This window comes from Streptomyces sp. AC602_WCS936 (genome assembly GCF_019049125.1).
GTDB lineage: Bacteria > Actinomycetota > Actinomycetes > Streptomycetales > Streptomycetaceae > Streptomyces.
The window spans coordinates 56,451-112,433 of the sequence record NZ_JAGMUF010000058.1 but is presented as its reverse complement, the minus strand read 5'-3'; the positions used below and the strand labels follow the sequence as shown (position 1 = coordinate 112,433).

57 protein-coding genes (2 of these 57 running past the window's edge) are annotated in these 55,983 nt (G+C 72.6%); 46 read left to right on the top strand and 11 right to left on the bottom strand.

What is annotated here, in order from left to right; genetic code table 11:
• The 6 genes from dnaK to KUM03_RS21060 all read left to right on the top strand — a co-directional run.
• Positions 1 to 187, top strand: the end of a protein-coding gene (dnaK, locus tag KUM03_RS21085) for a molecular chaperone DnaK (RefSeq protein ID WP_217250833.1). Its footprint begins 1,676 nt before the window's first position; the window shows 187 of its 1,863 coding nt (coding positions 1,677-1,863); the start codon falls outside the window, past its left edge; it ends in the stop codon at positions 185 to 187.
• Positions 184 to 858: a nucleotide exchange factor GrpE gene (grpE, locus tag KUM03_RS21080; protein ID WP_217250832.1), complete on the top strand. Its 675-nt coding sequence runs from the start codon at positions 184 to 186 to the stop codon at positions 856 to 858. The genes dnaK and grpE overlap by 4 nt, the downstream gene beginning before the upstream one ends.
• Before the next feature lie 42 nt (positions 859 to 900).
• Positions 901 to 2,100 carry a molecular chaperone DnaJ gene (gene dnaJ / locus KUM03_RS21075; RefSeq protein WP_217250831.1) on the top strand — a complete coding sequence of 400 codons (1,200 nt, stop codon included), beginning with the start codon at positions 901 to 903 and terminating at the stop codon, positions 2,098 to 2,100.
• 5 nt (positions 2,101 to 2,105) lie between these two features.
• Positions 2,106 to 2,573 (top strand): heat shock protein transcriptional repressor HspR, encoded by a 468-nt coding sequence (locus tag KUM03_RS21070; RefSeq protein WP_217250830.1) that lies wholly within the window; start codon positions 2,106 to 2,108, stop codon positions 2,571 to 2,573.
• A gap of 154 nt (positions 2,574 to 2,727) precedes the next feature.
• A complete protein-coding gene (locus tag KUM03_RS21065) occupies positions 2,728 to 2,880 on the top strand; it encodes a hypothetical protein (protein WP_217250829.1) in 153 nt (50 codons plus the stop codon).
• 10 nt (positions 2,881 to 2,890) lie between these two features.
• The gene (locus tag KUM03_RS21060; protein ID WP_217250828.1) at positions 2,891 to 3,151 is read left to right on the top strand and encodes a hypothetical protein; all 261 of its coding nucleotides are present in this window, start codon (positions 2,891 to 2,893) and stop codon (positions 3,149 to 3,151) included.
• A gap of 8 nt (positions 3,152 to 3,159) precedes the next feature.
• Here the strand turns inward: KUM03_RS21060 and KUM03_RS21055 are convergent, their stop codons facing one another.
• The gene (locus KUM03_RS21055; protein ID WP_217250827.1) at positions 3,160 to 4,140 is read right to left on the bottom strand and encodes a helix-turn-helix transcriptional regulator; all 981 of its coding nucleotides are present in this window, start codon (positions 4,138 to 4,140) and stop codon (positions 3,160 to 3,162) included.
• Positions 4,141 to 4,455: 315 nt separating this feature from the next.
• Between KUM03_RS21055 and KUM03_RS21050 the strand changes: the two genes are divergently transcribed.
• Positions 4,456 to 4,788, top strand: coding sequence for a response regulator transcription factor (locus tag KUM03_RS21050; RefSeq protein ID WP_217250826.1), 333 nt, complete (start codon positions 4,456 to 4,458; stop codon positions 4,786 to 4,788).
• 87 nt (positions 4,789 to 4,875) lie between these two features.
• Here the strand turns inward: KUM03_RS21050 and KUM03_RS21045 are convergent, their stop codons facing one another.
• Both KUM03_RS21045 and KUM03_RS21040 read right to left on the bottom strand, forming a co-directional pair.
• On the bottom strand, positions 4,876 to 5,466 hold the full coding sequence (locus KUM03_RS21045) for a hypothetical protein (protein ID WP_217250825.1): 591 nt from the start codon (positions 5,464 to 5,466) through the stop codon (positions 4,876 to 4,878).
• Positions 5,467 to 5,525: 59 nt separating this feature from the next.
• Positions 5,526 to 7,295 carry an ABC transporter ATP-binding protein gene (locus KUM03_RS21040; protein WP_217250824.1) on the bottom strand — a complete coding sequence of 590 codons (1,770 nt, stop codon included), beginning with the start codon at positions 7,293 to 7,295 and terminating at the stop codon, positions 5,526 to 5,528.
• Positions 7,296 to 7,519: 224 nt separating this feature from the next.
• Between KUM03_RS21040 and lxmA the strand changes: the two genes are divergently transcribed.
• From lxmA to KUM03_RS20975, 13 genes are all read left to right on the top strand, one after another.
• On the top strand, positions 7,520 to 7,738 hold the full coding sequence (gene lxmA, locus KUM03_RS21035) for a lexapeptide family class V lantibiotic (protein ID WP_217250823.1): 219 nt from the start codon (positions 7,520 to 7,522) through the stop codon (positions 7,736 to 7,738).
• 106 nt (positions 7,739 to 7,844) lie between these two features.
• On the top strand, positions 7,845 to 8,456 hold the full coding sequence (gene lxmD, locus KUM03_RS21030; RefSeq protein ID WP_217250822.1) for a flavoprotein: 612 nt from the start codon (positions 7,845 to 7,847) through the stop codon (positions 8,454 to 8,456).
• Positions 8,453 to 9,655 (top strand): hypothetical protein, encoded by a 1,203-nt coding sequence (locus KUM03_RS21025; RefSeq protein WP_217250821.1) that lies wholly within the window; start codon positions 8,453 to 8,455, stop codon positions 9,653 to 9,655. The genes lxmD and KUM03_RS21025 overlap by 4 nt, the downstream gene beginning before the upstream one ends.
• Positions 9,652 to 10,908: a class V lanthionine synthetase subunit LxmK gene (gene lxmK, locus KUM03_RS21020; protein ID WP_254399651.1), complete on the top strand. Its 1,257-nt coding sequence runs from the start codon at positions 9,652 to 9,654 to the stop codon at positions 10,906 to 10,908. Before KUM03_RS21025 ends, lxmK begins: the two co-directional genes overlap by 4 nt.
• Entirely contained in the window at positions 10,905 to 11,981 is a 1,077-nt protein-coding gene (locus tag KUM03_RS21015; protein ID WP_217250820.1) for a T3SS effector HopA1 family protein, read from the top strand. Before lxmK ends, KUM03_RS21015 begins: the two co-directional genes overlap by 4 nt.
• Complete coding sequence (locus KUM03_RS21010) at positions 11,978 to 12,874, top strand: bifunctional 2-polyprenyl-6-hydroxyphenol methylase/3-demethylubiquinol 3-O-methyltransferase UbiG (RefSeq protein ID WP_217250819.1); 897 nt, start codon at positions 11,978 to 11,980, stop codon at positions 12,872 to 12,874. The genes KUM03_RS21015 and KUM03_RS21010 overlap by 4 nt, the downstream gene beginning before the upstream one ends.
• Positions 12,871 to 14,115 (top strand): pitrilysin family protein, encoded by a 1,245-nt coding sequence (locus KUM03_RS21005; protein WP_217250818.1) that lies wholly within the window; start codon positions 12,871 to 12,873, stop codon positions 14,113 to 14,115. Before KUM03_RS21010 ends, KUM03_RS21005 begins: the two co-directional genes overlap by 4 nt.
• Entirely contained in the window at positions 14,112 to 15,479 is a 1,368-nt protein-coding gene (locus tag KUM03_RS21000; RefSeq protein ID WP_217250817.1) for a pitrilysin family protein, read from the top strand. The genes KUM03_RS21005 and KUM03_RS21000 overlap by 4 nt, the downstream gene beginning before the upstream one ends.
• Complete coding sequence (gene lxmJ, locus KUM03_RS20995; RefSeq protein ID WP_217250816.1) at positions 15,476 to 16,477, top strand: F420-dependent peptide dehydroalanine reductase LxmJ; 1,002 nt, start codon at positions 15,476 to 15,478, stop codon at positions 16,475 to 16,477. The genes KUM03_RS21000 and lxmJ overlap by 4 nt, the downstream gene beginning before the upstream one ends.
• 236 nt (positions 16,478 to 16,713) lie before the next feature.
• The gene (locus KUM03_RS20990; protein ID WP_254399650.1) at positions 16,714 to 17,823 is read left to right on the top strand and encodes a substrate-binding domain-containing protein; all 1,110 of its coding nucleotides are present in this window, start codon (positions 16,714 to 16,716) and stop codon (positions 17,821 to 17,823) included.
• A 184-nt stretch (positions 17,824 to 18,007) separates the two neighbouring features.
• Positions 18,008 to 18,388, top strand: coding sequence for a hypothetical protein (locus KUM03_RS20985; RefSeq protein WP_217250814.1), 381 nt, complete (start codon positions 18,008 to 18,010; stop codon positions 18,386 to 18,388).
• A gap of 121 nt (positions 18,389 to 18,509) precedes the next feature.
• Entirely contained in the window at positions 18,510 to 19,196 is a 687-nt protein-coding gene (locus KUM03_RS20980) for an ABC transporter ATP-binding protein (protein WP_217250813.1), read from the top strand.
• Positions 19,193 to 21,358, top strand: a complete 2,166-nt coding sequence (locus KUM03_RS20975) for a hypothetical protein (protein WP_217250812.1) — start codon at positions 19,193 to 19,195, stop codon at positions 21,356 to 21,358. Before KUM03_RS20980 ends, KUM03_RS20975 begins: the two co-directional genes overlap by 4 nt.
• Before the next feature lie 56 nt (positions 21,359 to 21,414).
• On the opposite strand, the gene KUM03_RS20970 is transcribed toward KUM03_RS20975, so the two are convergent.
• Complete coding sequence (locus KUM03_RS20970; protein ID WP_217250811.1) at positions 21,415 to 21,642, bottom strand: GntR family transcriptional regulator; 228 nt, start codon at positions 21,640 to 21,642, stop codon at positions 21,415 to 21,417.
• Positions 21,643 to 21,776: 134 nt separating this feature from the next.
• On the opposite strand from KUM03_RS20970, the gene KUM03_RS20965 reads away from it, so the two are divergent.
• Entirely contained in the window at positions 21,777 to 22,073 is a 297-nt protein-coding gene (locus tag KUM03_RS20965; protein ID WP_217250810.1) for a hypothetical protein, read from the top strand.
• 66 nt (positions 22,074 to 22,139) lie between these two features.
• Here the strand turns inward: KUM03_RS20965 and KUM03_RS20960 are convergent, their stop codons facing one another.
• Positions 22,140 to 22,727 carry a response regulator transcription factor gene (locus tag KUM03_RS20960; protein ID WP_217250809.1) on the bottom strand — a complete coding sequence of 196 codons (588 nt, stop codon included), beginning with the start codon at positions 22,725 to 22,727 and terminating at the stop codon, positions 22,140 to 22,142.
• A 453-nt stretch (positions 22,728 to 23,180) separates the two neighbouring features.
• Between KUM03_RS20960 and KUM03_RS20955 the strand changes: the two genes are divergently transcribed.
• On the top strand, positions 23,181 to 24,218 hold the full coding sequence (locus KUM03_RS20955; protein WP_217250808.1) for a LuxR C-terminal-related transcriptional regulator: 1,038 nt from the start codon (positions 23,181 to 23,183) through the stop codon (positions 24,216 to 24,218).
• Here the strand turns inward: KUM03_RS20955 and KUM03_RS20950 are convergent.
• From KUM03_RS20950 to KUM03_RS20940, 3 genes are read right to left on the bottom strand one after another with little or no spacing between them, the layout of a single operon-like run.
• Positions 24,181 to 25,158 carry a helix-turn-helix transcriptional regulator gene (locus tag KUM03_RS20950; RefSeq protein WP_217250807.1) on the bottom strand — a complete coding sequence of 326 codons (978 nt, stop codon included), beginning with the start codon at positions 25,156 to 25,158 and terminating at the stop codon, positions 24,181 to 24,183. The two genes, KUM03_RS20955 and KUM03_RS20950, sit on opposite strands and share 38 nt — an antisense overlap.
• Positions 25,155 to 26,141 (bottom strand): helix-turn-helix transcriptional regulator, encoded by a 987-nt coding sequence (locus KUM03_RS20945; protein WP_217250806.1) that lies wholly within the window; start codon positions 26,139 to 26,141, stop codon positions 25,155 to 25,157. Before KUM03_RS20945 ends, KUM03_RS20950 begins: the two co-directional genes overlap by 4 nt.
• Before the next feature lie 21 nt (positions 26,142 to 26,162).
• Positions 26,163 to 27,176 carry a helix-turn-helix transcriptional regulator gene (locus KUM03_RS20940; protein WP_217250805.1) on the bottom strand — a complete coding sequence of 338 codons (1,014 nt, stop codon included), beginning with the start codon at positions 27,174 to 27,176 and terminating at the stop codon, positions 26,163 to 26,165.
• Positions 27,177 to 27,471: 295 nt separating this feature from the next.
• Here KUM03_RS20940 and KUM03_RS20935 point away from each other — a divergent pair, with 295 nt between their 5' ends.
• A complete protein-coding gene (locus tag KUM03_RS20935) occupies positions 27,472 to 27,807 on the top strand; it encodes a hypothetical protein (protein WP_217250804.1) in 336 nt (111 codons plus the stop codon).
• Between the two features lie 328 nt (positions 27,808 to 28,135).
• Positions 28,136 to 30,736 (top strand): ATP-dependent chaperone ClpB, encoded by a 2,601-nt coding sequence (clpB, locus tag KUM03_RS20930; RefSeq protein ID WP_217250803.1) that lies wholly within the window; start codon positions 28,136 to 28,138, stop codon positions 30,734 to 30,736.
• A 46-nt stretch (positions 30,737 to 30,782) separates the two neighbouring features.
• Here clpB and KUM03_RS20925 read toward each other — a convergent pair whose 3' ends face one another.
• Entirely contained in the window at positions 30,783 to 31,319 is a 537-nt protein-coding gene (locus tag KUM03_RS20925; protein WP_254399649.1) for a hypothetical protein, read from the bottom strand.
• 147 nt (positions 31,320 to 31,466) lie between these two features.
• On the opposite strand from KUM03_RS20925, the gene KUM03_RS20920 reads away from it, so the two are divergent.
• Positions 31,467 to 32,003, top strand: coding sequence for a YbjN domain-containing protein (locus KUM03_RS20920; RefSeq protein WP_217250802.1), 537 nt, complete (start codon positions 31,467 to 31,469; stop codon positions 32,001 to 32,003).
• Between the two features lie 75 nt (positions 32,004 to 32,078).
• Here the strand turns inward: KUM03_RS20920 and KUM03_RS20915 are convergent, their stop codons facing one another.
• On the bottom strand, positions 32,079 to 33,302 hold the full coding sequence (locus tag KUM03_RS20915; RefSeq protein ID WP_374225358.1) for a pyridoxal phosphate-dependent aminotransferase: 1,224 nt from the start codon (positions 33,300 to 33,302) through the stop codon (positions 32,079 to 32,081).
• Positions 33,303 to 34,186: 884 nt separating this feature from the next.
• Here KUM03_RS20915 and KUM03_RS20910 point away from each other — a divergent pair.
• The 21 genes from KUM03_RS20910 (at position 34,187) to KUM03_RS20810 (ending at position 55,922) form a co-directional block, all read left to right on the top strand.
• On the top strand, positions 34,187 to 34,723 hold the full coding sequence (locus KUM03_RS20910) for a DUF2617 family protein (RefSeq protein WP_217250800.1): 537 nt from the start codon (positions 34,187 to 34,189) through the stop codon (positions 34,721 to 34,723).
• Between the two features lie 110 nt (positions 34,724 to 34,833).
• Complete coding sequence (locus KUM03_RS20905; protein WP_217250799.1) at positions 34,834 to 36,609, top strand: polyamine aminopropyltransferase; 1,776 nt, start codon at positions 34,834 to 34,836, stop codon at positions 36,607 to 36,609.
• A 255-nt stretch (positions 36,610 to 36,864) separates the two neighbouring features.
• On the top strand, positions 36,865 to 38,037 hold the full coding sequence (locus tag KUM03_RS20900; protein WP_217250798.1) for a sensor histidine kinase: 1,173 nt from the start codon (positions 36,865 to 36,867) through the stop codon (positions 38,035 to 38,037).
• Complete coding sequence (locus tag KUM03_RS20895; RefSeq protein WP_374225357.1) at positions 38,034 to 38,804, top strand: response regulator; 771 nt, start codon at positions 38,034 to 38,036, stop codon at positions 38,802 to 38,804. The genes KUM03_RS20900 and KUM03_RS20895 overlap by 4 nt, the downstream gene beginning before the upstream one ends.
• A 64-nt stretch (positions 38,805 to 38,868) precedes the next feature.
• Entirely contained in the window at positions 38,869 to 39,738 is an 870-nt protein-coding gene (locus KUM03_RS20890; RefSeq protein WP_217250797.1) for an SRPBCC family protein, read from the top strand.
• A gap of 107 nt (positions 39,739 to 39,845) precedes the next feature.
• Entirely contained in the window at positions 39,846 to 40,634 is a 789-nt protein-coding gene (locus KUM03_RS20885; protein ID WP_217250796.1) for an aldose 1-epimerase, read from the top strand.
• A 9-nt stretch (positions 40,635 to 40,643) separates the two neighbouring features.
• Positions 40,644 to 41,192, top strand: a complete 549-nt coding sequence (pyrE, locus tag KUM03_RS20880) for an orotate phosphoribosyltransferase (protein ID WP_073726416.1) — start codon at positions 40,644 to 40,646, stop codon at positions 41,190 to 41,192.
• A 151-nt stretch (positions 41,193 to 41,343) separates the two neighbouring features.
• The gene (locus KUM03_RS20875) at positions 41,344 to 42,753 is read left to right on the top strand and encodes a recombinase family protein (protein ID WP_217250795.1); all 1,410 of its coding nucleotides are present in this window, start codon (positions 41,344 to 41,346) and stop codon (positions 42,751 to 42,753) included.
• Positions 42,754 to 42,891: 138 nt separating this feature from the next.
• Positions 42,892 to 43,923: a class II fructose-bisphosphate aldolase gene (gene fbaA / locus KUM03_RS20870; RefSeq protein ID WP_217250794.1), complete on the top strand. Its 1,032-nt coding sequence runs from the start codon at positions 42,892 to 42,894 to the stop codon at positions 43,921 to 43,923.
• Positions 43,924 to 44,023: 100 nt separating this feature from the next.
• Positions 44,024 to 44,437: a DUF3151 domain-containing protein gene (locus tag KUM03_RS20865; protein WP_217250793.1), complete on the top strand. Its 414-nt coding sequence runs from the start codon at positions 44,024 to 44,026 to the stop codon at positions 44,435 to 44,437.
• A 153-nt stretch (positions 44,438 to 44,590) separates the two neighbouring features.
• A complete protein-coding gene (locus tag KUM03_RS20860; RefSeq protein WP_217250792.1) occupies positions 44,591 to 45,406 on the top strand; it encodes a tryptophan 2,3-dioxygenase family protein in 816 nt (271 codons plus the stop codon).
• A gap of 46 nt (positions 45,407 to 45,452) precedes the next feature.
• The gene (gene kynU, locus KUM03_RS20855) at positions 45,453 to 46,673 is read left to right on the top strand and encodes a kynureninase (RefSeq protein WP_217250791.1); all 1,221 of its coding nucleotides are present in this window, start codon (positions 45,453 to 45,455) and stop codon (positions 46,671 to 46,673) included.
• A gap of 36 nt (positions 46,674 to 46,709) precedes the next feature.
• Positions 46,710 to 47,051 carry a hypothetical protein gene (locus KUM03_RS20850; protein ID WP_217250790.1) on the top strand — a complete coding sequence of 114 codons (342 nt, stop codon included), beginning with the start codon at positions 46,710 to 46,712 and terminating at the stop codon, positions 47,049 to 47,051.
• 146 nt (positions 47,052 to 47,197) lie between these two features.
• Positions 47,198 to 48,109 (top strand): alpha/beta hydrolase, encoded by a 912-nt coding sequence (locus KUM03_RS20845; RefSeq protein WP_217250789.1) that lies wholly within the window; start codon positions 47,198 to 47,200, stop codon positions 48,107 to 48,109.
• A 168-nt stretch (positions 48,110 to 48,277) separates the two neighbouring features.
• Positions 48,278 to 49,267, top strand: coding sequence for an alpha/beta hydrolase (locus KUM03_RS20840; RefSeq protein WP_217250788.1), 990 nt, complete (start codon positions 48,278 to 48,280; stop codon positions 49,265 to 49,267).
• Positions 49,260 to 50,453, top strand: a complete 1,194-nt coding sequence (locus KUM03_RS20835; RefSeq protein ID WP_217250787.1) for an acyltransferase — start codon at positions 49,260 to 49,262, stop codon at positions 50,451 to 50,453. Before KUM03_RS20840 ends, KUM03_RS20835 begins: the two co-directional genes overlap by 8 nt.
• On the top strand, positions 50,446 to 51,828 hold the full coding sequence (locus KUM03_RS20830; protein ID WP_217250786.1) for a sensor histidine kinase: 1,383 nt from the start codon (positions 50,446 to 50,448) through the stop codon (positions 51,826 to 51,828). The genes KUM03_RS20835 and KUM03_RS20830 overlap by 8 nt, the downstream gene beginning before the upstream one ends.
• On the top strand, positions 51,825 to 52,514 hold the full coding sequence (locus KUM03_RS20825; RefSeq protein WP_217250785.1) for a response regulator transcription factor: 690 nt from the start codon (positions 51,825 to 51,827) through the stop codon (positions 52,512 to 52,514). The genes KUM03_RS20830 and KUM03_RS20825 overlap by 4 nt, the downstream gene beginning before the upstream one ends.
• A 13-nt stretch (positions 52,515 to 52,527) precedes the next feature.
• Entirely contained in the window at positions 52,528 to 53,955 is a 1,428-nt protein-coding gene (locus KUM03_RS20820) for a histidine kinase (RefSeq protein ID WP_217250784.1), read from the top strand.
• Positions 53,952 to 54,626, top strand: a complete 675-nt coding sequence (locus tag KUM03_RS20815; protein WP_217250783.1) for a response regulator transcription factor — start codon at positions 53,952 to 53,954, stop codon at positions 54,624 to 54,626. The genes KUM03_RS20820 and KUM03_RS20815 overlap by 4 nt, the downstream gene beginning before the upstream one ends.
• A gap of 72 nt (positions 54,627 to 54,698) precedes the next feature.
• A complete protein-coding gene (locus tag KUM03_RS20810; RefSeq protein ID WP_217250782.1) occupies positions 54,699 to 55,922 on the top strand; it encodes a cytochrome P450 in 1,224 nt (407 codons plus the stop codon).
• 24 nt (positions 55,923 to 55,946) lie between these two features.
• Here the strand turns inward: KUM03_RS20810 and KUM03_RS20805 are convergent, their stop codons facing one another.
• Positions 55,947 to 55,983, bottom strand: the final stretch of a protein-coding gene (locus KUM03_RS20805; RefSeq protein WP_217250781.1) for an ABC transporter permease. The gene runs 1,634 nt beyond the window's last position; 37 of the gene's 1,671 nt are visible here — the last part of the coding sequence; its start codon lies beyond the right edge, outside the window; the stop codon is at positions 55,947 to 55,949.

Genomic DNA, 55,983 nt, shown 5'->3' with positions numbered 1-55,983 from the left:
CGAGAAGGTCGCCGCCGTCTCGCAGAAGCTGGGCCAGGCCATGTACGCCGACGCCCAGGGCGCGCAGGCCGCCGGCGGCGAGGCTCCGGGCGCCGACGCGGGTGCCGGTGCCGACGGCAAGGGTGCCGACGACGACGTCGTCGACGCCGAGATCGTCGACGACGAGCGCAAGGACGGTGCCGCGTGACGGAGGAGACCCCGGGTTTCGACGAGAAGCCCGACGTCCCCTCCGGCGCCGCCCCTGAAGACGCCGAGCCGCAGGCCGCCTCCGAAGAGGGGGCGGCCCCGGCCGGGGACGCGAGCGAGAACGCGGGCCTGGTGGCCCAGCTGGACCAGACGCGCACGGCGCTCAACGAGCGCACGGCCGACCTCCAGCGCCTCCAGGCCGAGTACCAGAACTACCGCCGTCGGGTGGAGCGGGACCGCGTCGCGGTCAAGGAGGTCGCCGTGGCGAACCTCCTGTCCGAGCTGCTTCCCGTGCTCGACGACATCGGCCGCGCCCGGGAGCACGGCGAGGTCGTCGGCGGCTTCAAGTCGGTCGCGGAGTCGCTGGAGTCGGTCATCGCCAAGATGGGCCTCCAGCAGTTCGGCAAGGAGGGTGAGCCCTTCGACCCGACGATCCACGAGGCCCTGATGCACTCCTACGCACCGGACGTCACGGAGACGACCTGCGTGGCGATCCTGCAGCCCGGGTACCGGATCGGCGAGCGCACCATCCGCCCCGCGCGGGTGGCGGTGGCCGAGCCGCAGCCCGGCGCCCAGTCGGTCAAGCCGGCCGAGGACGCGACGGAGGCACAGGACGCCGACTCGAAGGACGACGGCGGGACCAAGGAGAGCGGTGGCCCGGACGAGGGCTGAGCTCGAAGTGACGGACAAGGCGCGAGAGGAGGGACGTCGGGGATGAGTACCAAGGACTTCATCGAGAAGGACTACTACAAGGTTCTCGGCGTCCCCAAGGACGCCACCGAGGCCGAGATCAAGAAGGCGTACCGGAAGCTCGCCCGCGAGAACCACCCGGACGCCAACAAGGGGAACGTCAAGGCGGAGGAGCGCTTCAAGGAGATCTCCGAGGCCAACGACATCCTCGGTGACCCCAAGAAGCGCAAGGAGTACGACGAGGCCCGCGCCCTCTTCGGCAACGGCGGTTTCCGCCCGGGGCCGGGCGCGGGCGGCGGCGGCACCTTCAACTTCGACCTGGGCGACCTCTTCGGGGGCGGCGCCCAGGGCGGGGCCGGTCAGGGTGGCGCCGGCGGTTTCGGCGGCGGCCTCGGTGACGTCTTCGGGGGCCTGTTCAACCGCACCGGCGGCGGACCCGGCACCGGCACGCGCACCCAGCCGCGCCGCGGCCAGGACATCGAGTCCGAGGTCACCCTCAGCTTCACCGAGGCCATCGAGGGCGCCACGGTCCCGCTGCGGATGTCCTCGCAGGCACCCTGCAAGGCCTGTTCGGGCACCGGCGACAAGAACGGCACGCCGCGCGTGTGCCCGACCTGCGTCGGCACCGGGCAGGTCGCCCGGGGTTCGGGCGGCGGCTTCTCGCTCACCGACCCGTGCCCGGACTGCAAGGGCCGCGGCCTGATCGCCGAGGACCCCTGCGACGTCTGCAAGGGCTCCGGACGCGCCAAGTCCTCCCGGACGATGCAGGTCCGCATCCCGGCCGGGGTCTCCGACGGGCAGCGCATCCGGCTGCGGGGCAAGGGCACGCCGGGCGAGCGGGGCGGACCGGCGGGCGACCTGTACGTGGTCGTGCACGTCAAGGAGCACCCCGTCTTCGGCCGCCGAGGCGACAACCTCACGGTCACCGTCCCGGTGACGTACGCGGAGGCCGCCCTCGGCGGCGAGGTCCGGGTCCCGACCCTCGGCGGCCCGCCGGTCACGCTGAAGCTGCCCGCGGGCACGCCCAACGGCCGCACCATGCGCGCCCGGGGCAAGGGCGCGGTCCGCAAGGACGGCACCCGCGGCGATCTCCTGGTCACCGTCGAGGTGAGTGTTCCGAAGGACCTGACGGGGAAGGCTCGTGACGCGCTCGAGGCGTATCGCGAGGCGACCGCGGACGAGGATCCGCGGGCGGAGCTGTTCCAGGCCGCGAAGGGAGCTTGATCGAGATGGACGGCCGTAGTCCCCGCCGGCGCGGGGGTTTCTCACCGTACGAACTGACCGAGGACACCCCGGTCTACGTCATCTCGGTGGCTGCCCAGCTCTCCGGTCTGCACCCGCAGACCCTGCGCCAGTACGACCGCCTCGGCCTGGTCTCCCCGGACCGCACGGCCGGGCGCGGCCGGCGCTACTCGGCCCGCGACATCGAACTGCTCCGCCAGGTGCAGCAGTTGTCGCAGGACGAGGGCATCAACCTGGCCGGCATCAAGCGCATCATCGAACTGGAGAACCAGGTCGCCGCGCTCCAGGCGCGCCTGGCCGAGATGCAGGACGCCCTCGACGGCGCCGCCACGGCGATGCGCCAGCGCGAGGCGGCGGTGCACGCCTCGTACCGCCGGGACCTGGTCCCGTACCAGGAGGTCCAGCAGACCAGCGCCCTGGTGGTGTGGCGTCCCAAGCGGCAGCAGTCGGACTGACGGCGACTCGTCGCGGGGGCCCGGGAGTTCGTACTGGACTCCCGGGCCCCTGCGCGTGCGCGGTGCCCGGCTGACAGCAAGTGCCCCGCCCCGTGCAGCATCCTGACAGCGAGCCGTCTGGAGGGGGCGCCCGCGCGCTGGCAGAGTCGGGGGCATGGACGACAGGGGGAAATCGCGGATGGGCAAGATCTTCGGTACCGGGTTCAGGGCGCTCGTGCTGGCACTGCTCGTGGCACTGCCGCTGGGCACGGCGGTGGGCGCGGGCGGCGGGCCGTCGGTCAGAGTCTCGGTCAACGGCTGGCAGTGAGACGGAAGAGATGACGGAGACGGAGTTCCAGGACCTGGTGCTGGTGTGCGGGCGGCCGGGCACCGCGCCCGCCGCGACCGCCGTGGTCAGACTCCTGGGCAAGTTGCCCGGGGGGTGGGAGCGTTCCTGGCGACTCGACGAGACGGGGGGCCGGATCCAGCTGCGGATCCGGCCCCCCGCCGGTTCACCCGGCTCCGCCGTACAGGCGTGGCTGGCCGGTGCCCTGGACGACCCGGCGCTGCGGGCCTGGCGGGCCGAGGAGGCCGGGTGACGTGACGGTCACACCCAGCCCCGCTCCCGGGCCAGCAGCGCCGCGTGCGGGCGGTTGCTGGCGTCCAGGACGCGCAGGACGTCGGCCACGTGCCGGCGGTAGGTGCGCAGGGAGACGCCCAGCTCGCGCGCGCCGATCTCGTCCTTGGTGACGCGGCACATGGACCTGAGCACGTCCAGTTCCACCGGCGAGAGGCTGACGTCGTCCGCGGGCGGGCCCCCGAGCACCCGGTCCAGGTCCGTGGCCTGGTCCCAGATCTTCTCGAAGAGGGACAACAGCCCGGCGACCAGCCCCGGTTCCTGGGCGACCAGGGCGCCGCGCGAGGTGTCCCCGGGGTCGGCCGGCACCAGGGCGGTGTGCCGGTCGTAGACGAGGACGCGTTCGGCTATGTCCGGCGCGACCCGTATCTCCGCGCCGAGGGAGCCGAGTTCGCGCAGGTACGCCGCCGTCCCGGGGTCGTCGAGCGCCTCCCGCAGGACGACGTTGCGGATGCGCACGCCCCGGCGCAGACAGCGGGCGTCCAGGGGACGCGCGTGCTCGATGTTCTCGGGCGTGAGCGCCTGGTACGGCTCGACCGACAGGATCTCCCGGCGGGCGAAGAAGGCGAGGTCGTCGATCCGGTGCCGGATCTGTGCGAGGTCCGTCATCCGTTCCACGCCGCCGGCCGCGGGCGGGTGCGCGCCCTGTTCCGCGCGCAGTTCGGCGACCAGGTGGCGGGGTCTGGTCACCTGCTGCAACTCGTGGTGCAGCTCGCTCAGCCGGCGGTCGGTGAGCAGGCCGACCGCGATCTCGGGGTCCGCCGACGTCAGGGTGTCCTCCCGCGCGCCGGGCCTCAGCAGGCCGAGTCCGGCCAGGCGGTCCAGCACGGCGCGCACGTCCTGCTGCGGTGCGCCGAAGAGCAGGTGGATGTCCTCGGCCGTGGTCCCCGGGTTCCTCAGGAAGTGGCGGTAGACCCGCTCCTCCATGGCGGTGAGCCCCAACAGGCCCATGCTGCCCTCATTCTTCATCCTTCCCCCGTGATCGTCGTACCGGCCGGTCCGGTGGAGGCGTCGCCGGGTGCGGATGGTCAGGCCCGCGGCGAAGCGGAATCCACCGAAATGATCACCACCCAGGGTAATGCGTTGGTCAAGACCCGGTGCCGAGGTCGGCAGGATGGTGTCGCGCCGGTGCAGCAAGCTGCTGTCTGCGGGGCGTGCCCCGGGCCGCGACTCTTGGCAGGCTGAGAGCCGTCGGACACCAACCGACGTACGCCGGTCAAGAGCCGACGGAATGCGACACGTCCGAACACAACCAGGGGGAACGACATGGCTGTTGCGGTACAGGACAAGGCGCACGACATCTCCACGAGCGGAACCTCCGCGCGCCCCGCCACGCTCGACGTCGCCGCGCTCGACGTCGCCGCGCCCGGCCTCTCCGGGCTGGACTTCTCCGCGCTCACCGGGCGGGAGCTGGAGGTCCTCCTGCTGCTCGCCACGGGGGAGCAGAACCGCCGGCTCGCCCGGCGGCTGGGGATCGCGGAGCGCACGGTGCGGGCCCACACCGCGAGCATTGTGCGCAAGCTGGGCCTCACCACGCGGTTCGAGGCGGCGATCGTGGCGCACCTGTACGCGGCCGACATTCGCGGGGCGCGCGGCTGACGTCCGCGGCCACGACGAAACGGAGCCCCTCCGGCAGCAAACCGGAGGGGCTCCGCGCGGTGCGTTGGGGCCGGTGTCGGCCGGGGGTCAGCCGGGGATCATGTCGCCGACCGCGTCCATGGCCAGCATCCACATCGGCTGGGCGCCGGTGCCGAACGCGGCGGCCAGCGCGTAGCCGAGGGCCGCGTCCAGCGCCTCGGGTTCGACGCCCTCGCGCCACTCGGCCAGCACCCGGCCGTCGCCGTCGGAGGAGAAGTCGCCGAGGTGCTCCTGACCGCGCAGCAGGCGGCTGCCGGGGATCGAGTCGGGCACCAGGCGCCAGGTGCGGTCCGCGTGGCGTACGTCCACGGCGTACGAACGCCGGGTGATGCGCCCCTTGGCGGGGCTGATCACGGCGGGCTCGCCGTCGACGGTCAGCGTCAGCCGGTCCCCGTCACGGGTGCCGACGGGCGTGTGGTCGTCGGTCTCCGTCCCCTCCTCGCGGTACAGCTCGACGCGGGGCACCGTGTCCCCCTCGACGGTGACCTCGCCGCGCCCGGTGTCCAGGCGGACGATTATGGTCCCGAAGCGGTCGTCCTCGGCGACGGTCTCCAGGACGGGCTTGTCCTCCGTCTCCTCGCCGTCCTCGCCGTCGTAGGTGTCGTGGTCGTCGTAGGCGGATGCCGGGTCCTGCGCCATGCGGTCTTCCTTTGCTGTGCGGGTCTGACGGTCGGTCAGTACGTCAGTGCGAGGTTCTCTCAGGCGCCCGCGGCCGTCAGTTGGGTGGCCGCGAGGTCCCGGTACAGCTCGTCCCTGCCCAGGAGTTCCCCGTGCCGTCCATGGTCGCGCACCCGGCCGCCGGCGAGCAGCACCATGTGGTCGGCGGAGGTCACCGTGGACAGGCGGTGGGCGATGAGGACCACCGTGCAGTGCTCGGCGGCCCGTTCGACGGTGTGGCGCAGCGCGGTCTCGCTCAGGCCGTCCAGGTGTGCGGTCGCCTCGTCGAGCAGCAGCACCTGCGGGCGGCGCAGCAGTGCGCGGGCGATGGCCAGGCGCTGGCGTTCACCGCCGGACAGGGCGAGGCCGCGGGCGCCGACGTGGGTGTCCAGGCCCTGCGGGAGCCGGGCGGCGAGCGAGTCCAGCAGGGTGTCCCGCAGCACCCGTTCGACCTCCTCGTCGCTCGCGTCGGGCGCGGCGTACAGCAGGTTCTCCCGCAGGGTGCCCGCCAGCATCGGGGTGTCCTGTTCCACGTAGGCGATCCGGCGGCGCACCTCGGCGCGGCTGAGGGTGGAGACGTCGGTGTCGTCGAGCAGGACGCGGCCGGAGCCGACGTCGTAGAACCGCTGGAGGAGGGAGAAGACGGTGGTCTTGCCGCTGCCGGACGGGCCGACCAGCGCGGTGACGCGGCCCGCCGGGGCGGTGAGGCTGACGTCGTCGAGGGTGGTGGCGCGGTCCTGGTAGGCGAAGGTGACGTTCTCCAGGGCGACTCGGGGCGGTGGGCCGGCCGGGCGGGCGGGGGTCTCGTCGACGTCCGTCTCGATCTCCATCCGCTCGACCTCCTCGATCCGGGTGAGCGCGCCCAGTCCCTGCTGGAGGGAGGTCGTGCCGCCGACCAGGGAGAGCACCGGGCCGCCGAGGTTGAACAGGTAGAGCAGGAAGGCGATGAGCGCTGCCAGGTCCAGGGCGCCGGTGGCGACCAGGGCGCCGCCGAAGCCGATGACGGCCAGGAAGGATGCCTGCACGACCAGCGCGGAGAGCACCGCGATGGTGGCGTGGTAGCGGGCGCCGGCCAGGCCCGCCCGGTAGGCGTCCTCGGCGGCGGCCACCGCCCGCGCGGTCTCCGTCGCCTCGCCGCCGTTGGCCTTCACGGTGCGGGCTGCGCCGAGCGAGCGGTCCAGGGCGGCGCCGATCTCGCCGACCGAGGTCTGCGCGCGCGTGGTGACCCTGCGGATGCGCGGCATCACCACGCCCATCGCGACACCGACGGTGACCAGGACGCCCGAGGTGATGCCGAGCAGCGGCAGGCTCGTGATGCCCATCATCACGATGGTGGCCAGCAGGTGGACCGCGCCGTCGACGAGCTGGATGACACCGCTGGTGGCCGCGTGCTGCACCAGCGTGCTGTCCGAGGTGACCCGGGTGGTCAGCCCGCCGGGCTCGGTCTTGTCCAGCTCCCCGGTGCGCAACCGGATCAGACGGTGGATCAGCCCGCGCCGCACATCCAGGACGACCTTCTCGGCGGTGCGCTCGCTGACCAGGGCCTGGGACCAGGTGAGCAGGATCGAGCCGGCCAGCAGGGCCAGCATCAGCAGGATCTCGTCGCGCAGGCCGGTGCCGGTCATGAGCGCGGTGAGCGCCGACTCGACGACCATCGGCTGGGCCAGCCCCGCCGCGCTGCCCGCGAGGGTCAGCACCAGGACCAGCAGGAGAACGCGCCGGTGCGGGCGCGCGTGGGCGAGCAGGGCCCGCAGCGGCGGCCGGGGCGCGGGCCGCGGGGCCTGGGTGGTTGATGAGTCAGGTGTCTTCACCCTGTTCTTTCTACGCGGGCGGGCGGGCCCGCGGAATTGGCGCTTGCGGCAATGCCGGAGTGGCAATGCCGGAGTGGCAATGCCGGTAACGGGCATGCCGGTTGCGGTCATGCCGGAGCCGGTCATGCCGCAATTGCCAATGGCGGGCGCCTTTCCCGGTGCGCCATATTTCTCTCGTCCGCAGCGAACGGCGGCGGACAACACCTTTCACAAGGGAGAGAGAAATGCAGACCACGCAGAACGAGCAGGACCTGTTCGAGGGTTACACCGCCTACACCTCCGCCGAGGAGCTGGGCCTGTACGACGGCAAGGACGCCGCCCCGGCGTTCAGCCCGACCATCCCGTGGGCGATCCGCGCGTCCATCATCACGGCCCGCTCCTCGCAGCAGTGCGCCGCGGCCCTGGGTTCGCTGACCGCCAAGACCATCGAGAAGAAGTGCTGACCGGACACCCCGTTCAGTGACCCGCGGGGAGGGGCCGGTGCCGGCCACCGGTCCCTCCCCGGGCAGCACACCATTCCATTCCCCTTGCTTCCAGGAGGACAGTGTCATGGAGGTCCCGGACCCCACGGGCGTCGCGGACCCAGGATTCCGGCGGGTTCTGCTCGTCGGTACCGGAGCGCTCGGCGTGGCATTCCTGCCCTTCTGGACCAACTGGCTGGGAAACACCTTTCCGGAAATGGAGAAACGGGTCGTGCTGACCCGTTCGGCCCGTCGCTTCGTCTCGGCGGACGCGATATCCGCGCTGTGCGGAAAGGACGTTCTCACCGACGACTGGAACGAGGCCGGCCCCGGTGCCGCCCCGCACGTGGAACTGGCCCGCTGGCCCGACCTCGTCCTCGTCCACCCGGCCACCATGCACTTCGTCGGCCGTTACGCGCTGGGCCTGACCGACACCCCGCTGCTGTGCGCCCTGCAGTCCACCTCCGCGCTGGTCGGCGTGGCCCCCTCGCTGCCGCCCGGCGCCCAGCTCAGCCCCGTGGTCCAGGGGCACCTGGAGACTCTGCGGGCCCGCCCCGGCGTGGTCGTCGCACCGACCGTGCCCGCGGTCAGCGCGAGCACGGGCGAGACCGAGGACGGGGGCGCGGCCCCGCTCTCGGAACTGATGGGCCTGTGCGTGGGGGCGTACGCGCGAGCGCAACGGGACGAGGAGGAGGCGTGACGGCGGCCACCGCGGGCCCGGTCGAGGAGTTCGCGACCGGGCTGCGCACCACGCGCGTACGGCGGACTCCCGACGGGCGTCACGAGTGGTGGCACGGGCCGGGCACGGACCGGGACGGCCCGCCGGCGGCACCGCTCGCGGCGGCCGTGCCCGCGCACACCGCGGGCGCCCGCCTGGTGGTGCCGCGCCCCTCGGAGGGTGGCCTCTCGTACCTCGCCGACGGCCCGTACTCCGCCGCCGCCTGGCTGCGCGACCCCCGCCCCGCGGTCCGGCTGCTGCTGGCGCACGCGCTGGCCGGCGCGGGGCAGGCGCTGCGCGACCTGCACGCGGGCGCCGTGCCGGACGGGGCGGACGTGCCCCCGGCCCTCGCCCGGCTGCGGTCGTTCCTCGACCGGGGAGCCGAGGGCACCGCGGACGGCCCGCACGCGCCTGCCGCGGTCCCGTACGCGCCTGCCGCGGCTCCGTACGCGTCCGACGGGGTCCCGTACGCGCCTGCCACGGTCCCGCACGCGTCCGACGGGGTCCCGTACGCGCCTGCCACGGTCCCGTACGCGTCCGACGCGGTCCCGCACGCGTCCGACGGGGTCCCGTACGCGCCTGCCACGGTCCCGCACGCGTCCGACGCGGTCCCGCACGCGACCGCCACGGCTCCGTACGCGCCCGCCACGGCCTCGTACCCGCCCGCCACGGCCCCGCACGAGCCCGCTGTCGCGCGGCTGCGCGAGCACGCCGTACGTACCTGGGGAGCGGCCCGTGTCGGCCGGCTGCGCTCCTGGTGCGCCGAGCTGACCGAGCCCGGCGGCGCGGTCCTCGTCCACGGCTTCGCCTCCCTCGGCGCGCTGATCCCGCCCCTGCGGCGGGGCCCGGTGGCGCTGCTGACCGGCGAGGACCTGGGAGCCGCCCGGCCCGAGCTGGACCTGGGCTGGCTGCTGGGTGACCTGGCCGAACTGGACTGGGCGCTGCCGGTGCCGGCGCACCCGGACGGACCGGAGCTGCCACGGGTGCTGCTCGACGCCTACGGCCCCGGCGCCGACCGGGAACTGACGGGCCGGGCCGCCGTCGTACGCGTCGCCGCGCACATGCGGGACTTCGCCGCGTACTGCGGCTGGAGCGACGAACTCGCCGACTACACCGCCTTCATCGCTGACCTGATCGACGAGGAGGGCCGCCGCGCGGTCCTCGGGGGAGCCACACCATGACCACCACCACGGCCGAACGGCCGCGCACGCGGCAGCGCTACCGGCCCACCGAACTGGACACCGTCCCGGCCGTGAACGCCCTGCTGGAGCGGCTCGGCCTCGGCCGGCTCGACGCGGCTGCCGTCACCGCGTTCGGCGGGCGCAACGACAACTGGGCGGGCCCCACCACCACCGGCGAGCAGGTCTTCGTCAAGACGGTCGCCCCGCCGCCGGAAGGCACCGGCTGCCCCGAACTCGTCCGGTCGCTGAACTTCGAGGAACTGGCCGCGCACCTGCCCCCCGCCTCGCCGCTGCGCTCACCCGGGCTGCTCGGCGCGGACCCGGAAGCCGGCGTGATGGTCCACCGGCTGGTGCCGGGCGCCCGCTCGGGCGCCGAACTGGCGCTGGACGGCGACTTCGACGAGGACCTGTGCCGGAACGCCGGACGGGCCGTCGGCACCCTGCACGGCCTCGGGCCGGTCGACGGCCTCGACACCGGCGAGGCACCGCTGCCGCCGCTGTCCTGGCTGAAGGCCCTGCCGTGGAGCGCCGTCCAGGAGCGGAGCATGGCCCAGATCGCGGCCTGGCAGCTCGTCCAGGACGACACCGAGGTGGTCGGCGCCCTGCACCGGCTGCGCGACCTGGAGCGGACCGTGCCGCTCGCCCCGGCCCACTGCGACCTGCGCTTCGACCAGTTCATCCGGGCCGAGGAGGGCGCGGGGGAGCTGTACCTGGTCGACTGGGAGGAGTTCCGGCTCGCCGACCCCGCGCGGGACGTGGGCGCCTTCGCCGGGGAGTGGCTCTTCCACGCCACGTACTCGGTCTTCGCACCGACGGAGGCGGGCCCCGGCCGGCCCGAGGAGAGCACCGCCGGGTTCGGCCTGACGCACGAGGAGATCGTCGCGCGTGGCTCGGCGAGCCTGCGCCGCCACCTGCCCCGGATCGCCGCGTTCTGGCAGGGCTACCTGGAGTGCCGCCCCCAGGCCACCGCGCTCGACGCCGGGCTGCCCGAGCGGGCCGCCGCGTACGCCGGGTGGCACATGTACGACCGGCTGATCGCCACCGCCGAGTCGCACGCCACCCTCAACCCGGTCGCCCGCGCCGCCGCCGGCATCGGCCGCACCGTCCTGCTCGGCCCGTCCACCGCCGCGCGCACGCTCGGCCTGGCCGTGGAACACCGGGACCCGGACGGCGCGCCGCACCCCTCGCACCCCTCGCACATCCCGCACATCCCGCACGTCCCGCACGCCTCGAACGGGAGCGACCTCCGATGACCACCCCTCTGCTGAACTCCCCGGCGCCGGGCGCGTCCCCCGTCGCCCGGCACCGGGGGCTCGCCCCCCGCCTGGCCGCCGCCCTCGACGCGGTCTCCGTCGCGCCGGGCGCCCGCCGGTCCGTGGTGGCCGGCCGTACGGTCACCGCCGACACCCCGCGCGACCTGCGCGGCCGTCTCACCAACGCGCTGTACGAGGAGCTCCACGCGGGCCGCCACCGCGGCGGTGCCGTCCCCGACGGTCCGCCGCCCCGCCGCACCCTGCGCGACCCGGACCTGGAACGCCGGCTCTCGGCCGCCGTACCGCACAGCACCACCCCCACCCGGGGACGGCTCGTCGAAGTGCTCCGGCGCCCGGACGGCGACCAGCTCGTCGTCCGCCTCCCGGAGGTCACCGCCCGCGTCGGCGCCGACCGCCTGCTGAGCCCGGCCTCCCCGCCCGCGCCCGGCGAGCCGGTCGAACTCGCCCTGGAGGCCGCCCGGCCCGCGCTGTCACCCGGCTTCTTCTACGTCATGGGCTCGCGCCCGCTGCCCCGCCCCGCCGGCGCCGTACGCCGGATCTTCCTGCACGCGCGGGACGCCGACGCGGCGGTCGTGCTGTGGGGCGCGGCGCTCGGCGCGCTGGAGGAGGCGGCGGCCCTCTACCACGCCAAGGTGCTCTCCGACCCGCAGGACTTCCCGCGCCGGGACGCCGTCGTCGTCTACCTGCACGGCGACCACCGCCCGGGCGAACGCGCCGTCACCGAGGCGGTGGCCCGGTACGCGGGGACGCTCACCGGGCCCGACACCTCGGTGTTCACGGAGGAACTCGCGCCGGGCGTCGCCGCCGCATGGGACCCGGAGGACCCGCGCCCCGGGCAGAGCGGCATGAGCTTCGGCCAGCACCGCGCGTTCGCGCTGGCGTCGGGGCTGATCGGCTGCGCCCTGGCCGACGACCCCGCCGACCCCGACGCACCCGACGCACCCGACGGACTCGGGCGTGAGGAGCACGTCGTACGGGCCCTCCGCGAGGCGGGCATCGACCCGCTCAACCCCCAGAACAACCTCGACACCAGCCCGGGAGGAGCACGATGACGACCACAGCCCCCGCCACCGAAACCGCCGAGACGCCCGCCACCGAGACCGCCGATACGCCCGCCACCGAGACCGCCGAGACGCCCGCCACCGAAACCACCGAGACGCCCGCCACCGAAACCACCGAGGCCCCGGCCGGTGGCCTCGGCAACGCGCTGACCACCGCCTACAGCGACGCGCTCGCCGAGGTGTACGACGAGATCTACCCCACCACCCCGGACCTCGAGGACATCGCCGACTTCCTGCTCACCCTCACCGCGTCCGGCGCGAGCGTGCTCGAACTCGGCGTCGGCACCGGCCGGGTGGCGCTGCCGCTCGCCGACAAGGGGTTCCGCGTGCACGGCGTCGACTCCTCCGAGGGCATGCTCGCCCGCCTCGCCGAGAAGGACCCCGAGGGCCGGATCACCCCCGTGCACGCCGACTTCGCCGCGCTCGACCTCGGCCGCACCTTCGACGTGGTCCTCGCCCCCTTCAACTCCCTGTGCTGCGCGGTCGCCCCGGACGAGCAGATCGCCCTGATGCACGCGGTGGCCCGGCACACCGCGCCCGGCGGCCACGTCGTCGTCGAGACCTTCGACCCCAGCGACTACCACGTCCAGAAGAAGAACGAGATCAGCACCTACCCCGTACCCGGGCGCGGAGCCATGATCGAGTCCATCGGCGTGCTGCCCGCCTCGCAGAACATGATGGTCCACAACACCCTGTTCCTGGACGGGGAGCCGCCGAAGTCCGCGACCACGGTGATGCGGTACCTGTGGCCCAGCGAACTCGACCTGCTCGCCGGCATCGCCCGCCTGGAGCTGTCCGCCCGTTACTCCGGCTGGCGCGAGCAGCCCTTCGACGGCGGCGACAGCCGCAAGATGTGCGTCTCCGTGTACCGGCCGCTGTCGTGACCGTCCCGCTGACCGTCGAGGAGGTGCCCGGACGGGGACTCGTGGCCGTGGCCCTCACGGTGCGGGCCGGCGGCGACGACGACCCGCCGGGCCGGCACGGGACGGCCCACCTCGTGGAGCACCTGATGTTCCCGCGCGGCGCCGGGGACGACTCGGGCCACGTCGCCCTGGTCGAGGAGGCGGGCGGCATGTGCAACGCGGAGACCCACCGCGACCACACGGTCTTCCACACCGTCGCGCCCGCCGACGCGCTCCCCGAGATCCTGGCCCTGGAGGCCCGGCGGCTGCGCCGCTTCGCCCCGGCGCCCGCGACCATTCGCTCCGAGAACGCGGTCGTCGCCGAGGAGATCCGCGCGGCGGACGCGGGGACCCGGCTGTGGGACACCGTCCTCGCCGCCCTCCACCCCGGTGCCCGCGACGCCTACGGCACGGTGGCGGAGCTGCGCGAGGTGACGGCTCAGGAGGCGGCGGCGTTCTTCCGGCGCCACTACCGGCCCGAGCGGGCGGTCCTGACGGTGGTCGGGGACGTGGACGCGCGGCGGACGGCGGAACTGGTGGAGCGGGAGTTCGACGGCTGGGCACCGCCCCCCGACGCGGCACCGGACCCGCCCGAGCCCCCGTCCCCGCCCCCGTTCCCGGTCCCGTCCGACCGGCGTGACGGCGCAGCGGCCCGGCACGAGACCTCCGTGCCCTACCACCGCGACGGTGTCGCGATCGGGCACGCCCTGGCCGACCCCCGCCGCGACCAGGGCACGTACTTCGCGCAGGCCGTCCTCTGCGAGGTGCTGCGCCGCTCCCGGCTCCCCCGGCTGCTCACCCGGTCGGCGCGACTGGACGCGGCGACCGTGCGCTGCGGCTACCAGGGCCAGTGGCTCGCCTCCGCCGCCCCCGACCTCGCGCTCGTCCTGCTCGGCCGGGCGCCGGGCACCGGCACCGACGAGGCGGTCGCCCTGTGGCGGGACGCCCTCGGCGAACTGGCCGCCACCCCGCCCGCGGAGGACGAGCTGCGGCCCGCGGTGGCCGTGCTCCGGGCCGCCTGCCACCGCCAGGCCGACTCGCTCGCCGCCCGTGCCGTCACCCACGGCCGCGCCGCCCTGCTCTTCCCCGGCCCGGACGGCACCGGCCCCGACACGATCCCCGGGCGCCTGGCCGCCGTGACCGCCACCGAGGTGTCGGCCGCCGCGCGCGCCCTGCTCACCGCACCCAGCACCGTCCGGACCCTGGAGAGGGCCACCCCATGAAGGCCACGTCCGCCCCGCGCCGTCCGGCCCCGCCCGGCCCGCGCCGCTCGGCCCCGCCCGCCCCGCGCCGCCCGGCCCCGCCCGGCCGGGAGACTCTGCGCACGGTCCTCCCGAACGGCCTGGACACCGTCGTCGTCACCGTGCCGGGCGCCGCCCTGGCCGAGCTGCGCCTGGTCCTGCCGTACGCCCGCACCGAACCCCGTCTCGCCGTCGCCCAGGAGCTGCTCGCCGCCGGCCTCGGCACCGCCACGGCGACCCGGGACCGGCGGTCCGTGGCCGACCTGGCGGCCGGACTCGGCGCCGAGTTCAGCACGGTGGTGACCGCCGAGCAGCTGGTCCTGTCGGCCAGCGTGCTCTCGGAGGGGCTGCCGACCGCGCTGGACCTCCTGGCCGACCTGCTGCTGCACCCGGCGTACGACCCGCCCGCCGCCTCCGGCACCCGCCTGCCCCCGCCCCCGCCCGGCCCCGGCACCCGGCTGCGCCGGGCCCAGCTCCGCCACGCCTTCGGCGGCCCCCACCCGCTGTCCGACGACGCGCCCGGCGGCACCGTCCCCGACGCCGAGGACCTGCTCGCCCTCCACCGCCGGGCGGTCGTCCCGCACGGCGCCGTACTCCTGCTGATGACGGGCGAGGAACCGGACCGCGTCCTGGACCGCGTACGCGCGCGACTGGGACCCTGGACCGGCGGTCCCTCCGGCCTGACCCTGCCCCCCTTCCCCCGCGGCGCCCCCACCCCCGGACGCCTCACCCTGCACGACCCCGCGGCCGAACAGGCGCTGCTGCTCACCGCGGGCCCCGCCGTCCCCGCCCCGGGCGCCGGCCACCCCGCGCTGCACCTGGCCCAGCTGGTACTGGGCGGCCACGCCTCCTCCCGGCTCACCCGGCGGATCAGGGAGCGCCACGCACTGGCGTACACCGTGGACGCCCGCATCCGGCAGAACCGCGCCGGCTGCTGGCTGGAGGTCGACTGCGCCGGCGCCCCCGGCACCGGCGACCGGCTGGCCGAGGAGGTCACCGCCTGCCTCGCGGAACTGGCCGCCACCGGCCCCACCCCCGAGGAGACCCGGCGGGTCCGGCGCTACGCCGCCGGCTTCACCCGGTTCGCCCTCGCCACGCGCGCGGAGGAGGCGAGCGCGCTGGCGGGCTTCGCGGCGGCCGGACTGGACCCGCACTGGCTGGCCGAGTACCCGCACGTCCTCGCCGAGGTGACGCACCGGCAGGTCACCGACGCCGCCGCCCGGTTCCTGGACCCGGACCGCGCCCTGGTGGCGACCCTCGACCGCACCGGCCCCGCACCCGCACCCGCAGGCGTCACAGAAGCCGCAGAAGCCGCAGCCGCAGAAGCCCCAGGAGCCCGACCGTGACGACACCCGCCCACGAGCAGCCGCCCGCCACCGACCTCCCGGCGGTCCTCTACCCCCTCCAGCCCGACCACCCCGAACTCGTCGCCCCGTTCGCCGCGCTGGTGGCCCGCACCGGCGCCCGGCGACTGTGGCTGTGCCAGTCCTTCCGGGCGGAACCGCACCAGGTGCTGGCGCACCTCGCGGGCATGGGCCACACCGTCCCCGTCGGCACGGCGGTCACCCTCCTCCCGCTGCGCCACCCGTACGAGGCGGCGCTCCAGGCCCGTTCCCTCGCCCTGCTCACCGACCGGCCCGTGGTCGCCGGGTACGGCATCGGCACACCCGAGTTCGCCCAGGGCCTCGCCCCCGAGCCCTACCGGAGTCCCCGCACGGCGGTCGGGGAGTACGTGACGTCGGTACGCGCGCTGCTGGACGGCCGGAGCGTCGCGCACGACGGCCCGTACCACCGGCTGCACGCCGCGCTGCCGCCGGTCGGACCGCACGCACCGGTGGAGGTCGGTGCCGGGGTGCTGCGGCCGGGCATGGCCCACACGGCCGGCGCGACCGCGGACGTCGCCATCACCTGGATGACCCCGCCGCCCTACGTACGCGACGTCCTCGTCCCGCGACTGGCCGCGGGCGCCGCCGAGGCGGGCCGCGCCACCCGCCCGCGCGTCGCGACGGCCGTCCACGTCGCGGTGCGCCGGCCGGGCCGCGACCCGCGCCGCCTGGCCGAGACTGCCGCGGGCACCCACCTGCGCGTCCCGCACTACGCGGACATGCTGCGCCGCGCGGGCGTGGACCCCGACGCCGCCGACCCGGCGGCCGAACTGCTGCGCGCCGACGTCGTCGTCACCGGCACGCCCGGCGAGATCGCCGCCACCCTCGCCCGTTACCGGGCGGCGGGCGTCGACGAGATCCTCCTCAACCCGACCGCGACCCTCCTGTCCGAGGGGGTCCACGCGGCGGTCGACGACCTGGAGGAGATCCTCGCGGCCGTCCGGTCGCTCGCCGGCTGACCGGCCGTCACGTCCGTGACCGATCCGTGTGCACACCTCCGGGAGACCTCCGCAGCAGCTCCGCAGCACGTTCGCAATCCGTCGACAGCGCTTGCGCACGGTGGGCGGAGCGTACTGTTCCCATCTCGTTAAGTGGTTTCCCTTGACGCCGATGGCGGGGGAAGCGTTGGCTTTTCAGTCACATGGGCCGCACTGCTGTGCCCACGTCCCGATTCGCACATGAAGTGAGCCCTCGCATGCGTCGTCGTACCGCCATATCCGTGGCCGCCGCCACCATGTCCCTGATGCTCGCCGGCTGCGGCACGCTCGGTGCCTCGGAGAGCAGTGACGAGGCGAGCCCGACCAAGGGCAACGACATCACGGTGGGCCTCCTCCTCCCGGAGAAGGCGAACACCCGCTACGAGCAGTTCGACTACCCCTACTTCAAGGCGAAGGTCGCCGACCTCACGCGGGACCAGGGCGACGTCAAGTACGCCAACGCCGAGGCGAGCTCGTCCAAGCAGGCCGACCAGATGCAGCAGATGATCGACGAGCAGGTCGACGTCATCGTCCTGGACGCGGTCGACGCCAAGTCCATCGGGGACAGCGTGCAGAAGGCCAAGGACGCCGGCATCCCGGTCATCGCCTACGACCGGCTGGCCGAGGGCCCGATCGACGCCTACATCTCCTTCGACAACGAGCTGGTCGGCGAGGTCCAGGGCCGCTCCCTCCTGGAGGCGCTCGGTGAGGACGCCGACAGCTCCGACAAGATCGTCATGATGAACGGCTCGCCCACGGACCCCAACGCCAAGCAGTTCAAGGCCGGCGCGATGTCCGAGCTGAACGGCAAGGTGACGATCGCCCAGTCCTTCGACACCAAGGACTGGAAGCCGGAGAACGCCGAGGCGAACATGGCCGAGGCGATCGAGAAGATCGGCAAGAACAACATCGCCGGCGTCTACTCCGCCAACGACGGCATGGCCGGCGGAATCATCGAGGCCCTGGAGGACGCGGGCGTCACCGACCTGCCGCCCATCACCGGCCAGGACGCGGAACTGGCGGCGGTGCAGCGGATCGTCACCGGCGAGCAGTACATGAGCGTGTACAAGTCCTACCCGCAGGAGGCGGAGCACGCCGCGGAGATGGCCGTGGCCCGCGTCCAGGGCCGGGACATCCAGTTCGACGCCCTCGCCCGCGAGAGGGTCGACAGCCCCACCCACAAGGGCATCCCCGCCCAGCTGGTCCCCGTCGTCGCCCTGACCCAGGAAAACCTCAAGGAGACGGTCATCGCGGACGGCTTCTACAAGGTCTCCGACATCTGCACGGCCAAGTTCGAGGCGGAGTGTGCGGAGATCGGGCTGAAGTAGTCCGGCTCCTCCTCCCCCGGGTAGGGCGGGGCATGTGGACACACCCCCCAACGGGTGGATTCTCCGATTGATCGCCCCGGAGCAGTCTTGGAGTCACAGGAACCGCACGGCTCTCTCCCGCGCGGTTCCCTCCCGGCCGCCTGCCGCGGTCCGGGAACTCCATCGGACGAGGGGACGCAGTCCAGTGAACGTCAGAATCGCACGACGGCTGGGGGTCGGGGCCATCGCAGCCCTGGCCCTGAGCACGGCGACACCTGCCTTCGCGTACGAGATCGGCCCGCACTCCTACGGCGGCGAGCTCCGGTTCTGGACCGAGGGCAACCGCTCGATCATGAACATCAAGGACACGGGTTCCAGCCACTGGGTGAAGGCGGAGTACTACCGCGTGGCTCACTCGGGCACCAAGCTGACCCTGTGGAACAAGAACGGCCCGAACGGTCCTTCCGACAACGACGGCAACAGGGGCACCGTCGAGAGCGGTAGGCACTCCGAGATCTACAAGGCCCGCGGCACGGTCTCGCGCAACAACCTGCCCGACTGGCACACCAGTTGGTACTCCGGCTGACGGATCCCCCGTCCGCGCAGCCTGACCACAGCCTGACCGAGAGGCCGACCGGCCTCTCGGTCAGGCATGCGTTGTCGGCGCCGTCCACATCGAGTGATCCCCCCGACCAAGGGAGCTCCGCGTGACCTCACCCCCCGTCCCACCCGTGCTGCGACTGAGCGAGGTGGTCTACGGCGTGTCCGGCCGAAGCCTGCTCGCCGGAGCCGATCTCACCGTCCTGCCGGGCAGTTCCGTCTCTGTGATGGGGCCTTCCGGGAGCGGAAAGTCCACCCTGCTGATGTGCGTCATGGGACTGATCCGCCCGCAAGAAGGGCGCGTCGAGGTCGCGGGGCAGGACGTGACCCGGCTGTCCGCGCGGGCCCTCGCCGCGCACCGTCGACGGCACGTCGGCATGGTTTTCCAGTTCGGCGAGCTTCTCCCCGAACTGACTCCGGTGGAGAACGTGATGATCGCGAGCCTGCTGGCCGGTGACGCGGTCGCCGAGGCCCGCTCCCGTGCCGAGTCGTTGCTCACCCGCCTCGGGGTGCCCGAGGCCGTGGCCACGCGGGACCTGTCCGGCGGGGAGCGGCAGCGCGTCGCCGTGGCTCGCGCCTTGGTCAACACGCCCGAACTGCTGCTGGCGGACGAGCCCACCGGAGCGCTGGACGGCGAGCAACGGGAAGCCGTGGCCGACCTGCTGTTCAGCACCGCGCGGGAACACGGGTGTGCCCTGGTCGTGGTCACGCACGACCCGACGGTGGCAGGCCGCGCCGATGTGCGGCTGCACCTGCACGAGGGACGCCTGGTCCAGGCCCAGGAGGCGCCGTGAGCGGCGGCGGCCTGCGACGACGGCTCCTGCGCATGGGACGCGCCGCGTCCCGGTCGGCAGAAGCGGGCCGCATCCGCTACTTCGCGCTGTTCGCCGCCACAGCAGTTGCGGTCCTCGCCGTCTGCGGTTTCCTGTTGGCTACGTCCTCTTTCGAGGGTCGCACCGAGCGCAGCCAGGCTCGTTGGCCGCAGGTCGCCGACGACGGCTCCGCCACACTGCTGTGGCGGGCGACGCTGGCGAGCGTCGACGACCGACAGTACGACGTGGTCTACATCGAGCCTCTCACCCCCGACGCACCCCTGCCGCCCGGCCTGAGCCAGTGGCCGAGGCCCGGTGAGGCCGTGCTCTCCCCTGCGCTCAAGGCGGTCGGACCTCAGGTACGGGGCGAGTACGGGCGGGCCGTTGGCACCATCGCCGCGGTCGGTCTGGAGTCGCCGAGCGAGTACTTCGCGTACGTACGGCCGACGGCCGAGCGACTGGACCCGGAGGGGATGACCAGAGCTTCGGGATTCGGTGTCTCCTGGACACCGTCGCTCGGGGAGCACATGTACAACTTCGGGTCGAAGGAGTTCCACTGGGCCTATCTGGCGCTGGTCGGTCTGCCGGCCGGCCTGTTCGTCGTGATCGCCGCCCGGGTGGGCGCCGCGGCTCGGGACCGCCGGACCGCGGTTCTCACCGCGCTGGGCGCCTCCGGGGGAGCCCGGGCATGGTTCACGGTGGGTGAGGCGCTGCTGCCCGTGGCCCTGGGGGCGGCGGCGGCGGTCGTGGCCGTGGTTCCCGTGCTTCTCACCGACGTACCGCTGCCCGTGGTCGACTTCGTGTTGTACCTCCCCGACGCCCGAGCGGCGCTGCCCGGTCTGGCGGGCGCCGCGCTGGGCGTTCCGCTTGCCGGGCTGGCCGTCGTGGTGCTGCTCCAACCGCGGTACCGGCCGGGCGCCTCGACCCGGCCCGTGGCTGCCAAGCGGCGCCGCGAGTGGATGTTGTGGCTGTTCCCCGTGGCCCTCTTCGGCACGGTGCGGGGCACCGACCTGGCCCCGTACGACCTGCGCCTGCCCGTCCTGGCGGCCGGCAGCGTGATCACCATCGCGCTGCTGCCCGGAGTGGCGGGTGCGGTGGTGTCGGCGACCGGACCCGCGTTGGCCAGGTTCGGCGCCGCGCGCGGCCGGGTGGGCATGCTGGTCGCGGGGCGGCGACTGGCGGTGGGCGCGCGCCCCGTCGCGCGACTGGTGGCCGCGGTGGTCGTCGCGGTCGGTCTCGCCGCTCAGGGGCAGATCGCGATCAGCCTGTTCACGGACATGAGTGACCGGGTCGAGGCGGTGGAGAAACACCTCGGCACCAGCGTGGTACAGGTGTCCACGACACTGTCCACGACCACTGCCGATGTGGCGTCCTTCGAACGGAACCTGGGGCCGGGAGTGCACGCCCTGGCCATGACGAGGGATTTGCGGTCGGGGCGGATCGATCTCGTCGCGGACTGTCCGGTATGGCGAGACCTGGGCGTCAAGTGTCCGGCTGCGGCCCCTGCCGAACTACGTACTCGGCATGCCGGTCTGGCTCAGGCGGCGGAGTTGGAGCGGTCGGTCGGACTACGTCTCCACGCTCGTACCGGAGACGTGTCCAAGACCGTGCGTACATCAGAGGAACCGGCCCTGGTGGTCCTGGCACAGGACGGACGTGAGCTGTCGCTGTCACGGGTGCACCGGGCCGCCAACGCGCATGTGGCCATGGCGACCAATGTTCAGGTGTTCGCGATGGCCGGCGCCTTCGGTGGCAGCGGTGAGGGCATCGCGGCCCAACGGTGGCTCGAGTTGCTCTCCGTGGCGGGCGTGTTGGTGATCGTGGTCGTGGCCGGGATCGGCGCGGTGGCCCAGTTCGTTCGGACAGGCCGCGAACTGGGCCCGGTCTCGGTGCTGAGCGGCAACGGCCGCGTGTACTACGCGGTCTCCGTCTGGTCCCTGCTGGCGCCGACGGCATTCGCGGTGTGCGCTGCCGTCGCCGTGACCTGGTACGTGACCACACCGCTGATGGCGGACTCCGCCGACCGTCTGTCCGCGCTGTCGGCGGTGGGCGCGGCCGGGTTGGCGTGTGCGGCGGTGATGACCTGGTGGGGCGCACGGACGGCGTCCGCGGCGGGGCTGGTGTGGCGTCCGCGCAACGATTGACGCGAAGCGTGGGTGACGGACCCGAGGGTGCGGGGATACGGCCCGCACCCTCGGAGTCACTTCTCCGGGACGAACGAGCCTTGCCCGAGGACGGTGTAGAGCCGCCCCTCTGCCCGGAGTGCGGCCACGGCCTTCTGCACAGTGCTCGGCGCCACGTCCAGCTCGGCGGCCAATTCGTTCACAGCGGGAAAGCGCGCACCGGGCGCGTACTGGTCGGCCTCCAGGCGTCGCCGTAGCTCATCAGCGACCTGCGGCCACACGGGCACCGAGCGATCAAGGTCCATGATTCTCAGCGTCCGCGTATTTGCGTGATCACGCGACCGCGTATACGCGAATACGCGTATTCTCAACCTTGTGAGTCCCCGCGACCGTGCGACCGGCCCGGGGGATGGCCACCAGCTATTGAGGAGCTGATGACATGAGCCACACTAGCCACGTCCGCCTACTGCCCTGGAAAGGGCCCGAGGGCAAGCGTGCGTACCTGGTCACCGACGGCACGGCCAGCCCGCTCTCTCTGCTGGCTGACGAAGTCGAGAATCAGCAGGTCGAGTCGGCAGCCGTCGTGGTGGAGCTTGCGCGCCCCATGGTCCAAGCCGCGTCCGGCCTCACCGTGGACGAACTCCGCTGGATCACTCGCCGCCTCGTCGAAAGCCTGACGGACGTGCTCAACATCGCTGAGAGTCGCGCACGGCGCGTCCCGCCGTACGACGAGTGACCCTCCCGGCGCTCGTGCTCCGCGCCGCGCCGGGTGCCCTCGAACGGCTCGGCGCGGCGCGGAGCGTCACGGCACCTGCGGACCGCCGCACGCGATGGGGTCCCGCTGCTGAGGGCTGATCGTCGGTGGCTCGGACACTTGCGCCTGCCAAACGATCCGGGAGGCTTGGACGCGGTTGTCGACACCAAGCTTGGCGTAGACCCCACGGATATGGTCCTTCACCGTGTGTGCACTGATCCCCAGCGTCTCTGCCATGTCGGGGTTCGAGGCGCCGGCCGCCAGCAGTTGGGCGATCTCCTGCTCGCGAGAGCTGAGCTTCCTCAGCATCCTGCGCGCGGTGGTCGCCGCGTCGGCCGCGCGGGCGGGCCGGACGTACTGATCGACGAGGAACTGGGCGGCAACCGGCCCGAGAGCGACCGTGCCTTCGGCGGCTGCTTTCACCGCCCACGACAGGTGCCGCACGGAGTTACCGCGCAGCAGGATGCCGCGGGCGCCGTGGCGCAGCAGCGTGCGAGTGGTGTGTTCCGTCAGGTGGTCGACCAGTACGACGTGGGACGGCGTGGAGATCGGAGCGTTCGCTGCTCTCGGTGCGGTCGGATTCGGCGACCGGAGGGCGTCGAGTGCGTCGTCCGGGTTGTGGTGGCTGCTGACCATGACGTCCAGACGGGACGCCCGCGCCAGGACGGTCGTTGCATCCGAGGTCTCGCAGACGACCCGGATTCTGCCGTCCTCCTCCAGTACGCGTCTGACGCCGGCCCGTTCCAGCGGCTCCCGGCCGAGAATGCCTACGCGTATCACGCTCTTTGTCCCCCTCATGTCCCAACGCCGTGCCGTCCCTGGGCGCGCGACGGTCGCAGACGCGATAACAGCCGACGTCTCCGGTGTGGCCTGCGGAGTCGGTCAGGCTCCGCTGTCACCCAGCATGCACGCTCCGTATACCCGCGCGACACCTTCAGCTTGCTGCACCAAGCGGAAGCGGAGGGGTGGGCATAAGGGGTGATTGAGGTGCACAACATCTGTCAGTAGGGGAGGAGCCGTGTTGCGGACCCGGTCCCGGCCGCGCATAGTTGCGCTGCGGAAGGGCCGAAACCGGGGGTGGGATGGGCGATGGCCGGGCACGGGGCTGAGGAGCATCCACACGGTGCCGACCGGCTGTGCGCGGCCGGGGACCGCGTGTACTCCAGGGCCGTACGCCGTGGCCGGGTGCCGCGCCGGGACGCCGAACCGGTGCCCTGCCTCCTGGAACTGGCCCTGCTGCACCCGGACCCCGATGACATGGACTGGCTGGTGCCGACCTCCCCCCAGGAGGTCATGACCCGGCTGCTGCGCGGGCTCTACGACGAGGTCAGCACGAGCCAGCGACGGGTGGGCTCGGCGGTGGAAGCCTTCGAGTGGTACGCGGGCCTGGACGGGCGGACCCGGCCTGCCGCCGGCCCGGAGGGCACCGCGATCCGGGTCCTCGACGGCCTGGCCCGCATCCAGGCCGCGATGGACGAGGCGACGCAGGCCTGCACGACGGAGGTCCTGACCGTGCAGCCCGGCGGCATCCGGCGCGAGGCGGAGCTCTCCGAAGGGCTGCACCGGGCTCTCGCACTGCGCGGGCGCGGGGTGCGGATGCGGGACCTGTACACGCACGTCGCCCGGCACGGCCATGGCCTGCTCAACTACCTCGAGCTCATGGGCGACGCGGTGGAGGCCCGCACCCTGGACGAGGTCATCGACCGCCTCATCCTCTTCGACCGCACGGTCGCCTTCATCCCCGCCAACACCGACCGCACGATGGCCCTGGAACTGCGCCACCCCGCCCTGATCGCCTACCTGGTCACGGTCTTCGAACGCCTGTGGCGCCTCGCGATCCCACTGACCGCCCCGCTCCCCGACACCGGCATCGAGGGCATCTCCCACCGCGAGCAGTCCATCGCGGCGCTGCTGGCGGAGGGCCACCAGGACGCGGTCATCGCGGAACGCCTCGGCATAAGCGTCCGCACGGCCCGCGCCCACATCGCCCGGCTCTCGGAGACCCTGGGCGCGGCGAGCCGGACGCAGTTGGGCGTGCGGATCGCCCAGGCCGGCCTGGACGGCTCACCACGCGCGGTGGCCTCTCCCGTCATCCTTCCGGGTCAAGAATCCCCGACTGCCCGATGAGGTAGCCGAGCTGTGCGCGGCTCTCGCTGCCGAGGGTGGCGGCGAGTTTGGCGATGTGGACGCGGGCGGTGCGGACGTTCATGCCGAGGCGTTCGGCTATGACGTTGTCGGTGTGGCCTTCGATGAGGAGGGCGGCTATGGCTCGTTGGCGGGGGGTGATGCCGTTGAGAGTGGGGTGGTGGACGGCTTCGGGGTGCATGGGGGTCGCCAGGTGCCAAAGGCGGTCGAAGACGGTGCCCAGGTAGGTGACCAGAGGGCGGTGACGGACTTCCACGGCCAGGGTCCGCTCCGCATTGGCGGGGATGAAGGCCACCGCGCGGTCTAGCATGAGCAGTCGCTGGGGCAGTTCGTCCAGGGTGCGGACCTCGATGTCTCCCCGGAGTTGCTCGAAGTGCGCCAGGACTGCCGGGTCGTGGCGGGTGGTGTGCTGGTAGAGGGTGCGCATGCGGGCGCCGTGCGACAGCAAATGCTGTTCCCTGGGGAGCGCGACGGCGAGGGCGGCCGGCGAGCGTCTGCCGCCCGGCTGGATGGTGAGTATTTCCCGGGACGCCTCTCTGGTGGCGTGGCCGATCGCGTCGTTGATCCGGTCGATACCGTGCAGGACGATGATGCCGTCTGCGGTCGGGAGGTCGGGGCCGTCCGTTGCACCGAGGGCCAGGAGTGGCTCGAAGGCTTCGGTGAGCTGTGATTCAGCGCGGCGCCGCCGTGCGATGTCCTCCTCCATACGGTGCAGCAGACGTGGCAGGGCGAGGGTCGGCACGAGTGGACGCAGTCTGCGCACATCCTCGACGTCCGGTTGCAGCATGCCAGTCCGGAGTGTGCAAGGCACCGCGTCAGCGTCGCGCTGGGGCACCGTTCCCTCGCGAAGCGCTCGGGCGTAGAGCTGCAGACCCGCTTGGCACACTACTTCCGCCCTGTGCTGGTGCGCCTCTGTTGTCATGGACGGTCCTCCGCCAATATCCCCGACCGTCCGATGAGGTAGCCGAGCTGCGCCCGGCTTTCGCTGCCGAGGGTGGCGGCGAGTTTGGCGATGTGGACGCGGGCGGTGCGGACGTTCATGCCGAGGCGTTCGGCTATGACGTTGTCGGTGTGGCCTTCGATGAGGAGGGCGGCTATGGCGCGTTGGCGGGGGGTGATGCCGTTGAGGGTGGGTTGTTGCACGGCTTGGGGGTGCATGGGGGTGGCTAGGTGCCACAGCCGGTCAAAGGTGGTGATGAAGAAGGCGACCAGGGCGGGATGGCGGACTTCCAGAGCGAGTGATCGGTCAGCGCTAGCAGGGATGAAGGCGACCGTGTGGTCGATGATGATGAGGCGTTCAGTGACCTGATCGAGGGTGCGCGCCTCCACGTCCCCCCTGAGGCGTTCGTAACGCCCGATGACCAAAGGAGCATGGCGGACGGTGTGCTGGTACAGAGCTCGGACCCGACCACCACGGTCGAGAAAGGCCTGGTCTCGTTTCATGGCCGCTTCGTGGTAGGGAAAAGGCGGAGCGGCGATACCGTTGTGCGGCTGGATGGCCAGGAGTTGGTTCTTGCCTTCGGCCATGGCTTCGGTGATGGCCTGGCCTGCTCGCTCCTTGCTGCCGAGGAGCTTGAGGGGCGAAGCCTCCTCCGCACCGACGTCCCGCCGGTCGAGACGCATGAGGGGCTCGAAGGCGTCTGCCAATCGTTGCCCGCGACGGCGTTCGACGGTGATGCGTTCCTCCGCTGAACGCAGCAGGCGTTGGAGCGCGACAGCCGGAGGGACGGGCTCAAGCCTGCTCAGGTCCTCGATGGCCGGGTGGAGCATGCCGTTGTCGATCAGGCAGGGTGCCGCAGCGGCGTCGGCGGCGGGCACCTGCCCTTCCCGCAGGGCGCGAGCGTACAGGTCCAGGCCTGCCTCGCACAGCTCCTCCGGTCCATGGTGGTGTGCCTCAGCAGTCACGCGTGGCCCCCTCCTCAGGGATCAGTGATCCTTCCTAAGGATCCCGGACTGGGCGATGAGGTAGCCGAGCTGGGCACGACTGCCACTGCCCAGCACCTGGGCGAGTTTGGCGATGTGAGCACGACACGTGCGCACGTTCATGCCCAAGCGACGGGCGATGGCCTCGTCAACGTGACCTTCGACCAGAAGTTTCGCGATCGAGTGCTGGATCTCCGTGATGCCACCCGAGTCGGCTTCGTAGGGGGCGCCGGCACTCAGCGGCACCGCCCGGTTCCATATGAACTCGAAGACCCTCACCAGGTACTGGACAAGTCCGGGGTGACGGAGCTCCAAGGCGACCTGTCGATCTTCACGAACTGGAAGAAACGCCACGCTTTCGTCGCAGATGATGAGCCGTTCAACCAGTTCGTCGATGGTGCGGTACTCCACCTTGCCGTCCGTGAACTGATCCGCGTACGCGAGTCTGTCCGGACTGAACCGAGCTGTGTGCTGGTAAAGAGTACGGATGCGTACGCCGCGTTCGATCAGAGGCCTGTCTCGCTCCAATCCTTCCAACAGCCGTTTCTCGGGGCGTCGGTGGCTGCTCGGCTGGATCGTGAGTACCTCGGTGTGGCATTGGGCCGTCGCCGAGTCGAGTGCCGCGTTGATGCGGTCGAGGCCTTCCAGGACCGTGATGGAATGAGCAGGACCGGTCTCCTGGGCGCTGATGTCCATGAACGGCTCGAAGAGCTCGGCCAGAACCATCGATCGCCGACGCCGTTCCGTGATCTCACGTTCGATCGGATTGAGCCGCTGGGCCAGCGCCACCGACGGTGGCACCGGCCGCATCCAGTCGCCGTCGTCGGGGTCGAGGTGGAGCAGCGCCAGGTCCATGAGACACGGAGCGGATTCGGCATCGGCCCTGAGTACGCGACCGGCCCTAAGAGCGTCCGCGTAGAGGCGGCGCCCTTCGGAGCACAGCTCGTATGTCGTATGGGGATGCTCCGGATTGGTCCCATTTATCACTGAATATCCACCCCCCAGGGTCCTGAACATGCAGGAACATGATGCACCGATTGTGTGGCCATGACGTGCCTGAATGAGCCATCGTCTTATCGGACGGGGGAACGAGGGACCATCAAGTGAGGACGAAGCCGACTATGCGTATGAGAATGCTTCGCTCGGTGCTTGTTGCCGCCTTCTCCACCGTTGTGGCCGTCGGCACCCTGGCCGGCCTCTCGGGTGGGACGAGCAGCGAGCATGAGGCGGGTGGCACTCACTCTTCGGCGGTAGCGGTCATGGGTGAGAAGCCCGTGGCTCTTCCGGCCGACACCGTGTGGGACTGATCGCGATGACCACTCCACCCGACGACCGCTCCTTCCGCCGGGAAATGGCCACCGCCTACCGCTCCGGCTGGCACTTCATCGACCTGGTCACCGCGATCCCCCACCCCGGTGACTCCCTGATGGTGACCGTCTTCGGCGAGCCGGTCGTCGTCACGCTGGACGAGGACGGTGACGTGCGGGCGTACCGGTGCCTGCGGCGGCCTCGGGGGGCGCCGCAGCCCGTGCGGTGCGCCATCCGTTACGGAATGATCTTTGTGAACCTGGACCAGAGGGACCACCGGCTCGCGCAGTCGGCGGACCCCGAAGTGAGGACCATCTCGGCCACCCCCCGCAGTGCCTGACGCGATTCCCCCGTCGCAACAAATCGCTCAGGTGCTTCCCCCCGGCAGCGGCGTCACCGTGACCTGAACACGGTGACGCCGCTGTCGTGTGTGGCGACATTTCGGGGTACCGACCCGTATCGCTCTCTTCTCGGCGTGGCCGAAAAGCCCCTCGCGTGACGGTGTTCACCGCGCGAGGAGGCCGGCGGGCCCAGAACCTGGTTGTCATCCGGGAGAGGCGTCGCCTCTACCCCTGAGCGGAACAGACTCAACTTTGTGTACGTTGGATGAGTCAGCACCGGGAAACACGGCCGCCCGCCACGGCCGACGCTAGGAGGAGAGCCAGAACGTGGACGCCGAGCTGACCAACCGGAGCCGGGACGCGATCAACGCGGCCAGCAACCGGGCCGTGACCGAGGGGCACGCCGACCTCACCCCCGCCCACCTGCTCCTGGCCCTGCTCCAGGGGCAGGACAACGAGAACATCACCGACCTGCTCGCCGCCGTCGAGGCCGACCTCGCGGCGGTACGGTCCGGCGCCGAGCGCATCCTCGCCGGGCTGCCCAGCGTCACCGGGGCCACCGTCGCACCGCCCCAGCCCAACCGTGAGATGCTCGCCGTGGTCGCCGACGCCCAGGCCCGCGCCAAGGAACTCGGGGACGAGTACCTCTCCACCGAGCACCTGCTCCTCGGCATCGCCGCGAAGGGCGGCGCGGCCGGTGAGGTACTGGAGGGGCAGGGAGCCAGTGCGAAGAAGCTGCAGGAAGCCTTCCGCAAGGCCAGGGGAGGACGCCGCGTGACCACGGCCGACCCCGAGGGCCAGTACAAGGCGCTGGAGAAGTTCGGCACCGACCTCACCGCCGCCGCCCGGGAGGGCAGGCTCGACCCGGTCATCGGGCGGGACCAGGAGATCCGGCGGGTCGTGCAGGTGCTCAGCCGGCGGACGAAGAACAACCCCGTGCTCATCGGCGAGCCGGGCGTCGGCAAGACCGCCGTCGTGGAAGGGCTCGCCCAGCGGATCGTCAAGGGGGACGTGCCCGAGTCGCTGAAGGACAAGCGGCTGGTGGCGCTGGACCTGGGGGCGATGGTCGCCGGGGCCAAGTACCGCGGTGAGTTCGAGGAGCGGCTGAAGACCGTCCTCGCCGAGATCAAGGACTCCGACGGCCAGGTCGTCACCTTCATCGACGAGTTGCACACCGTCGTCGGCGCCGGGGCCGGCGGGGACTCGGCCATGGACGCCGGGAACATGCTCAAGCCGATGCTCGCCCGCGGTGAGCTGCGCATGGTCGGCGCGACCACGCTGGACGAGTACCGGGAGCGGATCGAGAAGGACCCGGCGCTGGAGCGGCGTTTCCAGCAGGTGCTGGTCGCCGAGCCGACCGTCGAGGACTCCATCGCGATCCTGCGCGGGCTCAAGGGCCGCTACGAGGCGCACCACAAGGTGCAGATCGCGGACAGCGCGCTGGTGGCCGCCGCCAGTCTCTCCGACCGGTACATCACCTCCCGCTTCCTGCCCGACAAGGCCATCGACCTCGTCGACGAGGCCGCCTCCAGGCTGCGTATGGAGATCGACTCGTCGCCCGTCGAGATCGACGAGCTCCAGCGCGCCGTCGACCGGCTGAAGATGGAGGAGCTGGCGATCGGCAGGGAGACCGACGCAGCCTCGCTCGAACGTCTGGAGCGGCTGCGGCGCGACCTCGCCGACAAGGAGGAGGAGCTGCGCGGACTCACCGCCCGCTGGGAGAAGGAGAAGCAGTCCCTCAACCGGGTCGGCGAGCTGAAGGAGAAGCTCGACGAACTGCGCGGTCAGGCCGAGCGCGCCCAGCGCGACGGCGACTTCGACACCGCCAGCAAGCTGCTGTACGGGGAGATCCCGACCCTGGAGCGGGACCTGGAGGCCGCCTCCGAGGCCGAGGTGGAGGTGGCCCGGGACACCATGGTCAAGGAGGAGGTCGGCGCCGACGACATCGCCGACGTCGTCGCCTCCTGGACCGGCATCCCCGCCGGGCGGCTGATGGAGGGCGAGACGCAGAAGCTGCTGCGGATGGAGGACGAGCTGGGCAAGCGGCTGATCGGGCAGTCCGAGGCCGTGCGGGCCGTGTCGGACGCCGTGCGGCGCAGCCGGGCCGGGATCGCCGACCCGGACCGGCCGACCGGATCGTTCCTCTTCCTCGGGCCGACCGGTGTCGGCAAGACCGAGCTGGCCAAGGCGCTCGCCGACTTCCTCTTCGACGACGAGCGGGCGATGGTCCGCATCGACATGAGCGAGTACAGCGAGAAGCACAGCGTCGCCCGGCTGGTCGGCGCCCCGCCCGGATACGTGGGATACGAGGAGGGCGGCCAGCTCACCGAGGCGGTGCGGCGGCGGCCGTACACCGTCGTGCTGCTCGACGAGGTGGAGAAGGCGCACCCGGAGGTCTTCGACATCCTGCTCCAGGTGCTGGACGACGGGCGGCTGACCGACGGGCAGGGCCGGACGGTCGACTTCCGCAACACCATCCTGGTCCTCACCTCCAACCTCGGCAGCCAGTACCTGGTCGACCCGGTGACCACCGAGGCCGAGAAGAAGGAGCAGGTCCTGGAGGTGGTCCGGGCCTCCTTCAAGCCGGAGTTCCTCAACCGGCTCGACGACCTCGTGGTCTTTTCGGCGCTGAGCAAGGAGGAGCTGAGCCGGATCGCGCGGCTCCAGATCGACGCGCTCGCCCGGCGGCTCGCCGAGCGCCGCCTCACCCTGGAGGTCACCGACGACGCCCTGACCTGGCTGGCCGACGAGGGCAACGATCCGGCCTACGGCGCCCGGCCGCTGCGCCGCCTCGTCCAGACCGCCATCGGCGACCGGCTCGCCCGGGAGATCCTCTCCGGCGAGATCAAGGACGGCGACACGGTCCGCGTGGACCGCTTCGGCGACGAGCTCATCGTGGGGCCGGCGGCGGGTGGCAAGACGCTGTAGCCCCACATGCGCGCGGCCCCCCACCCCTGGGAGGGCCGCGCGCATGTCACAGGGTGAACGCGGCGAACCGCACCAAGGCGGTGCCGGCGTCCTCGTACTCGACGCTCACCTGGACGGCGTGCGCGTCCACACCGTCCGGCAGGCCCTGCGCGTAGTCCAGATCCAGACACAGGTCCACGGCGGCGTCCCCGCAGAACTCCGTCTCGGGCGCGGGTGCCTCCGGGTAGGTGTGCGCGAGCCACTCGGCGACCCCGGCGCGCGGCATCCGGAAGACCGCGCTGTAGTGGATGTCCTGCCATCCCCGCATCGTGCAGGCCCCCACCGGCTGGGCGCCGTCCGGCAGCGCCGCCCCGCCGAAGCCCAGCGCCTCCGGGCAGGGGCGCTGTTCGGGGCCGCCTCCGAGCGGGTACTCGGAATCGGACGCCACGAGGCCCACGACGGCCACGAGGACGAGGAGGACGGGGAGCAGCACCAGCGCGGCCAGGGCTACGAGGACCGCGGTCGGCCACCACTTGGTCCGCCCGCGCGGCACCTCCTCGCCCCCGCCGGTGTCCCCCGCCGCCGTGCCCCGTGCCCGTCTCATGGCCCCGCCTCCGTCTGCCACACGTCCCACCCGTCCACCCGACCGGCCGGATCATGTCAGCCGACGGCTGACAGGTCCCCGGCGGGCTTGCCACCCCCCTCCCCGCATGGGGGAGGATGGCCAGATCCGTACGAAGGGAAAATCACGGTGAGCATCGACCCGTCCTCGATTCCGAACTTCGGGGGCAAGCAGCCCGAGCCGCAGCCCCAAGGACCGGCGGGCCCCGTCGTCCCGGATCAGGATCTTGTGAAGCAGCTCCTCGAACAGATGGAGCTGAAGTACGTCGTCGACGACGAGGGTGACCTCGCGGCGCCGTGGGAGCAGTTCCGTACGTACTTCATGTTCCGCGGTGAGGGTGACCAGCAGGTCTTCTCGGTGCGGACGTTCTACGACCGGCCCCACCAGATCGATGAGAAGCCGCAGCTCCTCGAGTCGATCGACGACTGGAACCGGCGCACCCTGTGGCCGAAGGTGTACTCCCACACCCACGACGACGGCACCGTCCGCCTGATCGGCGAGGCGCAGATGCTGATCGGCATGGGCGTCAGCCTGGAGCACTTCGTCTCCTCGACGGTCAGCTGGGTGCGCGCCGCCATCGAGTTCGACCGGTGGCTCGTGGAGCAGCTCGGCCTGGAGCAGGAGGTCAACGAGGCGGAGAAGCCCAAGGACGAGGGCGAGGAGTAGTCCGCCCCCGCTGTCAGCGGGGAGCCCGGTTCGGACGTCGCCGTCCGGGCCGGGCTCTTCCCCGTTCCGGGACGTTCAGGCCTTCCGGCCCGCCGCCCCCAGCGCCTTCAGCCGGCCGACCGCCTCCTCCAGCACCTGGGTCCGCTTGCAGAACGCGAACCGGACAAAGGGGGCGCCCGCTTCCCGGTGGTCGTAGAAGACCGCGTTGGGTACGGCGACGACGCCCGCGCGTTCGGGCAGGGCGCGGCAGAAGGCGAAGCCGTCCTCCTCGCCGAGGGGGCGGATGTCGGTGGTGACGAAGTACGTGCCGGCGGGGCGGTAGACGCCGAAGCCCGCCTCCGCCAGGCCCGTCGCCAGCAGGTCCCGCTTGGCGCGCATGTCCTCCCGGTAGGCCGTGAAGTACGACTCGGGGAGGGCGAGGGCCTCGGCGATCGCGTACTGGAAGGGTCCGGCCGACACGTACGTCAGGTACTGCTTGGCCGCGCGGACCGCCGTGAGCAGGGCGGGCGCGGCGGTGATCCAGCCGACCTTCCAGCCGGTGAAGGAGAAGGTCTTGCCGGCCGATCCGATGGTCACCGTGCGCTCGCGCATGCCCGGGAAGGACGCGAGCGGGATGTGCTCGGCCTGGTCGAAGACCAGGTGCTCGTAGACCTCGTCGGTCACCACCAGCAGGTCCCGTTCGACGGCCAGCTCGGCGATCGCCGCCAGTTCGGGGCGGGTGAGGACCGTGCCCGTCGGGTTGTGCGGGGTGTTCAGCAGCAGGAGGCGGGTGCGGTCGGTGACCGCGTCGCGCAGCTCGTCGAGGTCCAGGCGGAAGGCGCCCTCGTGCGGGCGCAGGGTCACCGGTACACGGGTGCCGCCCGCCATGGCGACGCAGGCCGCGTACGAGTCGTAGTACGGCTCCAGCGCGACGACCTCGTCGCCGGGCTCCAGCAGGGCCAGCAGGGCGGCGGCGATGGCCTCCGTGGCGCCGGCGGTGACCAGGACCTCGGTGTCGGGGTCGTAGGACAGGCCGTAGCGGCGGTGCTGGTGGGCGGCGACGGCGCCGCGCAGCTCGGGGACGCCCGGGCCGGGCGGGTACTGGTTGCCGCGTCCGTCGCGCAGCGCCCGTACGGCGGCCTCCCGGACCTCCTCGGGGCCGTCGGTGTCCGGGAAGCCCTGGCCCAGGTTGATCGCGCCGGTCCGCACGGCCAGGGCGGACATCTCGGCGAAGATCGTCGTCCCGAACTCGGCGAGCCGGCGATTGAGGAAGGGGCGGGCGCTGGAGCCCACGGGCGGCGTGGAGGTCATGGCGGCCATCCTGCGCCGAAGCTCTGAGCTTCCTCAACTCTGCTTTGGGGCGTGGCGGCGAGGGGCATCTCCCGAACACGCAACGAGAGCTTCACGCCGAGTACACCTCAGGCGCAGACAGCGAGGCACCCACGGGGGGTTGCTTCGGGGGACCTTCCGGGCGCGAGCCCGGACAGTGGAAGGAAGGTGACGCCATGGTCATCGGCCTCATCCTGATCGTGTTCGCCGCCCTGTTGATCGCCGGGCTCACGGCCGGAGCGCGCAGTGGCTCGTCCGCCGGACGCGCCCGGCGCCGGGGCTCGCGGTCGGCCGGCGGGGGCGGCGGCAGCTGGTGGGCCGGGGACGGCCGATCGTCCCCGGGCGGATACGACTCGAGCCACTCCTGCGGTGGCGGCTCGTCCTGCGGAGGCGGGTCGTCCTGCGGGGGCGGGGGAGGGGGCGGTGGCGGCGGATGCGGTGGAGGCGGCGGCTGACACGGGGCAGCCGAGCTCCAGCAGGGGGAACCGCATCCGCGCCACGGGGCCCGCACCCGGGCCCCGCGACGGGGCCCGCGCCTGGGACCGGGCCCCACCCCCTCACCAGCGCCCGCCGGGGAACACACCCGGCGGGCGCTCCCACGCACCGGCGTGCGCCGCGCGGGCGGGGTGTACGCCCTGGTTGAACAGTTGAGCTGAGGAGCCCCCTGAGGGATGGAAACCCCACGAAGTTGGGTAAAAACGCTGTGGCGGCGCCACAGTTCATGATTCGCTCTCCCTCACCAACGCAGCTCCTCGGACGACCTGTTGACCCCCCTCCTGACCGGCCGACTGGGCTGAGCGGGCCGCATCTTCGGCATTGACCGGGGTGCGCAGGCCCCACACCTTCCCTTCCTTGTGTGCTTGCGGAGCCGATCCATGCTCACGACCCTGACAACCGCCTACACCGACACGCGCGCCGCCGACCTGGCCTGGGCCCTGGGGCGCGAGCCGCTGCCCGCGCTCGCCAGTCTCGATGTCGAACTGACAGGAGTGAAACTGCAGTTGAGACTCCTGGGGGCCTCCCACCAAGTGCTGCTCGAGGAGGAGCGGGGCACCTGCTCGGAGACGGTGGCGTGCATCCCGGGCAGCAGCACCCCCCTGCCCCTCGGCGTCGCCAAGCGGGTGGGCGACTGGGAGTACGAGTTCGCCGCCCGCGTGGAACGGCTGACGCCGGGCTCCTTCGCGGGGCGGGCACAGGAGCTGCTGGCCCTGGTCGCCGACCACCCGCACGGCCTGGCCGGTGTCTTCCCCGGCAGCCCGCACGCCTTCACGGCGCTGCTGGCCCAGCGGTGCGAGGGGCAGGTGCACTGGCGGACCTGGCACGCCTATCCGCAGGACGGCCAACTGGTGGCGACCCGGACCCGGGTCGGCGTGCGGGCGCCGGCACCGCAGCTCGCGCCGTCCGTGGGGTGAGCCGCCGGGGTACGGGTGGACGGCGGGATAAACCTGTGGCGCCCAACGCAACGCTGGTTTCACACGTGTGGGTGACGAAGCGCAGTGCGGGAGTGACGTAACGTCACCCCGTGATCGAACCGCACGCGCCCGCCCCACCCGGCTCTCCGCCGTCCTGGGGCGGCTCCGGCGGCCCCGGCACGCCGCCCCTGCCGCCCACCCGGGGCACACCCTCGCCGCCCGCCCGAGGCACGCCCACCCGAGGCGCGCCGGCGCGGCTGCCCGTCCGGCCGGCCACCGGGCGGTTCCTGGTGCTGGCGGGTGTGTTCGTCTGCGCGGCCTGCGGGCTCGTGTACGAACTCGAACTCGTCGCCCTCGCCTCGTACCTGATCGGCGACTCGGTCACCCAGGCGTCCGTCGTGCTGTCCGTCATGGTCTTCGCCATGGGCCTCGGTTCGCTCGCCGCCAAACGGCTGCGCCGGTTCGCGGCGGCGGGCTTCGGCGCGGTCGAGGCCGCCCTCGCCCTCGTCGGCGGCTCCAGCGCGATGGTGCTCTACGCCGTCTTCGCCTGGACCGGCGGCTGGGGCGGAATGTGGGCCGACGGCCCGCGCTTCCTCCTGGTCGCCTTCTCGCTGACCATCGGCGTGCTGATCGGCGCCGAGGTGCCGCTGCTGATGGAGCTGATCCAGCGGGTGCGCCGCCAGGACGCGGGCGGCGCCGTCGCCGACCTGTTCGCCGCGGACTACGTCGGCGCGCTCGTCGGCGGCCTCGCCTTCCCCTTCGTACTGCTGCCGTTCCTCGGCCAGCTGACCGGCGCGCTGCTCACCGGCACCGTCAACGCGGTGGTCGGCGCCGCCCTGGTCCTCGGCCTGTTCCGGCGGGACATGTCCCGCCGGGCACGCTGGCTGCTGCTGACCGCCAACATCGTCGTCCTCGCCCTCCTCGCCACCGCGACCCTCCTCGCCGACGACTTCGAACGCGCCGCCCGGCACGCCGTCTACGGCCAGGACGTCCGCGTGGCCGTCCGGACCGACGTGCAGGAGGTGGTCCTCACCGGCGACACCGACGGCCGGCCCCTCGCCCTGTTCCTGGACGGCCGGCTGCGGGCCGGCGCCGGCGACGAGCGGCGCTACCACGAGGCGCTGGTGCACCCCGCGATGACCGGCGCGCATGCCCGCGTCCTGGTCCTGGGCGGCGGCGACGGTCTCGCCGTACGGGAGGTGCTGCGCCACCCCGGCGTGCGCCGCGTCGACGTCATCGAGTTCGACCCCGAGCTGACCCGGCTGGCCCGGCAGGACCCCGGCCTGTCCGCGCTGAACGAGCACGCCTACGGCGACGCCCGGGTCCGCGTCGTCGCGGCCGACGCCTTCCGCCGGCTGCGTACGACGCCCACCGGGACGTACGACGTGGTGATCTCGGACCTGCCCGACCCGGGCATCACGGCCGGCACCAAGCTGTACTCGCAGGAGTTCTACGGCCTGCTGCGCCGGGTGCTCGCCCCCGACGGGCGGCTCGCCGTGCACGCCGGCCCCGTGTCCGCCCGCCCCCGGACCTTCTGGACGGTGGACGCGACACTGCGGGCGGCCGGCCTGCGGACCGCCCCCTACCGCGTCGACGCGGCAGGCTCCGGCGACGCGCCCGGCCCGGACCGCCCGTCCGGCCCCGACCGTCCGTCCGGCCCCGACCGTCCGTCCGGCCCCGACCGCACGACCGCCGCCACCGGGCACGCCCCCCGTGACTGGGGTTTCCTCCTGGCCGCCCGCAGACCCCCCGGACTGCGCCTCGACCCGGCGGCTCCCCGCCCGCGCACCCTCACGACCGAGTCCCTGACCCGGGACGCCCGCGCCGCCTCCCGCACCCGGATCGCGGACCTGCCGCCGTCGACGCTGGTGCATCCCCGCTACTGACCCCCGCCCCCACCGGGTTCCAGGGCGAACACCGCTCGTGCGACGGCCCGTCCCTCCCCCGGGCACGGGACGGACCGTCACACCCCCCTGCGGATCGTTCGCACCGAGAACCTACGGCCGCCCCGCCCGTACCCGAATCCCGCAGGGGGTGGACATGAGGGTCGTCCCAGCGCGGTAGGCGGCCGGTTCCTGCAACTTCCGCGGTACGGCGAACGGATGACGCCGCCGCCGGGCGGGCGGATCTACGCTGCGGCAATGCGCCTGCACCCCCTGGCGGCCGACGGCCTGATCGCCGCGGCGCTCACGACCGTGGCCGTACTGCTCGGCACCGAGGCCGTCGCCCAGGGGTGGCCCGCGCTCGACCCGCTCGCCTGGACCCTCGTCGCCCTGGTGACCCTCCCGCTGGCCCTGCGCACCCGCGCCCCCGTCACCGTCTGCCTCGCCGCGCACGCCTGCTGGGCGGTCTACATCACCCTCGGCTACTGGCCCGTGGTCGGCTCCTTCGGCCCCATGCTCGCCGTCTACACCGTCGCCTCCCTCCGCCCCACCCGCACCGCCGCCGTCTGCGCCGCCCTGCTCGCCGGCGTCTGGATCTGTGCCGGGCTGGTCAGCGACGCCGAGGCGATGGCGTCGGTCGTGGGGCAGGCCGTGGGCTTTCCGCTGGTGCTGTGGCGGTTCGGGTACGTCGCCCGGCGCACCGCCGAACTCACCCGGCAACTGCGGGCCGAACAGGCCGACCGGGCCCGCCGCGAGGTGGCCGGGGAACGCGTGCGCATCGCCCGGGAGCTGCACGACGTGGTCGCCCACCACATCGCCGTCATCAACGTCCAGGCCGGCCTTGCCCGTTTCGTCTTCCACACCGACGCACGCACCGCCCGCGACGCCCTCGACACCATCGAGGGGGCCAGCGGCGAGGCCCTCGCCGAACTGCGCCGCATGCTGGGCCTGTTGCGGGCCGACGGCGTCCAGGGCGCGGACGGCGCCCCCGCTCCCGGCCTCGACCAGCTCGACGAGATGGTCACCCGGGTGCGCGCCGGCGGCGTCGGCGTCGACCTGCGCGTCACGGGCACCCCGCGCCCCCTGCCGCCCGGCGTCCAGCTGTGCGTCTACCGGGTGGTGCAGGAGGCGCTGACCAACGTGCTGAAGCACGCGCCCGGCGCGCACGCCGCCGTCGAACTCTCCTACCGCGCGGGCGAGGTGACGGTGTCGGTGACCGACGACGGGCGCGGCGGGGCGGGCCGGAAGGGGGTGGATTCGGACACAATCCCCGAGCGTGGCGGCCACGGCTTGATCGGGATGCGGGAGCGGGCCAAGCTCTACGGCGGGACGATCGCCGTCGGCCCGCGCAGCGAGGGGGGATTCGGCGTGCGCCTGACCCTGCCGACGCCGGTACAGACCGCACGCCGGGGAGACGCCGTCCACGAATGACCGAACGGGACCCCGCCGCCGACCGCGCGACAGAGCCCGCGCCGGGCCCCGTGCCGGGCCCCGTGCCGGGCCGGCCGATCAGGCTGCTCGTCGTCGACGACCAGTTCCTCGTCCGCAGCGGACTCGCCGCGCTGCTGCGCGCGGCCCCCGGCATGGAGGTCGTCGGCGAGGCCTCCGACGGGGCCGAGGCGGTGGCGCTGGCCGCGCGGACCCGGCCGGACGTCGTCCTGATGGACATCCGCATGCCCGGCATGACCGGCATTCAGGCCACCGAGCACATCCTCGCCGATGCGGTGGACCCCGCGCCCCGCGTCCTGATCCTCACCACCTTCGACCTCGACGAGTACGTGTACGGCGCCCTGCGCGCCGGCGCCTCCGGCTTCCTGCTCAAGGACGCCGGTCCCGAACGGCTGCTCGCGGCCGTCACCGCGGTGCACGGCGGCGACGCCCTGTTCGCCCCCGCGGTCACCCGGCGCCTGGTGGAGGCGTTCACGCGGATGCCGGACACGGGACCGCAGAGTGCGCCGGACGCCGGATCGCCGCCCGGGCTGGCGGCGCTGACCGGCCGCGAGGCCGAGGTCCTGAAGCTGGTCGCCCGCGGCCTGAGCAACGCCGAGGCCGCCGACCGGCTCTTCATCAGCGAGGCCACGGTGAAGACCCACCTCAACCGCACGATGACCAAGCTCGGCCTGACCAGTAGGGCCCAGGCGGTGGTGGTGGCGTACGAGACGGGACTGGTGACGCCCGGGGGTACGGGAGGTACGTGAGGCGGCGGACGACTTTGTGCCGACGGGGGGTGCGCCGGGCGCCCGCTGGGTAGGGTGCCGTGACATGGAGCATGAGGTGTTCGTTCCGGTTCCGGCCGAGCGGCTCGGGGACGCGCTGGCCGACCCCGCCCGGGTGGCGCGGGCCCTTCCGGGGCTCCAGCAGGACGCCGGTGCCGAGCCCGTCACGGGACGGCTGAAGGTGCGCGTCGGCAGCCACTCCATCACCTACCGGGGCGCGCTGCGCCTGACCGCCCGGGACGACGGCACGTACGCCGTCGAGGGCGACGCCACCGAGTCGCGCGGCACCGGCACGGTCGCGCTCGCGCTCACCCTCCGGGTGGCGGACGCGGACGGCGGCTGCACCCTGGTGATCGCCGGGACGGCCACGGCGGACGGACGGGTCACGGAGCTCCCGGCGGACGCGGTGACGTCGGCGACGACCCGGCTGCTCACCCGCTTCGCGGAGAACCTGGGCAGGGCGGCGGAACAGGAGGCGAAGCCGGGGCAGGAGACCGCGCCTGAGCCCGAGACCGAGCCCGAGACCGCGCCCAGGCCGGGGCAGGAGTCCGCACCCGAGCACGTCTCCGTCTTCGATACCGAGGTCCCTCCGTCCTCCCTCGAGGACGAGACGGAGACCGGCACCGGGGCCGAGGCCGACGCCGGGGCCGGGACCGACGCCGTAGGCGGGCCGCAGGCACCGGGCACGCCGGAAGCCCCCGAGCCGCCCCCCGCCGAGGCCGCGCACGCGCGCCGCACGATGATCGGCCGCAGCGCCGAGGAGGTGGACCACGCCCCGCCGCGCGGCCGGTACGCCCCCGTCCCCGCGCCCCACGCGGGCGTGGCCGGCACCTCCCTGCGCTGGGCCGCGCCTGCGGCGGCGCTGGTGGTGGCGTCGGCGATCGTGGTGGGCCGCGCGCTGCGCAGGCGCCGCTGAACGGACGCCGCTGAACGGACGCCGCTGAACGGACGCCGCTGAACGGACGCCACTGAACGGACGCCGACCGGGTGGGGCGCCCTTGATCGCCCCAGTAGGGTCATGGCGTGAGCAACGAACCCATCACGCTGACCGCGGGTGACGCGGAGGCGACCGTGCTGCCGGGCAACGGCGGCCGGATCGGCGGGCTGCGCGTCGGCGGCACGGAACTGCTCCGCCAGGGCGAGCGCTACGGCTGCTTCCCGATGGTCCCCTGGTGCGGCCGCATCCGCGAGGGCCGCTTCCGGGACGGCGCCGTCGTCCACCAGATGCCGCTGAACTCCCCGCCGCACGCCATCCACGGCACCGCCCGCGACGCCGCCTGGCGCACCGCCCGCGTCACCGACGGCGAGGCGGTCCTCACGTACGACCTCACCGACCCCTGGCCCTACCCCGGCCGCGTCACCCAGGTGATCGCCCTCACCGGGGACGCGCTGACGCTGACGATGTCGGTCGAGACGTACGAGTCGTCCTTCCCGGCGCAGCTCGGCTGGCACCCCTGGTTCAACCGCACCCTCGACGGCGCGGACGTGGCGATCGCGTTCGACCCCGCCTGGCAGGAGGAGCGCGGCGCCGACCACCTCCCCACCGGCAACCGGACCGATCCGAAGCCGGGCCCCTGGGACGACTGCTTCGGCATGCCCGACGGCGTCGACGTCACCCTCACCTGGCCGGGCCGGCTGGCGCTGAAGGTCACCAGCCCCGAGCAGTGGGCCGTGGTCTACGACGAGCAGGAGGCCGCCGTGTGCGTGGAGCCGCAGACCGGCCCGCCCAACGGCCTGAACACCCTCCCGCGCCTGGTCACGCCCCTGGAGCCGCTGGAGGCCACCACGACCTGGAGCTGGACCCGGCTCTAAGCTGGGGGCATGACGGACGTACGCGGCGAGCTGCTGCAGCAGATCAAGGACAAGGCCGTGGTGCACGGCAAGGTGACCCTCTCCTCGGGTCTCGAGGCCGACTACTACGTGGACCTGCGCCGCATCACGCTCGACGGCGAGGCGGCGCCGCTGGTCGGGCAGGTGCTGCTGGACCTGACGGCCGACCTGGAGTTCGACGCGGTCGGCGGGCTGACCATGGGCGCCGACCCGGTCGCCGCGAGCATGCTGCACGCCGCCGCCGCGCGGGGCCGGAAGCTGGACGCCTTCGTCGTCCGCAAGGCCGCCAAGGCGCACGGGCTGCAGCGCCGCGTCGAGGGTCCGGACATCAAGGGCCGCCGCGTCCTGGTCGTCGAGGACACCTCCACCACCGGCGGCTCCCCGCTCACCGCCGTCGAGGCCGTGCGCGAGGCCGGTGCCGAGGTCGTCGCCGTCGCCACGATCGTCGACCGGGCGACGGGCGCCGCCGAGAAGATCGAGCAGGGCGCCTCGGTGCCGTACCGGTACGCGTACGACAAGGACGAGCTGGGCCTGGACTGACTGGGCTGAGGAGCGGGCGGCGCCGGCGGCCCGACATCTGGTTCGACCAATATCGACCAGAAGCGGTCGAGTGCGGCGCCAGAAGCGACAGATGCCCATCGCATTGGAAAAGAGAGGATTTTCGGGGACAACGGCTCGGTAGCGTCGAGAAATGACCAAGCGCGGCTGCTACCTCGGCGTACTCAGGCTCTCCCAGAACATGGTCGGGTCCACCTCGATCCAAAGGCAACGGGAGGGCATCGAGTCCTACATCAGTGCCCCGCACTTCTCGGGAAGACTTGTCGGTTGGGCTGAGGACACGGATGTGTCCGGAGGGCTGTCTCCGTTCAAACGTCCTCAGCTCGGGAAATGGCTGACGCAGAGGGTCGATGAGTTCGACGGCATCGTTGCTGTCAGCGTGGACCGCCTCACCCGTCGAGTTCTCCACTTCAGCCAGCTTCACGACTGGGGGCGGGAAAACGGCAAGCGTATCATCTGCATTTCCGAGGGCTATGACTCCGACAACCCTCGGACGAAAGAGCGATCCCAGAAAGTGGCGGCCTTCGCGGAGACGGAGCTCGACGTCGTCACCAATAGAATCAAGGGGGGAGTACAGGGCCGTCTCGCCAATCGGTCCTGGGTGAGCGGTACGCCGCCGATGGGCTACGCAATCAAGAGTGTCCCGGGTCAGAACCGCAAGGTCCTCGTACGTGACCCTGGTTACGCGCCAGTCATGGACCGCATCCTCGGCGGGCTGGCCGAGGGCAAGACGCTCAACAGAATTGCGCTCGAACTCAACGAGGCACAAGCGCTGACCTGGAGCGACTACCGTCTGACACTTCGTGGAGCGGAACCCCGGGGTGCGTACTGGCAGCAGACCACCCTTGCCAACGCCGTGCGTCGCCCCACATTCGCGGGTATCTACACCTATCAGGGCGAAGCCGTCGAGGGCGACGACGGCAGCCCGATTCTGATCGCCGAAGACCCCTTCATGTCTTTCGAGGACTGGTCGGAACTTGCCCTGCGCCTGGAGCCGCGAAAGCGGGAAGGGGAGGTGCAGCGGCGGACTCCGAAGCACCTCCTCACGGGAGTATCCCTCTGTGGTTGCTGCGGCAGTTCGCTCGGATCCACCTCTGTCAGCCGGAAGAACGGCAGGTATCACGCCTACTATCGTTGTTCGAAGCGCGCCAAGAAAGGCGCGTGCGACGCAAAGATGAACATGCGGGTGTCCGCACTCGAAGCGATCTTTGATGAAGTCTTCGACGACGCCATCGGTGACCTTGAGGTGATGGGCGCCGGCCGGAAGTTTCGTGACGTTTGGGCCGACAAGGATGTGCGGAGCCGCAATGCGTTCCTGCGCGAGCACGGCGTCAGTATTCGGGTGTGGCAGGACCTGGTGCCGCGGGCCAAGTACAGCGCCGTCATCGACTTCAGTGACGTCGTCGGCATGGCCAAGGCCGTGGACCTCTGGCGTCCCGATGGCATGGACCAGCTCGTGATCCACTACCGATGCCGGGCGGAAGACGTCCCGCGGGCGGCCGACTCGCGGCCTCTGCTGTCGATCATGGACGGACAGCTGTAAGCAAGAGGAGGCCTGCCTTTGGGCTCTGTCGCTTGTCCGTGGCGGGGGTAGCCTGTACGGCGCACACATGAAGGCCGAACAAGCCACGGCGCAGTGGCTCCCCCCTGGCCGGCGGAACCCGCACGAGAGGATTGTGTCTTGGCTATCGCGACTCCCGAGGTCTACAACGAGATGCTGGACCGGGCGAAGGCAGGAAAGTTCGCCTACCCGGCCATCAACGTGACCTCCTCCCAGACGCTGCACGCGGCCCTGCGCGGTTTCGCGGAGGCGGAGAGCGACGGCATCGTCCAGATCTCCACCGGCGGCGCCGAGTTCCTGGGCGGCCAGCACAGCAAGGACATGGTGACCGGCGCCGTCGCCCTCGCCGAGTTCGCGCACATCGTCGCCGAGAAGTACGACGTCACCGTCGCCCTGCACACCGACCACTGCCCGAAGGACAAGCTCGACGGGTACGTGCGTCCGCTGCTGGCGGTCTCCGAGGAGCGCGTCAAGGCCGGCCGCAACCCGCTCTTCCAGTCGCACATGTGGGACGGCTCCGCCGAGACCCTGTCCGACAACCTCTCCATCGCCCAGGAGCTCCTGGAGCGCGCCCGTGCCGCCAGGATCGTCCTCGAGGTCGAGATCACCCCGACCGGCGGCGAGGAGGACGGCGTCTCGCACGAGATCAACGACTCCCTCTACACCACGGTCGACGACGCGGTCCGCACCGTCGAGGCCCTGGGCCTGGGCGAGAAGGGCCGCTACCTGCTCGCCGCCTCCTTCGGCAACGTGCACGGCGTGTACAAGCCGGGCAACGTCGTGCTCCGCCCCGAGCTGCTCAAGGAGCTGAACGAGGGCATCGCGTCGAAGTACGGTCAGCCGGCCGGCAGCAAGCCGTTCGACTTCGTCTTCCACGGCGGCTCCGGCTCCTCCGCCGAGGAGATCGCGACCGCGCTGGAGAACGGCGTGGTCAAGATGAACATCGACACGGACACCCAGTACGCCTTCACGCGCCCGGTCGCCGACCACATGTTCCGCAACTACGACGGCGTCCTGAAGGTCGACGGCGAGGTCGGCAACAAGAAGACCTACGACCCGCGCACCTGGGGCAAGCTGGCCGAGGCCGGCATGGCCGCGCGCGTCGTCGAGGCCTGCGGGCACCTGCGCTCGGCGGGCCAGAAGATCAAGTAACGGCCGTCCGCGCCGCTCGCGCCGGGCCCGGCACCCCAGGATCTCCCCGGGGTGCCGGGCCCGCGTACGTATGCCGACGGCATGCCGCAGACTTGTCCCCATGGCCATTCACGAGAACCTCCTCGGGGGACCGCCCCCGACCCACCTCCCCGACGACCCCGGGCCGCGCGAGCTGCTGGCCGGCGGGACCTCCGCCGCCGACGTCGCCGCGAAGTACCCGACGTCCTCGCTGGCCTGGGCCCGGCTGGCCGACGAGGCGTACGAGCGGGGCGGCGTCGTGGAGTCGTACGCGTACGCCCGTACGGGCTACCACCGCGGCCTGGACGCCCTGCGCCGCAGCGGCTGGAAGGGTCACGGCCCGGTGCCCTGGGAGCACGAGCCGAACCGCGGCTTCCTGCGCGCCCTGCACGCCCTCGCCCGCGCCGCCCAGGCGATCGGCGAGAAGGAGGAGTACGAGCGCTGCAGCCAGTTCCTGAAGGACTCCTCGCCGGAGGCGGCCGAGGTCCTGGGCTGACCCGCCGCGCACGTGTCACGAGGCCCGCCCGCCGTGCGCGGGCGGGCCTTGCGGTTTCCTGCGACGATTGCGGAGGATGCCGTGTGGGGACCGGGGCCCCGTGCCGGTAACGGCAGGGCGGACCGCTACCCGTAGTGCCATCAGGAGACAGAAATGTCCCACGACGCCCCGAATCTCGACTTCGAGGGCAGCACGCCGTACGAGGACTACGTCAAGGCGGACGTGCTCACCCATCTCCAGCACACCCTCTCCGACGATCCCGGAGAGATGGTCTTCCTGGTCACGACCCAGGTCATGGAGCTGTGGTTCACCGTCATCGTCCACGAGTGGGAGACCGCGGCCGGCGCCCTGCGCGAGGACCGGACCGACGTGGCGAGGGACGCGCTGAAGCGTTCGGTGCGGGAGCTGGAGGCGCTGAACGCCTCCTGGACGCCGCTCGCGGGCCTCACGCCCGCCCAGTTCAACTCCTACCGCAGCGCCCTCGGCGAGGGTTCCGGCTTCCAGTCGGCCATGTACCGCCGCCTGGAGTTCCTGCTCGGCGACAAGTCCGCGTCCATGCTCGTCCCGCACCGCGGCGCCCCGCGCGTCCACGCCGAGCTGGAGAAGGCGCTGCACGAGCCGAGCCTGTACGACGAGGTGGTCCGGCTGCTCGCCCGGCGCGGGTACGACATCCCCGACGCGGTGCTCCAGCGCGACGTCACCAAGAAGTACGAGGCGGCGCCCGAGGTGGAGGCCGCCTGGACGGCCGTCTACTCCGGTGACCAGAACGGCGAGCTGGCCCGCCTCGGCGAGGCCCTCACCGACGTCGCCGAGCTGGTGTGGCGATGGCGCAACGACCACCTGGTCGCCACCCGCCGCGCGATGGGCTCGAAGACGGGCACGGGCGGCTCCGCCGGGGTGGCCTGGCTGGAGAAGCGGGCCCGCGGCAACGTGTTCCCCGAGCTGTGGACGGCGCGGTCCTATGTCTGAGCGAGGTCCCATGGCTGAGCGAGGTCCCATGCCTGAGCGAGGTCCTATGTCTGAGCTGCTCGATCTGGCCGGCGAGGCCGGGAAGCTGGACGCCGCCGACCCGCTGGCCGCGGTGCGCGAGCGGTTCGTCCTCGACGACGTGGTGTACCTGGACGGGAACTCGCTGGGCGCCCTGCCCGCGCACGTCCCCGCGCGGGTGGCGGACGTGGTCCGCCGCCAGTGGGGCGAGCTGCGCATCCGGTCCTGGGAGGAAAGCGGCTGGTGGACCGCGCCCGAGCGGATCGGCGACCGCATCGCCCCGCTGGTGGGCGCGGCGGCCGGGCAGGTCGTGGTGGGCGACTCCACGAGCGTGAACGTCTTCAAGGCGCTGGTGGCGGCGGTGCGGATGGCGGCGGGAGCGGACGGTCCCGCGCGGGACGAGATCCTCGTCGACGCCACCACCTTCCCCACGGACGGCTACATCGCCGAGTCCGCCGCCCGGATGACGGGGTGCGCCCTGCGCCCGGTCGCCCCGGCGGAGGTGCCGTCGGCGCTGGGGGACCGTACGGCGGCCGTGCTCCTCAACCACGTCGACTACCGCACCGGACGGCTGCACGACCTGCCCGCGCTCACGGCCGCCGTGCACGCTGCGGGCGCGTACGCCGTCTGGGACCTGTGCCACAGCGCGGGCGCGCTGCCGGTCGGGCTGGACGAGCACGGCGTGGACCTGGCGGTCGGCTGCACCTACAAGTACCTCAACGGCGGCCCCGGCTCGCCCGCCTACCTGTACGTGCGCCGGGACCTCCAGGCCCGCTTCGACTCCCCCCTGCCGGGCTGGAACTCGCACGCCGAGCCCTTCGGCATGCGGCCGGGGTACGAGCCGGCCTCCGGCGCCCTGCGCGGCCGGGTCGGCACGCCGGACATCCTCTCCCTGCTCGCCCTGGAGGCGGCGCTGGACGTGTGGGACGAGGACGCGGTGTCGGTGGCGGCGGTGCGGGCCAAGTCCCTGGCGCTGACGGACTTCTTCCTGCGCTGCGTCGGGGAGTACGTGCCCGGCGGCCGGGTGGAGTCCGTGACGCCGGCGGCGCACGCCGAGCGGGGCAGCCAGGTCGCGCTGCGCTGCGAGGACGCCGGTGACGTGATGAAGCGGCTGATCGAGCGCGGGGTGGTCGGGGACTTCCGGGCCCCGGACGTCCTGCGGTTCGGCTTCACCCCGTTGTACGTCGGGTTCGCGGACGTGGAGCGGGCGGCGCGGGTGCTGGTCCGGACGCTGGACGCGACGGGCTGAGGAACCGGTGGCGGGCTCCGGCGCGTGGACGCGGGTATGGACGATGTGGATCACCGGACCCGTGGCTGCGCCGGATGCCTGGCCGCGAGCGTCGTCGGCGTGCCGACGGCACTGTTCGCCTGGGCGCCGAACGCGCGCGTCAGTGTGACCGGCGGTTTCGAGCAGCAGCACCGCGACCTCAGTGTGCTGTACGTCGACCTGCCGCTGGTGGCGCTCGGGGGCGCGCTCGTGCCGGCCGTCGCGTGGGCGCTGGGTCTGCGTCTGCTGGGCGGCCGGGCGTGGGCGGCGGCGCTCGTGGCGGTGGCCGCGCTCGGGCTGGGGGTGTGGGGGCTGACGGCCTGGTGGACCCCGTACGAGCAGCCCGAGTTCATGGGGTAGGGCGTGCTCGTCGCCCGTACTCCTTTTTCCTCACCCTGTGTGACAACCCCGTGTTCGCGCACGTCACCGGCCTGATACCGTCCCGCCAACGGCCGAATCCCCACTCCCGGTCCGCCAACACCGTGTCGTCGCTGAGAGGTTGCAGCATGCCGGACGCCGCCGCAGAACCGGGCACCGCAGCCGGGCGGGCCGCCGCGGAGGAGAAATCGGCCTTGTCCCGTCCGGCGGTCGACCCGGACAGCAGCGCGGGGTACGGCGACCATCCTGACCAGGTGATCGACTTCTACGCGCCGCGCGGAGCCGGCGGGGCGGGTGGCCCGTCCCCCGTTGTTGTGGTGCTGCACGGAGGCTCGTGGCGGGCGCCGTACGACCGCCGTCATGTCAGCCCGTTTGCGGACTTCCTGGCCCACAGGGGTTTCGCCGTGGCCAGTGTGGAGTACCGGCGCGGTGCGGAGGGGGAAGCCGGGGACGAGGGCGTTGGTGTGAGCGGTCCGGTCGCCGGGCGTTGGCCCGACACCTTCGACGACGTGGCCGCCGCGCTCGACGCGTTGCCCGCGCTGGTACGGCAGCACCTTCCGGGCGCCGATCCGCGCCGCATGGTGCTCACCGGCCACTCCGCCGGCGGCCACCTCGCGCTGTGGGCGGCGGCCCGGCACCTGCTGCCCGCCGACGCGCCCTGGCGTCTGGACCGTCCGGCGCCCCTGCGCGGTGTGGTCGCCCTCGCGCCGATCGCCGACTTCGAGGTCGCCGGGAAGATGGACGTGTGCGGGGGAGCGGCGCTTCAACTCCTCGGTGGAGCACGGTTCTTCGAGGACCGGCGGCCCTATGCCGACCCCGCCCTGCTGCTGCCCACCGGTATCGCGACGACCCTCGTGCAGGGGCGCGCCGACGTGGACGTGCCGCAGGCGGTCGCGGAGGCGTACGCCGACGCGGCGGCGAAGGCGGGGGAGGTGGTGGGTGTGACGCTGCTGGAGGACGTCGGCCACTTCCCGCTGATCGATCCGGCGGCGGACGCGTGCGCGGTGGTGGTGGAGGAGATCGCGCAGCTGGCCTGGTGAGCCGTGGGCCGTGAGCCGAGTTCTGGGGCCTTGGGCCTGGGGCATACCCGTAGTACCTGAGAGCTACCCGGCAGGTGAGCTCCGGAGCGGGACGCGGGTTACCCGGCTCGATCCATAACTTCCCTTTCAGACAAGCCCGATGGGCGGGCGAGCTGGAGGGGAGCGGCCATGGGGCCCGGTACGACGGTACGTTGGCGGCGGCGCGTGAGCAGATGGCGCCGTACTGTCCTCGCCGCGCTCATCTGTGGCGCCGTGGTCCTCCCGCTCTCCGGCGCCGCACAGCCCGAGGTCCCCGCCCCGCCGCCCGCCGCGCTCGCGGCCCCGACGGCCGGCACGCTGGAGGAGACATACGCCGCCAACCGGGCCAACGCCGCCGAGGCGTCCCGGATGGCCGACGCCCACGGCGACCGTCACCGCGCGGCGGCGGACCGCGCGATGGCCGACCCGTCCCGGCGGCTGCTCGCCTTCGACGGCCGGGGCGCCGGCCTGGCCACGGAGGTCCTCGGCGACCTCGCCCACGCCGACCGCGTCGCCGTCCTCGTCCCGGGCTCCGACACCAGCCTCGACACCTACGGCCGGTTCCGCGCCGCCGCCCTCGCCCTGCACCAACAGCTCGCCGCGAGAGCTCCTGAGGGCACAGTCACGGCGGTCGTGGCCTGGCTGGGCTACGAGACGCCGGACACCGTCAGCACCACGGTCGCCACCACCGACCGCGCCGACCGGGCCGCCCCTGAACTGCGCGCCCTCGTCGACGACCTGCGCGCCATCACCGGACCGGGCACCTCCCTCGCCCTCCTCTGCCACTCCTACGGCTCGGTCGTCTGCGCCCGGGCGGCGGACGGCCTGGACGTCACCGACATCGCCCTGCTCGGCAGCCCCGGCACCGGCGCCGACTCGGCCGCCGGGCTGCACACGAGGGCCCGGGTCTGGGCGGCGCGGGGCGCCGACGACTGGGTGGAGCACGTCCCGCACCTCAGCGCCGACCTCTTCGGCACCACCGTCGGCTTCGGCACCGACCCGGTCTCCCCGGACTTCGGCGCCCGGGTCTTCGCGGCCGGCGACGGCGGCCACAGCGACTACTTCGACCCCGGCTCCCTCTCCTTGACGAACCTGGCCCGGATCGCCCTGGGCGAGACCGCGGAGGTGACCCATGACTGACCTGCGTGTCCCGCGAACCCTGCACCGCACCGCCGAGCGCGTCGACGCCGCCACGCCCGTGGACCGGGACCGGGCCGTGGACGCCCTGCGCGCCTTCGCCATCCTCGGTGTGGTCCTCGGGCACTGGCTGGTCACGGCCCTGGTCGCCGACGGCGCGAGCCTGCGCGCGGCCAGCCCGCTGGGGGAGATGCCCTGGCTGGCCCCGGTCTCCTGGGCCTTCCAGACCCTCGCCGTGTTCTTCCTGGTCGGCGGCCACGTCGCCACCCGGGGGTACGAGTCGGCCCGCGCCCGGGGCGTTCCCTACGGCCGCTGGCTGTCCGCCCGGCTGACCCGGCTGTTCCGTCCGGTCGTGGCCGTCCTCACCCTGTGGACGGCGATCGCGGGGCTGCTGCTCCTGACCGGCGCGGAGTTCGTGACCGTCCACACCCTGGTGAAGCTGGCCCTGTCCCCGCTGTGGTTCCTCCTGGTCTTCGCCGCGCTGACCGCGGCGACCCCACTCCTCACCCGGCTGCACCCGCTGTGGCCGCTGGTCGTCGTCCTCCACGTCGACCTGCTCCGCTTCGGGCTCGGCGCCCCTGCCTGGCTCGGCTGGATCAACCTCGCCGCCGGCTGGCTGGTCCCCTACACCCTGGGCGCCGCCTGGACCCGCGGCGAACTGGACCGTCGCCGCGCGGGCTGGATCCTGCTCACCGGCGGTACGGCGGCGACCGCCGCGCTCGTCGCCCGGGCGGGCTACCCGGCCTCGATGGTCGGCGTCCCCGGCGCGGACGTGTCGAACCTGAACCCGCCGACGCTGGCCGCCGTCATCTTCGGCCTGGCCCAGTGCGGCCTGGCGCTGCTGCTGCGCGAGAGACTGCGGCGCACGATGCGGCGGCCCGTGGTGTGGGCGGCGGTCGCGCTGGTCAACCTCTCCGCGATGACGATCTTCCTCTGGCACCAGACGGCGCTGATGACGACCACGGCCACCGGCCTCCTCGCCGGCCGCCTGCCCGGCCTCCACACACTCCCCGACGGGCTGGACTGGGTCGCCGCGCGGCTCATGTGGCTCCCGGTGTTCACGCTGGTCCTGGCGGGCTGCTGGGCCGCGTTCCGGTCCTGCGAGCACGGACCCGGGCGCCGCGGGCGGGTGGTCCGCGCGCACCGTCCATCGGGACGGGCAGGGGCATCGGGGGCGCGTCATGTCTAGGGTGGACCAGGTGAAACGACGGGGGAACCGGCCGCGGGGCGCGGGTCGGGTCGAGCGCCTGCTGAAGGTGCTGCACGACGACCTGTGGACATGGCGGGCGGACCCGCTGCCGCCGTCGGTGTGGCTGCGCTGGCTTCCGCACGGAATCGTCTGTCTGGCCGCCCTGGGCGTGCTGATCGGTGACGCGGGCCAGCTCGGCGACCACGGCGGGATCGAGCCGGGCTTCGCCTTCGTGATCGCCCTCGCCCAGGCCGGCGCGATGGTGCTCGCGCTGTGGCGCCCGGTCGCGGCGTGGTGGATGTCGATGGCCGCCATGCTGGTGGGGGCCATCGCGGTGCGGGCCGAGATGATCCCCGGCGGCGACGAATTCACCTGGCCCTGGACGGCCGCCGGGCTCATCGGGCACCTGCTCGTCCTGCTGCTGCTCGCCCTGCGCGTTCCTACGCGGGTGTCCGGGGAAACGCTGGTCCTGACCGCGCTCGCCACCTACCTCCTGCAAGGAGTGGTGGGCGGTCGTAACTACCAGCCGACCGGCCAGCTCGCCGTCACCCTCTTCTCGGTCGTCGTCGTGCTCGGCATCGCCCTGCGAGGCCGCCGCGAGGCCCGCGCGGAGCTGGTGCAGCAGACCTCCCTCACCGCCGAGGAGAGAGCCCGCCGCACCCTGTTGGAGGAGCGCAGCCGCATCGCGCGCGAGCTGCACGACGTGGTCGCCCACCACATGTCCGTGATCTCCATCCAGGCCCAGGTCGCCCCTCACCTCGTCGAGAACCCTCCGGACGAGCTGAAGGAGAACCTCGCGGGCATCCGGGAGAACGCGCTGGAGGCCCTCACCGAGCTGCGCCGGGTGCTGGGCGTCCTGCGGTCCGAGCACCCCGAGACGGGCGAACCGCTCGACGCGCCCGGCACGGACGCCGCCCCGCACGCCCCGCAGCCCACCCTCGACCGGATCGACACCCTGGTGGAGAACACCCGGGCGGCGGGACTGACCGTGGCCGTCGAGATCAGCGGCACCAGGCGGCCGCTGCCGCCGGGAGTGGAGCTGTCGGCGTACCGGATCGTGCAGGAGGCGCTGAGCAATGTGCTGCGGCACGCGCCGGGCGCCCGCGCCTGGGTCCACCTCACCCACCTGCCGACCGGCGTGCGGGTGGAGGTCGTCAACTCGCCGCCGGTGCGCAGGCCGCCGCCCTCGCAGGGGGCGGGGCACGGACTGCTCGGCATGCGGGAACGGGTGGCGATGCTCGGCGGCACCCTGACGGCGCACTCACTGCCGGACGGCGGCTACCAGGTGTCCGCCTTCCTGCCCGCCGACGCCACCGACCAGCCACCCCCCGACGACCCCAGCATCCACTACTACCCCGAGGACGGCAGCGCATGACGAGTGGGAGCGGCACCCCCGGCGTGATCCGCGTGGTGATCGCCGACGACCAGCAGATGGTCCGGCAGGGTTTCACCGTGCTGCTCAACACCCAGGCCGACATCGAGGTGATCGGGCAGGCGGTGGACGGCCTGGACGCCGTGTCCAAGGTCGCCGAACTCGTCCCGGACGTGGTCCTGATGGACATCCGCATGCCGGAGCTGGGCGGCATCGAGGCCACCCGTCGCATCGTCGGGGCGAACCCGGACATCAGGGTGCTGGTGCTGACCACCTTCGACCTCGACGAGTACGTGTACGAGGCGCTGGTCGCGGGCGCCTCCGGGTTCCTGCTCAAGGACGCCTCCGCCGACCAGCTCGCCGAGGCGGTCCGGGTGGTGGCGGCCGGGGACGCGCTGCTCGCGCCGGGGGTCACCCGCCGGCTGATCACCGAGTTCTCCCGGATGCGTGACAGACCGCGCGCCCCTCTGAAGGAACGCGTCGGCGACCTCACCGAGCGGGAGACGGAGGTGCTCGCCCTGATCGCCCAGGGGCTGTCGAACGCGGAGATCGCCCAGCGGCTGGTGGTCGCCGAGCAGACGGTGAAGACCCACGTGGGCAGGATCCTGGTGAAGCTCGGTCTCAGGGACCGCACCCAGGCGGCGGTCTTCGCGTACGAGACGGGCCTGGTACGCCCCTCGGGGTACTGAGGAGCGAGGCGTCGTGGCCCTCGTAGTACCTGAGGCGGACACCGAAGGACCCCTCTCACTGGTGACGACCGCCCTCACCCGGTCGGCCTACGGTGTGAGCGTGACCGAGACGACTCACCCGCAGCACGGGGACGGGGCGGCCCGCAGCCCGGAGTACCGGCTGTTCCGTAACGCCCTGCGGGGACTGCGCCAAGACCTGTTCCACGACCCCTTCGCCTACCGGCCGTTGCCGCCCCGGCGTACGGACGGCTCGTTCGTCCGCCGGCTGCCCGGCCGGCTGCCGCAGTACGCGCAGCACCTCCCGCACGCCGTGGTGGGTGCGACCGCGCTGCTGGCCCTGGCCGTCGGCTCGGTCTCGGGCGGCCTGCCCGGCGGTGACGCACCGGCCCTGCTGTCCGGCATCCTGTGCGCCCTGCCGGTGCTCGCCACGCTGGTCCGGCCCATCGGCGCGTTCTGGCTGTCCCTGGCGGTGACCCCGCTGGTCGCGCTCATCAACGGCGACAGTCTGGACTGGCCGTGGATGCCCGGCGCGTTCGTCTGCCACCTCGCGGTGCTGATCGTCGTGGCGCTGCGCACCCGTCCCCGCACCGCTGTCTGGATGTGGGCCCTGACCTGTGTGTACGGCTTCCTCTCGGACGTCGCCTTCGGCGGGTCGTACTACTACACGAACAGCGGACCCATGATGGTGACGTCCGCGTTCGCCCTGCTCGTGGTCTGTCTCTGGCACGTCCGGCAGACCGCCCGGCAGCAGGTGACCGCCCAGCAGACGGTCACCGCGCACGAGCGGTCCCGGCGCACTCTGCTGGAGGAGCGCACCAACATCGCGCGCGAGCTGCACGACGTGGTCGCCCACCACATGTCGGTGGTCGCCATCCAGGCCGAGGCCGCGCCCTACCGGGTGGAGAATCCGCCGCCGGAGCTGGAGCGGGCCTTCGCCACCATCCGGGAGAACGCGGTAGCCGCCCTCACCGAGCTGCGCCGTGTCCTGGGCGTCGTCCGCGCCGAGGACTACGAGGCCCCGGACGCCCCGCAGCCCACGCTCGCCGACCTCGACGCCCTGCTCGCCAACGTCCGCGACGCGGGCCTGAGCGTGGAGAAGGCGGTGACCGGTGCGGTGCGCGAGCTGCCGCCGGGCGTCGAACTGTCGGCGTACCGGATCGTGCAGGAGGCGCTGAGCAACAGCCTGCGGCACGCACCCGGCGCCACCGCCCGCGTGGAGGTCTCCTACGTGCTGGGCGGTCTCGGCCTGAGAATCGTCAACGGGCCGATGCCCGAACCGTCCCTGGTGAAGCCCTCGCCGGGCGCCGGGCACGGCATCACCGGCATGCGGGAGCGGGTAACGATGCTGAACGGCGAGATGACGGCCGGCCCCACCGACGACGGGGGCTACGAGGTGGCGGTGTTCCTGCCGGTCACCGCGCCGAACGAAGGTGACGCATGACCGGGAGCACGATCCGCGTACTGATCGCCGACGACCAGATGATGGTCCGCGAGGGCTTCTCGGTCCTGCTCAACGCGATGCCGGACATCGAGGTCGTCGGCGAGGCGGTCAACGGGCGGGAGGCGGTTGCCAAGGTGCGTGAGCTGGCCCCCGACGTCGTCCTGATGGACATCCGCATGCCGGAGCTGAACGGCATCGACGCGACGCGCGAGATCGTCGCCGCCGACGGGGCGGCGAAGGTGCTCGTCCTGACCACCTTCGACCTCGACGAGTACGTGTACCAGGCGCTGCGCGCGGGCGCCTCCGGCTTCCTCCTCAAGGACGCCTCGGCCCGTCAGCTCGCCGATGGCGTCCGGGTGGTGGCCGCCGGTGAGGCCCTGCTCGCCCCCTCGATCACCAAGCGCCTGATCACCGAGTTCTCGAAGCTGTCCGACGGCCCGCGTCTGATGCCCCAGGCGCAGGCGGCCTACGGCGACCTGACCGAGCGGGAGACGGAGGTGCTGGTGCTGATCGCGCAGGGCCTGTCGAACGGGGAGATCGCCGAGCGCCTGGTGGTCGCCGAGTCGACGATCAAGACGCACGTCAGCCGCGTCCTGGTGAAGCTGGGCCTGCGGGACCGCACGCAGGCGGCGGTGTTCGCGTACGAGGCGCGGCTGGTGACGCCGGGCTGAGGGGGGAGGGGCCGGAGCGGGCCGTCACCCAGCCCCCTGTTCAGCCTCGGCGCCACCGGCTAGCGTCCGTCCATGGCCGCCTTCGACAGCTTCGACAGCTTCGACCCGTGGGACCCGGAATTCGTCGCCGACCCGTATCCCGGCTACGCCGAGCTGCGGGAGCGGGGCCGCGTCCACTACTACGAGCCGACCGACCAGTGGCTGGTCCCGCACCACGCGGACGTCTCGGCGCTGCTGCGCGACCGCCGCCTCGGCCGGACCTACACGCACCGGTACACCCACGAGGACTTCGGCCGCACCCCGCCGCCCCCGGAGCACGAGCCCTTCCACACCCTCAACGACCACGGAATGCTCGACCTGGAGCCGCCGGACCACACCCGCATCCGGCGTCTGGTGTCGAAGGCGTTCACGCCCCGGACGGTGGAGCGGCTGAAGCCGTACGTCCGCTCCCTCGCCGACGAACTGGTCGGCCGCCTCGTCGAGGCCGGCGGCGGCGACCTGCTGACCGACGTCGCCGAACCGCTCCCGGTCGCCGTGATCGCCGAGATGCTGGGCATCCCGGAGTCGGACCGGGCCCCGTTGCGCCCCTGGTCGGCGGAGATCTGCGGGATGTACGAGCTGAACCCGTCCGAGGAGACGGCGACCAGGGCGGTGCGCGCGTCGCTCGAGTTCTCGGAGTACCTGCGCACACTGATCGCGGCCCGCCGTGAGAAGCCCGGCGACGACCTGGTCTCCGGTCTGATCGCCGCCCACGACGAGGACGACGACCGCCTCACCGAGCAGGAGATGGTCTCCACCTGCGCCCTGCTCCTGAACGCCGGCCACGAGGCGACGGTGAACGCCACGGTCAACGGCTGGTGGGCGCTCTTCCGCAACCCCGGCGAACTCGCCGCCCTCCGCGCGGACCACTCCCTGGTCCCGACCGCCGTGGAGGAGCTGATGCGCTACGACACCCCGCTCCAGCTCTTCGAACGCTGGGTGCTGGACGAGATCGAGATCGACGGGACGGTGATCCCGAGGGGCGCGGAGGTGGCGATGCTCTTCGGCTCCGCCAACCACGACCCGGCGGTCTTCACCGCCCCGGACCGCCTCGACCTCACCCGTCGCGACAACCCGCACATCTCGTTCAGCGCCGGCATCCACTACTGCATCGGCGCGCCGCTGGCCCGTATCGAGCTGGCCGCCTCCATGACCGCCCTGCTGGAGCACGCGCCGGCGCTCCGGCCCGCCGCCGAGCCGGAGCGCAAACCGAACTTCGTCATCCGGGGCCTGAAGGGGCTGGCCGTCGAGGTGTGAACCCGGAGGCCGCCCCCGCCCCGCCTACTTCGTCTCCAGGTCCCGGCGCCGGAAGCCCGCC

Coding starts and splice junctions, on each gene's coding strand:
- KUM03_RS20935 (WP_217250804.1), top strand. CDS start 27,472: ATGACCACTCCACCCGACGACCGCTCCTTCCGCCGGGAAATGGCCACC.
- KUM03_RS21045 (WP_217250825.1), bottom strand. CDS start 5,466: ATGGCGCAGGACCCGGCATCCGCCTACGACGACCACGACACCTACGAC.
- KUM03_RS20955 (WP_217250808.1), top strand. CDS start 23,181: ATGGCCGGGCACGGGGCTGAGGAGCATCCACACGGTGCCGACCGGCTG.
- pyrE (WP_073726416.1), top strand. CDS start 40,644: ATGACGGACGTACGCGGCGAGCTGCTGCAGCAGATCAAGGACAAGGCC.
- KUM03_RS20970 (WP_217250811.1), bottom strand. CDS start 21,642: ATGGACCTTGATCGCTCGGTGCCCGTGTGGCCGCAGGTCGCTGATGAG.
- KUM03_RS20835 (WP_217250787.1), top strand. CDS start 49,260: ATGACTGACCTGCGTGTCCCGCGAACCCTGCACCGCACCGCCGAGCGC.
- KUM03_RS20960 (WP_217250809.1), bottom strand. CDS start 22,727: ATGGTCAGCAGCCACCACAACCCGGACGACGCACTCGACGCCCTCCGG.
- KUM03_RS21070 (WP_217250830.1), top strand. CDS start 2,106: ATGGACGGCCGTAGTCCCCGCCGGCGCGGGGGTTTCTCACCGTACGAA.
- lxmD (WP_217250822.1), top strand. CDS start 7,845: ATGGAGGTCCCGGACCCCACGGGCGTCGCGGACCCAGGATTCCGGCGG.
- KUM03_RS21015 (WP_217250820.1), top strand. CDS start 10,905: ATGACCACCCCTCTGCTGAACTCCCCGGCGCCGGGCGCGTCCCCCGTC.
- KUM03_RS20830 (WP_217250786.1), top strand. CDS start 50,446: ATGTCTAGGGTGGACCAGGTGAAACGACGGGGGAACCGGCCGCGGGGC.
- KUM03_RS20990 (WP_254399650.1), top strand. CDS start 16,714: ATGCGTCGTCGTACCGCCATATCCGTGGCCGCCGCCACCATGTCCCTG.
- KUM03_RS20940 (WP_217250805.1), bottom strand. CDS start 27,176: ATGTTCAGGACCCTGGGGGGTGGATATTCAGTGATAAATGGGACCAAT.
- KUM03_RS20810 (WP_217250782.1), top strand. CDS start 54,699: ATGGCCGCCTTCGACAGCTTCGACAGCTTCGACCCGTGGGACCCGGAA.
- KUM03_RS20840 (WP_217250788.1), top strand. CDS start 48,278: ATGGGGCCCGGTACGACGGTACGTTGGCGGCGGCGCGTGAGCAGATGG.
- KUM03_RS21000 (WP_217250817.1), top strand. CDS start 14,112: ATGAAGGCCACGTCCGCCCCGCGCCGTCCGGCCCCGCCCGGCCCGCGC.
- KUM03_RS20865 (WP_217250793.1), top strand. CDS start 44,024: ATGGCCATTCACGAGAACCTCCTCGGGGGACCGCCCCCGACCCACCTC.
- KUM03_RS20925 (WP_254399649.1), bottom strand. CDS start 31,319: ATGAGACGGGCACGGGGCACGGCGGCGGGGGACACCGGCGGGGGCGAG.
- lxmK (WP_254399651.1), top strand. CDS start 9,652: ATGACCACCACCACGGCCGAACGGCCGCGCACGCGGCAGCGCTACCGG.
- KUM03_RS20890 (WP_217250797.1), top strand. CDS start 38,869: ATGGAGCATGAGGTGTTCGTTCCGGTTCCGGCCGAGCGGCTCGGGGAC.
- KUM03_RS21050 (WP_217250826.1), top strand. CDS start 4,456: ATGGCTGTTGCGGTACAGGACAAGGCGCACGACATCTCCACGAGCGGA.
- KUM03_RS20950 (WP_217250807.1), bottom strand. CDS start 25,158: ATGACAACAGAGGCGCACCAGCACAGGGCGGAAGTAGTGTGCCAAGCG.
- KUM03_RS20915 (WP_374225358.1), bottom strand. CDS start 33,302: ATGGCCGCCATGACCTCCACGCCGCCCGTGGGCTCCAGCGCCCGCCCC.
- KUM03_RS21010 (WP_217250819.1), top strand. CDS start 11,978: ATGACGACCACAGCCCCCGCCACCGAAACCGCCGAGACGCCCGCCACC.
- KUM03_RS20815 (WP_217250783.1), top strand. CDS start 53,952: ATGACCGGGAGCACGATCCGCGTACTGATCGCCGACGACCAGATGATG.
- lxmA (WP_217250823.1), top strand. CDS start 7,520: ATGCAGACCACGCAGAACGAGCAGGACCTGTTCGAGGGTTACACCGCC.
- KUM03_RS20965 (WP_217250810.1), top strand. CDS start 21,777: ATGAGCCACACTAGCCACGTCCGCCTACTGCCCTGGAAAGGGCCCGAG.
- KUM03_RS20875 (WP_217250795.1), top strand. CDS start 41,344: ATGACCAAGCGCGGCTGCTACCTCGGCGTACTCAGGCTCTCCCAGAAC.
- KUM03_RS20900 (WP_217250798.1), top strand. CDS start 36,865: ATGCGCCTGCACCCCCTGGCGGCCGACGGCCTGATCGCCGCGGCGCTC.
- KUM03_RS21055 (WP_217250827.1), bottom strand. CDS start 4,140: ATGGGCCTGTTGGGGCTCACCGCCATGGAGGAGCGGGTCTACCGCCAC.
- KUM03_RS20825 (WP_217250785.1), top strand. CDS start 51,825: ATGACGAGTGGGAGCGGCACCCCCGGCGTGATCCGCGTGGTGATCGCC.
- KUM03_RS21065 (WP_217250829.1), top strand. CDS start 2,728: ATGGACGACAGGGGGAAATCGCGGATGGGCAAGATCTTCGGTACCGGG.
- KUM03_RS20850 (WP_217250790.1), top strand. CDS start 46,710: ATGGACGATGTGGATCACCGGACCCGTGGCTGCGCCGGATGCCTGGCC.
- KUM03_RS20845 (WP_217250789.1), top strand. CDS start 47,198: ATGCCGGACGCCGCCGCAGAACCGGGCACCGCAGCCGGGCGGGCCGCC.
- KUM03_RS20860 (WP_217250792.1), top strand. CDS start 44,591: ATGTCCCACGACGCCCCGAATCTCGACTTCGAGGGCAGCACGCCGTAC.
- KUM03_RS20895 (WP_374225357.1), top strand. CDS start 38,034: ATGACCGAACGGGACCCCGCCGCCGACCGCGCGACAGAGCCCGCGCCG.
- kynU (WP_217250791.1), top strand. CDS start 45,453: ATGTCTGAGCTGCTCGATCTGGCCGGCGAGGCCGGGAAGCTGGACGCC.
- KUM03_RS21060 (WP_217250828.1), top strand. CDS start 2,891: ATGACGGAGACGGAGTTCCAGGACCTGGTGCTGGTGTGCGGGCGGCCG.
- KUM03_RS20910 (WP_217250800.1), top strand. CDS start 34,187: ATGCTCACGACCCTGACAACCGCCTACACCGACACGCGCGCCGCCGAC.
- dnaJ (WP_217250831.1), top strand. CDS start 901: ATGAGTACCAAGGACTTCATCGAGAAGGACTACTACAAGGTTCTCGGC.